This window comes from Saccharopolyspora soli (assembly GCF_022678645.1).
Classification (GTDB): Bacteria; Actinomycetota; Actinomycetes; order Mycobacteriales; family Pseudonocardiaceae; genus Saccharopolyspora; species Saccharopolyspora soli.
In genome coordinates, this window is record NZ_JALBWV010000055.1 from 1 (window position 1) to 57,671 (window position 57,671).

A 57,671-nucleotide genomic window follows, 5' to 3' on the forward strand; every position below is an offset into this window, starting at 1 on the left:
AACCGCGCAGTCAGGGGCATAAAAGAACACTAACCAAAACAGTCCACTGTTGAGTTCTCAAAGAACACACCCACACCAGACCAAACACATCCAGCAGAGCATTTCCTCTGTCACGAGCCACGACACTACCACCCGAAGGTAGAAGCTTGGTTCGCGACCCCGCATCAGCCCCCGGCCCGATTTCCCGGCCCGTGTCGCGCTGACGTGGAATAATTTACACACCCTCAAAACACCGCCGAACACCACCCCCCTCTAGACGCAAAACACCAGGTCAGGTTGGTAGTTCGAGGTCGAGGAGCGCAACCAACTCGGTGACCGTGGAAGCGACGTCTCGGTGGTGGACGCCGACCATTCCCGCCGCAACCGCACCCACCACGTTGCGGTGGAGATCGTCGACGAACACGCACTGCCGCGGTTCGAGTCCCAACCGGCGTGCGGTCAACAGGTAGATACCGGCGTTCGGCTTCGCGACACCGACCGCCCCGGAGAGCACGACGGTGTCGAACAACCCCATCACCTCCGGGTCGCCGAGGGCGTCGGCGTTGGACACCAAGGCCGTGTTGATTCCGGATCGCCGAGCACATCGGACGACATCGAACAGCGGCGGTGCACCCGAGATCGCGTCACCTGGGTCGTCGAGCACCCCGGCGTAATCCAACAGCAGTCCCTTGAGCTCCACGAGCTGCACGTTAACTCACACGATCGGGGGGTTCCGCGCCGATGTTGACCGCGATCCGGGGGCAAGTTCCTCAGTAAAGCGGGGGACCAGTCGGCCGACCGCCCGGAGGTGCCATGACCGCAGTGCTGCCGCTCGAAACGCCCGAGGCCGTCGACGAGTGCAGCGCTTCCGCAGTCGCCGCGTTCGTCGGTGCGCAGGTCTTCGACGTGCTGTCCGGGCGCAAGCCGGTGCACCAGGTTCGGGAGCACGTTTCGGGACACGTCGCCGGGCTGTTGCTGGCGACTCGGTTGCACGCAGCACAGGGCCCGGACTACCGGCTGCGGTCCGTCCATGCCTGTCCGGTCACCGAGTTCACGGTGGAGGCGTGCATGGTCGTCGGAACGCAGGATCGGGTCCGGGCCCTGGTGCTGCGTGTCGAGCAGGACAACGGTCAGTGGGTGTGCACCCGGTTGTCCCTGGTCTGATCAGCGCTTCTTGTTCTTCTTCGCCTCGGCTCGGGCGGCAGCGCGACGCTCCCGCCGCGTACCGCTACGTCCTTCCGGTCCGTGTGCGGCGTCGCTGGTGGTCTCCACCCCGCCGGTTTCATTCGGTCCCGAGTAGCTCAACCCCTGCTGCTGCGGCGAGTCGAGGCCCTTGCCGCGCAGGGCCGATGGAACCTGCTCGCCCTCGGCTCCGGGGCCATTGCCGAGCTGGCTCAACGCGGGTCCAGGCGACGCGGGCTTGGCCCGCTTGGCCCGCGGCTGCGGGGTCTGGGGGACGTCCGGCATACCGCTGCTGACCTGGCTCACCGACACCGGGACCGCTGGCTCCTCCGGCGCGGGCTGCGGCTCGGCCGCCTCGACCTGGACGTTGAACAGGAACCCGACGGACTCCTCCTTGAGCGCCTCCAGCATCGCCCCGAACATGTCGAAGCCTTCGCGGCGGTACTCGATCAGCGGGTCGCGCTGCGCCATCGCCCGCAGCCCGATGCCCTCCTTCAGGTAGTCCATTTCGTAGAGGTGCTCGCGCCACTTGCGGTCCAGCACGCTGAGCACCACCCGGCGCTCCAGTTCCCGCATCGCACCCTTGCCGACCTTGCCGTCGACCTCGGCTTCGCGCTTGGCGTAGGCGGCTCGCGCGTCCTCCAGGACCAGCTCCAGCAGGTGGTCCTTGGAGAGGTCCTCGTCGTCCTCGACGAGCTCTTCCCAGTTGATCGACACCGGGTACAGCGTCTTCAGCGCGGTCCAGAGCTTTTCGAAGTCCCAGTCCTCGGCGTAGCCCTCGGCGGTCTCCGCGTTGACGTAGGCGGTCACCACGTCGGTGAGCATGTGCATGACCTGCTCGTGCAGGTCCTCACCGGCCAGCACCCGGCGCCGCTCGTCGTAGATGACCGTGCGCTGCTGGTTCATCACCTCGTCGTACTTGAGGACGTTCTTGCGGATCTCCATGTTCTGCTGCTCGACCTGGGTCTGCGCGCTGCGGATGGCGCGGCTGACCATCTTGTGCTCGATCGGCACGTCGTCGGGCACCTTGAGCCGCGTCATCACGGTCTCCACCATGGCCGCGTTGAAGCGCCGCATGAGTTCGTCGCCCAAGGACAGGTAGAACCGGGATTCGCCGGGGTCGCCCTGCCGTCCGGAACGGCCGCGCAGCTGGTTGTCGATGCGGCGCGACTCGTGCCGCTCGGTGCCCAGCACGTACAGTCCGCCGAGCTCGCGGATCTCGTCGCCCTCGGCCTCGACCTGCGCCTTGATCTTCTCGACCACTGCGGGCCACTCGGCCTCGTACTCCTCGCGGTTTTCCACCGGGTCCAGGCCGCGGCTGCGCAGTTCGGCGTCGGCGAGGTGGTCGATGTTGCCGCCCAGCACGATGTCGGTACCGCGACCGGCCATGTTGGTGGCCACCGTGACCGCGCCCTTGCGACCGGCCTCGGCGATGATCGCGGCTTCCCGCGAGTGGTTCTTCGCGTTCAGCACGTTGTGCGGGATGCCCTTTTTGGTGAGCAGCTTCGACAGGTATTCGGAGCGCTCCACGCTGGTGGTGCCGACCAGGACCGGCTGACCCGCGCCGAAGCGCTCCTCGATGTCCTCGGCGACCGCTTCGAACTTCGCCGGTTCGGTCTTGTACACCAGGTCGGGCTGGTCGACGCGGGCCATCGGCTCGTTGGTCGGGATGGGTACCACGCCGAGCTTGTAGGTGCCGTGGAACTCGGCCGCTTCGGTCTCGGCGGTACCGGTCATGCCAGCGAGCTTGTCGTAGAGCCGGAAGTAGTTCTGCAGCGTGATCGTGGCCAGCGTCTGGTTCTCGGCCTTGATCTCGACGCCTTCCTTGGCCTCGATCGCCTGGTGCATGCCTTCGTTGTAGCGGCGCCCGGCGAGGATGCGGCCGGTGAACTCGTCGACGATCAGCACCTCGCCGTCGCGGACGATGTAGTCCTTGTCGCGCTTGTAGAGCTCCTTGGCCTTCAACGCGTTGTTGAGGTAGCCGACCAGCGGGGTGTTGGCCGCTTCGTAGAGGTTTTCGATGCCGAGCTGGTCCTCGATGATCGTGACGCCGTCTTCGGTGACGCCCACGGTGCGTTTGCGCTCGTCGACCTCGTAGTGCTCGTCGCGCTTGAGCATCGGGGCCAGCCGGGCGAATTCCTGGTACCAGCGCGAGGACTGGTCGGCCGGACCGGAGATGATCAGCGGCGTCCGGGCCTCGTCGATCAGGATGGAGTCGACTTCGTCGACGACGGCGAAGTGGTGCCCGCGCTGCACGCAGTCGGCGAGGCTCCAGGCCATGTTGTCGCGCAGGTAGTCGAAGCCGAACTCGTTGTTCGTGCCGTAGGTGATGTCCGCGGCGTATGCCTTGCGCCGTTGGTCCGGCGACATGTCGGCCAGGATCGCGCCGACTTCGAGGCCGAGGAAGCGGTGCACCCGGCCCATCCACTCCGCGTCGCGGCGGGCCAGGTAGTCGTTGACCGTGACGACGTGCACGCCCTCGCCGGTGATGGCGTTGAGGTAGGCGGGGAGCACGCAGGTCAGGGTTTTGCCTTCACCGGTCTTCATCTCGGCGATCTGGCCGAGGTGCAGGGCGGCACCGCCCTGCAACTGGACGTCGAAGTGGCGTTGGCCGAGGGTGCGCTTGGCGCCTTCGCGGGCCACCGCGAACGCCTCCGGCAGCAGCTCGTCGAGGGATTCGCCGTCGGCGTGGCGGCGTTTGAACTCGTCGGTCTTGCCCCGCAGCTCGGCGTCGGACAGCGCGACGACGTCACCTTCGAGCTCGTTGATGTGCGCTGCGATGTTGCGCAGCCGCTTGAGCATCTTGCCCTCGCCGGCGCGGAGCAGTCGGGACAGGACCATCCGGTCGACCTCACTAGCTGATCGTGACGCGTCCGTCACGGACGCTTTGTGGTCATCGTATTAGAGCTGGTGGTGGGGACATATCCGCCCGGTGCGGTCCGGCTGGCGGACCCCCACACGCGGCTGTCCCCCGCGAACCACGGTACGCGGGGGACAGCCGTTCGGGTCGGCGTTGGCGCAGACTCGCCCTACAGGGCTTCGGCCAACCTGATAACGCCGTAGTCGAATCCCTTCCTCCGATAGACCACGCAGGGCCTACCGCTGTCGGCGTCGGAGAACAGGTAGAAGTCGTGTCCGACCAGTTCCATCTGGTAGAGGGCCTGGTCAACCGTCATCGGCTGGGCCGGGTGCTCCTTCTCGCGGACGATGCGGCCGGGTTCGTACCCGTCTTCCGCGGCCATCCGTTGTTCGGGCACTTCGGCGGTGTACTCGGCTGCTTCCTGGGGCGCTTCCAGCAGCGCGGTCCGGCCTTCGGCCGCGGCGGCCCCCTGACCCATCACCACGGGCCGATCCGCCATCGCTGCGGTCGCCTCTGCCACGGAAGTCGGGTTGTGCTGTCCGTAGTGCACCTTTCTGCGGTCGTGCATGCGCCGGAGTCTGCTCTCCAGCTTGGTCGTGGCGGCGTCGAGTGCGGCGTAGAAGTCGCCTGCGCAGGCTTCGGCCCGTACTGGCGTGCCCTTGCCCATCAAAGTGATCTCGACTCGCTGGCAGTTCTTGGCCTGTCGCGGATTGCGCTCGTGGAACAGTTCCACGTCCGCCCGGATGGCCTTCTTGTTGTACCGCTCAAGCCGGGTCAACTTCGCATTGACGTGCTCCCGGTAGTGCTCGGGAACTTCGACGTTGCGACCCTTGACGACGATATCCATTCACGACCTCCGTTCCTTGCGTGCTCCGTAGGCGAGGTGTGCACGGGGCGCCGGGGAACGGCCGATCAGCTCACTTCCGGCGCCAGGGACATGAGTTTCGCTCCTTTCCCTCCGCCTGGGGAGGCTGGATTGAGTGGCACGTTAGCTCGGTTTATCGATTTGTGACACCCCCCGAGTCGGGCGAAGTCAAGCGGCCACCGAGAGTGATTGGTGCCAACGTTCGAAGCAGGCTGAACCTGGTTGCGGACGGTGTTCGGGACACCCCACCGACCCCGTTTTTCACCCGTTCGGGCCCCTTGCGCGGTAGCTCCCCGCGAGCTGGTCGAGGCGGCGGTTTCTGCCTGCTCACAACAGGAAAACGAGTGACCGGCAGGTGAAGTTCCCGAGGCCGTTCGGGTAACAACAAACCACCCGAATGCCTCAGTTGGCCGTTGCGGTCAGGCTGAGCACCGCCGCGACCCGGACATTCGCGGTTTCGAGCGCCGCCAACGCGCTCGCGACCGTCGCGGCAGTGGTGATGACGTCGTCGAGCAGCGCGACTTGCGCCGCTGGTGGGGGAAGACGACCTGTCTGGACGAGCACTCGGCCGGACAGGTTGCGTACTCGTTCGGCGGCGTCCAGCCCAGCCGAGTCCGCCGCCCGGCGAGCGGTGATCAAGCAGTCCGCGACGGCCGTCCGGCAGCCGGACGCGGTCAGTGCGGCGGCCATCCGGTGCGCGATGCGGGACATGTGCGCGCCGCCTCGGCGGCGGGACGCGATCGCCCGCGACGGCGCGGGCACCAGCCACCAGTCGTCGTCGAGCTGGTGTTCCGCGGTGATCGCGCGCAACCCCACCGCGAGGTGTCCGGCCAGCGGCTCGGCGAGGTAGCGGCGGCCGGACTCCTTGTAGGCGAGCACCGCGCGGCGCGCAGCGCCCCGGTAGCGGCCGAGCGCGTACACCGGCGGGCCGGGTTCCAGCAGCGGACGTTCGACGTGCCGCAGCCCGCCCAGCTCTCGCGAGCAGCCTCGGCACCAAGCCGTGCCCACGTCGTCGCAGCCAGCGCAGCGCAGCGGCATCAGCAGGTCGACCAGGCCGGAAAACCCGGCACCGAGCCAGGTGGTGCGCATCGGCCGATCATGGCGCGGATCGCCATTCCGACTCACCGACGCGTGTCGGGCAGCAGGCGAGGTCGGCCCCAGTCGCGCTAGCCCGGGAAGAACGGGATGGAGCCACCGCGGATCGGGACCTGCAGGAGCGACCAGACGTCGTCGGTGTCCCGCGATTCCCACAGCCCGCTTCGATCGGCGACGACCACGCGGGCGCCCGAGCCGACCGTGACCGCGGTCAGCGGTTGGCCGAGGTTCGCCGCGGTGTACGGGTCCCAGCGGAAACCGTCGACCGACACCTCGTAGACCGGCGTGGCGTTGCTGTCGGTGATGGCGACCAGCGAGTCGTTCTCCCGCCACTCGACGCCGGTGATCCGCACGCCCTCCGGTGATGGCAGCGAGATGGCACGTTGCAGCACGGCGTGACCGCCTTCGTCGGACACCCCGGCGACCACGATCTGCCCATCGATCACCGCCGCGACCCGAGTTCCGTCGCGGGACAGCCGCAGATCGGTGATCGACCGACCGCCGGTGAGCTGCCTGGCGTCGACCGACTGCGGCGTCCAGCTGTTGCCGCCGCTGCTCAGTGCCCGCACCACGTCGCGACCGTCCACAACGGTCCACACCTCGGATTTCCCGCGCCAGGTCGGCTTGCTCATGTAGGCGCCGACGGTCGGCAGTTCGGGCAGGTAACCGCCGTAGGGGCCGACCCGCAGCACGACGCCGCCGGGCCGTCTGGCGACGGCCGCGATCTGGCTGCCGTCGGCCGACTGACCAGCCCGGACCACCTCGTACTCGCCGGAGCCCGCCGGGCCGGGGATCGGTTGCGCGGCCCGGTCCAGCGTCACCAGCCGCTCGTCGACCACGGCCAGTCCGGGCAGGTCGGGGCGCGCGACGTTGTTGGCCTCGTACGGCACGAGGTCGGTTGGCCGCAGGTCCTGCACGTCCGGCAGCAGCGGCAGGCCCTCCTCCTTGATCCGCACCCGCGCGTTGCTGACGGTCTGCAGGGAGAACACGACCTGGGCGGCGATCAGCCGCCGGTTCTCGCGCGGCACGTCGCCGAGATCGCTGAGGTTGACCTCCAACGCGCCGTCCCTGGCTTCGCTGGTGTTCGTCTTGGGGTGCACGCCAGGCGGGATCGCGGTGTTCACCGCCGACCGCAGTCCCTCCGACGGGCCGGTGGTCAGCAGGTCGATGACCCGCCTCGGCAGCGTGCTCGCCGGTTGCGACACCACGTAGCGCAGATCCGGGACGACGCCGGTCGAATCGTGGTCCAGGAAGTAGATCGGCACCGGGCGGTAGACCGCGTTGAACGAGCCCCTGCTGGCGACGAGTTCGGGCGGTGGGGTCGCGATGCGCCACTGCCCGTCCGGCTGGCGCTCCACCCGCATCTGGATCTGGTACTCACCGACCTCCGGCACGAAGGACGAGTCCGGCAGCAGCCGCCCGACCTTGTCGGCCTGCAGGGTGACCATCTGCACGCCGTCGGGCAGCGGCATCGGCTGCGGTGCCGGGATGGTGTCGACGTTGTCCACGATCAACAAACCCGGCAGCGGGCCCCAGCTCTGGTGCGCCGCCGGGGTGAGGTGCAGTCGGGCGGCTTCGTGGTTGCTTTCCGGGGCGGCGGCCAAGTCGACGAAGCTGCGCACCAGGGCGAGCGGATCGGCGCCGCTCGGTGGGGGGCTCACTGGTGCGGTCGCGTTGCTCTCGTCGACTTCCTTGACCGCTTTGGGGTTCGAGCTCTGCGGGATCGACGCGCAGGCCGACAGACCGAGCAGCAGGACCACGAGCGCCGCCAGTCGGCGGGCGGAGCGCACGCCCATCAGTTGCCCTCCCAGGTCTTCTCGGACAACCGCGCCGGTCCCTGGTCGCGGATCTCCACCTCGCCGGTCTCCCCGTCCTGCGGCGGGTCGAATCCGGCGGCCAGCAGCGCTTCAGGCGCGGCGATGCGGCGGGTACCCGGCAGCGGCAGCGGACTGCCGTCGAACGCCTCGCCCGGCCGTCGGGGCAGGGTGACGCGGAAGCACGAACCTTCGCCGGGCTCACCCCACGCGTCGAGCGCACCGCCGTGCAACCGGGCGTCCTCCTGGCTGATCGACAGCCCGAGGCCGGTGCCGCCGGTGCGCCGGTTTCGCGACGGGTCAGCCCGCCAGAAGCGGGTGAACACCAGCTCGGCTTCGCCAGCGCGCAGGCCGACACCGTAGTCCCGCACCGTGATCGCGACCGCTTGTTCGTTGCTGCCGAAGCGGATTTCCACCGGTCCGCCTTCGGCGTGGTCGATCGCGTTGGCCACCAGGTTGCGCATGATCCGCTCCACCCGGCGGGCGTCGGCGACGATGGTGAGCTCCGAATCCGCGGTGGTCGGCGCGATCACCCGCAGCTCCACGCCGCTGGTGTCGGCGATCGCGCGCAGCGACTCCACGGCGCGGTCCACGATCTCGGTCAGGTCCAACTGCTCTGCGGCCAGGTCGGCGACCCCGGCATCCAGCCGGGAGATCTCCAGCAGGTCGGCCAGTAGCAGTTCGAACCGGTCGAGTTCGTCCACCAGCAGCTCGGTCGACCGGGACAGACCGGGCGGGAACTCCTCGCGGGAAGCGTGCAGCACATCGGCGGCCATCCGCACGGTGGTCAACGGGGTGCGCAGTTCGTGCGAAACGTCCGAGGTGAACCGGCGTTGCAGCTGGCCGAACTCCTCCAGCTGCGTGATCTGCTGCTTGAGGCTGTCGGCCATCTCGTTGAACGACTCGGCCAGCCGGGCCACGTCGTCCTCGCCGATCACCCGCATCCGCTTGTCCAGGTCACCTTCGGCGAGCTCCTCGGCGATCTGCGCGGCCTGCCGCACCGGACGAACCACCTGGCGGGTCACCAGGTTCGTGATAGCACCCACCATCACCAGCAGGACGGCGCCGCCGAGCAGCAGGGTCTGCTGCACGACGACGAGGGTGCGCTGTTCGGCGGTCAGCGGGAACAGCAGATAAGCCTGCAACGGCCGGGTAGCGCTGCTCACCGGGGTCCCCACGGCCAGCATCGTGACCGGACCGTTGTCGGTCTCCACTGTGGTGATCTTGGTGGCCAGCTGGCCGCGTTCGACGAACTGGCGGAGGTCCGGCGGCACGTCGTCGATCGGGCCAGCCGCCGGTTGCTGCCGTCGATCGCCCGGCGCGTGCCCGTCGACCAGCACCGGCTCGAAGGCTCCGGCCACCGTCTCGGTGGTGGACTGCCCGGAAGACGTGGTCGTCAACCGGTTCAGCGCCGCTTGCAGCTGTTCGGAGACGTTGTCCGAGTTCGGGTCGACCGCGGTCAGCTCGCGTTCCAGGATCGGTTGGCTGTACTCGGCCTGCGCGATCGCGGCGTTCTCCTTGGCGGCCACCAGCTGCGAGGTGATCTGCCATTGCAGCACCATGCCCAGCACGAAGATCACGGCCAACGACAAGGCGAGCGTGCTCACCACGACGCGCAGCTGCATCGACCGCCGCCACAGCGCTTCGAAGCGGTGCCACCGGTCGCGGAGCTCCTCGCGGGCACGACAGATCAACCGCCGCACCACGCGGCCTCGACGTGCCAACACGCTCACTGCAACCGTCCCTCGGGGCCCCTCCACAACCACGACCGGCTAGCAACTGTGCCAAAAGCCCGGTCCGCGGCTTGCACCGACCACCCGTAGGTTGCGCTGCGCTTCGACGTGGACAGCGCACGGCGAGGTGGCGTCCGAAGGCCCACAGCACGCAACGCCGGGCGATTGCCCGAGAACAGCGCCTGTCCCGCGAACAGGCGCTCCGACATGGTCACCGCATCACGGCGGGCCAGCTTTGTAGCCGACACCGCGGACCGTGAGCACCACCTCGGGACGCTCCGGGTCGCGCTCCACTTTCGAACGCAGGCGCTGGACGTGCACGTTGACCAACCGGGTGTCGGCGGCATGCCGGTAACCCCACACCTGCTCCAGCAGGACCTCGCGGGTGAAGACCTGGCGCGGCTTGCGGGCCAACGCCACCAGCAGGTCGAACTCCAGCGGGGTCAACGCGATGGGCTGGCCCTCGCGGGTCACCTCGTGGCCGGGCACGTCGATGGTCACATCGCCGATGGTGAGCACCTCGGCTGGCTCCGCGTCAGTCCGCCGCAGCCGAGCACGCAGCCGGGCGACCAGTTCCTTCGGCTTGAAGGGTTTGACGACGTAGTCGTCGGCGCCGGACTCCAGGCCCAGCACCACGTCCACCGTGTCGCTCTTCGCCGTCAGCATCACGATCGGCACGACGGACTCGGTGCGGATGGCCTTGCAGACGTCGATGCCGTTCATCCCGGGTAGCATCAAATCCAGCAGGACCAGGTCGGGTTTGAGCTCCCGCAGGGCAGGCATCGCCTTGGTACCGTCGCTGACGACGGCAGTCTCGAACCCTTCTCCTCGGAGCACGATGGTCAGCATTTCGGCCAGGGCCGGATCATCGTCCACCACGAGCACGCGTGCCTTCATGGCCAACATGGTTGCACTAGTCACTCGACTGCTGTGCATCCACCCGCTGATCGTCGCCGCAGGTCGCGGCACAGAGACCGGATCGGCCCAATGGGTACCGCTGAATGGAGCAGATGGCGCGGAAGTCCAGGCGCTGGCGATCGAACGTCGCAGCGCAGGCGACACACGTTGTCCTGCAACGTGGTTCCGACGACGTGCACTTCGGACGGTTATGCCAGGACGTGCTCGTCGACGATAGCGCCGAAGTCGACCTCGCTGGCGCCGTCCACCACGATCCACGGTGACCACCAGTGCTCAGCCGCGAGCTCTGCGTACACCTCGCCGCAGCGCTGCTGCAACGAGGCATCGGATTCGAAGTTGTCCCGCTGCCGGTCCACTTCGGTCCGCTCGCGGTGCTCAGCTCGGCGGGCCGCCAGCTCCGTCGACACCTGCAGCAGGATCTGGAGATCGGGCTTCGGCAGCGCGAAGCGCGTCACCTCCAGCTCGTGGACCCAGGCGACGAAGTCGCCGTGGCTGTTCTGGTGGAGCCGAGCGGCGCCGTAGGCGGCGTTCGAGGCGACGTAGCGATCGAGGAGGACGACGTCGTGCGCGCGGAGGTCCGCGCGCAGCGAGGCCGCCGCGGCGCGGCGGTCGAGCGCGTATAGGACCGCCATGCCGTGCACGGAGTCGCCGAGGTCGCCGTGGCGGCCGCGGAGCGCCTCGGCGACGAGCTCGGCGTGGACGTCGTCGGCGTAGCGCGGGAACGCCGCGCGTGCCACGGAGTGGCCGCGAGCGGTCAGCTCCGCCTCGATCCCGTTGGCGAGCGTGCGCTTGCCCGCGCCGTCCAGCCCCTCGATGACGATCAGTCGACCCACACCGACGACGGTAGTCGAGCGCACCCACTGTCCGACCGCGTGCCCCGATCTGGTCATCGGCTGGCGAATCCTCTTTTCCAGCAAGCAGATCTGTTGTATACAACCGGTATGCCAAAGACGCACGCTTATCAGGCGACGGTCACCTGGACCGGCAACACCGGCGAAGGCACCGCTTCGTACCGCAGCTACTGCCGCGAGCACGTCGTGGACATCGACGGCAAACCGCGGTTGACGGCCTCGGCCGATCCCGCGTTCCGCGGCGACCCCGCGCTGGTCAACCCGGAAGACCTCCTGGTCGTCGCGCTGTCCGAATGCCACATGCTCTGGTACCTCGCGCTGTGCAGCACGTCCGGCGTCGTCGTCGCCACCTACCAGGACGAGGCGAGCGGGGTCATGGCGGAGGACAACGACACCGGCGGGCATTTCACCGAGGTCGTGCTCCGCCCGAAGGTGACCGTCACCGACGCCGCGATGCTGCCGACGGCTGAGAAGTTGCACGACGAGGCGCACCGCAAGTGCTTCATCGCGAACTCGGTGAACTTCCCGGTGCACCACGAACCGGAGATCAGCGTCGACAGCTGACCCCGGCACGCGACTCAGCCGGACCGCACTCCGGCCACCCGACGCGCCCCATCGCGGCGAAGCGGGTTCGGCCCCTTAACGGCGACAGCAACTCCCGCGGGGGGCCGCCACCCGCACCACCACGCAAAACGAGTACGAAGACCGCCTCTAGTACCGGTAGTGCTCCGGCTTGTACGGGCCTTCCACATCGACGTCGATGTATTCGGCCTGGTCCTTGCTGAGTTTCGTCAGCTCGCCACCAAGCGCTTGCACGTGGATGCGGGCGACCTTCTCGTCGAGGATCTTGGGCAGCCGGTAGACCTCGTTGTCGTACTCCTTGTACTTGGTGAACAGCTCGATCTGGGCGATCGTCTGGTTGGAGAACGAGGTGGACATCACGAAGCTCGGGTGACCGGTGGCGTTGCCCAGGTTGAGCAGTCTGCCTTCGGACAGCACGATGATCGACTTGCCGTTGCCGAACACCCACTCGTCGACCTGCGGTTTGATCTGCACCCGGCGCACGTCGGAAGCGCGCTGCAGACCGGCCATGTCGATCTCGTTGTCGAAGTGGCCGACGTTGCCGAGGATCGCCTGGTGCTTCATCCGCCGCATGTGGTCGATGGTGACGATGTCCTTGTTGCCGGTCGTGGTGATCACGATGTCCGCCTGCTCGATGACGCTGTCCAGCCGAGCCACCTGGTAGCCGTCGAGCAGCGCTTGCAGCGCGTTGATCGGATCGATCTCCGTGATGATCACGCGGGCCCGCTGGCCGCGCAACGACTCCGCCGAGCCCTTGCCGACGTCGCCGTAGCCGCACACCACGGCCACCTTGCCACCGACCAGCACATCGGTGCCCCGGTTGATGCCGTCGATCAGCGAATGCCGGATGCCGTACTTGTTGTCGAACTTCGACTTGGTCACCGAGTCGTTGACGTTGATCGCCGGGAACAGCAGCTCGCCCTGCGCGGCCAACTGGTAGAGGCGGTTGACGCCGGTGGTGGTCTCCTCGGTGACGCCCCGGATGCTCGACGCGGCCTGCGTCCACTTGGCGGGATCGGCCGCCAACGACGCGCGCAACCGGTCCAAGATCACCTTGAGCTCATCCGGGTCGTCGTCCGCCGGATTCGGCACCACACCGGCCTTTTCGTACTGCACCCCCTTGTGCACCAGCAGGGTCGCGTCGCCGCCGTCGTCCAAGATCATGTTCGGCTGCTGGTCACCGGGCCAGGTGAGCATCTGCTCGGTGCACCACCAGTACTCCTCCAGCGTCTCGCCCTTCCACGCGAACACCGGGACGCCCTTCGGCTCCTCCGGGGTCCCGTGCGGGCCAACGGCCACCGCAGCGGCCGCCGCGTCGTCGGTGGAGAAGATGTTGCAGGAGGCCCAGCGCACCTCGGCGCCCAGCGACACCAGGGTCTCGATCAGCACCGCGGTCTGCACCGTCATGTGCAGCGAACCGGAGATGCGCGCGCCCTTCAGCGGATACACCTCGGCGTACTCGCGGCGGAGCGCCATCAGGCCGGGCATCTCGTGCTCGGCCAACCGGATCTGGTTCCGGCCGTCTGCGGCCAGCGCCAGGTCTGCGACGGCGAATTCGACACCGTTGCGGGTCTGCAGCTTGTCGGCACTCATCTGTCGGACTCCTTGGCGGACGCGGCCCGGTCGGGGCACGGATTCGGCAGCCGAGCCTACCGCCAGCGCATGGACGGCCGTGGTCCGCGAGCGCACCGGAGATGCACACCGCCGCCGACCGGCGCAGCTGGCGCGAACCGCCCCGAGGTGGGCAGATCCGCACGGGGATAGCCCGTTCCGCGGCATTCCCCTGGCACCCGACACCCGCCCAGCTGCCCAAAATGAGCCCAGGAACTACCGGGAACTCGGGACATGGGGTACCTCGGGCGATCACAATCGAACGCACAGCGCTCGCCAGATGTCGATCTGCGGTGGAGAATCGCCACCGGCGTTCGACGATCAACAACCGCTCTGGAGGATCCAGTGCAAGTACCCGGGCCCGACACCCGCGTCGTCGAGCTGCGGGTACACGGCATCCTCGGCACCACTGGCGACGAGTTGACCGATTCGGTGGCCTCGGTGGACGTCGCCGGTGACGGCGTGGGCCGCATCGTGCGCCCAGCCGACCGGCTGCGCCGTCCGGTGCCGGGACCGATGCTTTCGACCGGTGACCGTTCGGTGCCTCGGATCGTCGAAGGCTACGTCTGGGGCGGCATGACCTCCGGCGGCCTGGCGAAGGCGACTTGGGCTCTGCTGTTCCCGTTCGCGCTGGCCAACATGGCGCACTGGATGCTGCCACCAGCCCGCTCCGGAAACCCACTCAGCCAGGCGCTTTCGTCCGCGCTGCGCGCACTGCTCCGGCTTTCGGCCCTGCTGCTGACGATGCTGTTCGTCGCACAGCTGGCCGTGGTCAGCTTGGACCTGGTGGCCGCGCAATGCCTGCAGCCGGGCGCGCCCTGCATGGAGTTCGTCCCGGACGCGGTCCGGAGCATCGACATCCTGCGCTCATCGGCGGCGTTGCTACCAATCGCGCTCGTGATCCTCCTGATGCATCGTCTGTCCAATGTGTCTTGGCAGGTCTCCGCGCCCAAGACTGAGAAACCGCAGCATTCGGCGCGCGCGCCGATGTTGCCCGGCGCGAACGTGGTCGCCGACCCGGACACACCGGCACTCCGAGCCCTGCACGTCGTCGCCGCACTGTCCACTGTGGCGATCCTCGTGCTGGGTGGGCCGTTCGTGGTCACCGCCGATCCGCGCTGGTTGGCCGCCGCGGCCTTGCTCGGCATCGCCCTGATCGGAACCGCTGCGCTCGACGACCCGGCCGGATCGCGCCCCAGCGGCAAGGAAAAGACGCTCCGGGCCTTGCTCGGGCGAACACCGCGCCGCGTGCTGATGACGGCAGCCGCGGTACTGCTGTGCTCGGTCGCGTTCTTCCCCGGACCGCTGGCTGGTCCGCTGCCGGGTTCCGGCACCACGATCGACGCCATCACCGGTGCGCTGGTGATCACGTGCGTCGCGGTGGCCGTCCTGCTCGCGCCCGCCGCGCTGCTCGCGCGACCCGATTGGCGGGCCTGCCCGCGTGGGCTGCGGCCCTGGGCTGGCGGCTGGATGACCGCCCCGGTGCTGATGCTCGCCTGCATGCTCGGCAACGGCTTCGGCGCTGGGCTGGGGCTCAGCGTGCGCCAAGCACTGGGTGTCCAGCAGGAACCGGGCGACCCCGCGCTGCGGCTGCCCGCCGCGTACGACGACGTGACGGTCTTCTGGGGCACGACCGCCGTGCTCATGCTGGCGGCCGCGATCGTCGGAATCCCGTGGATGTTGTTGAAGCGGTGGCAGGCGGAGCGCAACGACGACGACAACGACATCCCGGAGGAGGTCGCGCTGCTGCATGCCGGTCGGAGGCAGGATCAGCGCGCGGCGGCGAACGCCTGGCAGTGGGCGGACCTGCAACGTCGTTACTCACATCAAGTTCTCCTCGTGATCGCTGGGGTGCTGGCGGTCAGCACCGCGTTGACCCTGGCGGCCCGGTTGGTCGGGCTGCCGCGCTGGGCGTGGTCGGGCTGGCTGGTCGGCGTCGGGGTCGCCGCGCTGGCGACGCTCGCCGTCGGATTGCTGCGGATGGTGTACCTGGCGGCCACCAAGCGGGACACCGCGCGCTACCTCGGAGTGCTTTGCGATCTGGCGCTGTTCTGGCCCCGTGAAGCGCATCCCGTGGTGCCGCCGTGCTACGCGCTCAAGGTGATCCCCGAACTCGCCGACCGCGCCACCGAACACCTCGCCGACCCGAACACCCGTGTCGTGCTCGTCGGGCACAGCCAGGGCAGCCTGCTCGCCGCCGTCGCCACCGCTCGGCTGCTCGAGTCGCTGCCCGAGGCCGACCGCGAGCGGGTCGGCCTGGTGACCGCGGGCTCCCAACTCCAGTGGGCGTACCCGCGGGCGTTCCCCGGCGTGGTGCCGCACGCCGCGCTGCGCGATCTCGCCGGTGCGCTGGGCGGCCGCTGGCGCTCGCTGTGCCGGGGCACCGACCCGATCGGCGGCGCGGTGAGCACCTGGAACCGACAGGTCTACGACGGCATGCTGATCGGGGTCGGGTTCCGAGCGGACGGCTCCGAGGGGCCGTTGCCCGCCGCCACCCGCGGCCCGACCGGCGCGCTGGTGCTAGGCAGCGACCACTGGCTCCCGGATCCGCAGCGCGGGCCGTTCTCCTGCCGCCGCTGGGTCCCCGGCGTGCTCGGGCACACCGATTACAGCGGCGACCCGGAATGGGACCGGGCGGTCGCGATGGCCGCTGGCCTGGAGACCCCGGTCCGCGGCGCCGCGCTGCCGCTGCGACCGCAGACCCCGACACCGGCCCAGGCCCCAACCGCGCCAAGCCCCCCGAAGCCGCCGAACCTGCCCGCGCAGGGCGGCGACGGCGGGTCTCTCACCGAGACCATCGAGGAATTGTCGCACCGCCCGGCGGAATCCGAGCAGCCCGAAACGACGCGGATCGCCAAGACCGGCGAGCGGGCGCGGGCCACCGCGACGACGCCACGGCAGCAGGGAGCGAAACCGCGCCCGGAGCCCTCGGTGCTACCGGAGATCACCGAACCCCGTGGCCGCACTGCGCCGTGGGAACGCGGGATGTCGCTACGCGCGTCTGAACACTGAGCAGCGCCGGAGCGCCGCGACCGGCCAGCCGACGCATCGGCGGCCACCCGCGCGCCGACTTCCCGCACTGGCGCGGCCTTCGGCACGCCACGCTTCGGCTCGCCGACCTCCGCCGCGTGGCGCGCGGGCGGCGGAGCACCTGACTGCTCCCCATCGTCCATGCGCAGCAGCACTGCTTCCCCGAATCCGAACACCCCGCTGCGACGGTGTGCGGTGGGCTGACTGTTCCTGGTTCCGACTGTCTTCGATGCCATGTTCGCCATGATCCCGATCCGAGCCCCGGCGGTCATCACTCAGCCAGGTGAACATTTGTTCGAAACCCAGGGCGGGGTCAGGACGGGGTCAAAAGGAAACGGCGCCGCCCGGTTGGACGGCGCCGTTTCAGCGATCGATGCGCTACTTGCTCGACTCCGAGCCGTGCGCCACCGCGCCACCGGATGCCACCTCGGACTCCCGCTGTCCCAGCCGCGAGTGGCTGCGGCCGTACAGGAAGTAGATCAGCACACCGGCGGCCATCCAGACCACGAACCGGACCCAGGTCAGCGCGGTCAGGTTCAGCATCAGCCAGAGGCAGGCCAGGATCGCCAGGATCGGCACCAGCGGCACCAGCGGGGCGCGGAAGCCGCGCGGCAGGTCGGGCCGGGTCTTGCGGAGCACGATCACGCCCAGCGAGACCAGCACGAACGCGAACAACGTGCCGACGTTGACCATCTCTTCCAGCTTGTCCGCCGGGAAGAAACCGGCCGCCACGATCACGATGACCCCGACCAGCACGGTGGCCCGGACCGGCGTGCCGTGCTTCGGATCGGTCTTGGCCAGCCCGCGCGGCACCAGACCATCACGGGACATCGCGAACAGCACGCGGGTCTGCCCGAGCAGCAGCACCATGACGACCGTCGTCAGACCGGCCAGCGCGCCGACCGAGATGATCGCCGCCGCCCAGGTCACACCGTGCTGGGAGAATGCCGTGGCCAGCGTGGACCGCGTGCCGTCCGGGCTGGTGGCCAGGTCGGTGTAGGGCACCATGCCGGTGACCACCAGCGCGACCGCGACGTAGAGCACGGTGACGATCGCCAGGCTGCCGAGGATGCCGCGAGGCGCGTCGCGCTGCGGGTTGCGGGTCTCCTCCGCGGTGGTGGCGACGATGTCGAAACCGATGAAAGCGAAGAACACCAGCGACGCCGCGGCCAACAGGCCGAAGACGCCGTAGGTGCTGGTCTCACCGCCGAGGATCAACGACAGCAGCGACTGCTCCAGCTTCGGGCCGGATTCCGTGGCGATCTCCGCTGGCGGGACGAACGGCGTGTAGTTGGCCGCGTTGACGTAGGCCAGGCCGACCACGATGACCAGCAGCACCACGGCCACCTTGATCAGCGTGATGACCAGGCTGACCCGGGCCGACAGCTTCGTGCCGAGGGCGAGCAGCGTGCACAGCACCGCCACCAGCAGCACCGCACCCCAGTCGAACTGCAGCGATCCCATCGGCAGCACGGTGGGCACGTCCAGACCGATCAACCCGAGCACCTGCTCCAGGTAGATCGACCAGCCCTTGCCCACCGCGGCTGCGGCCACGGCGAACTCCAGGATCAGGTCCCAGCCGATGATCCAGGCGATGAACTCGCCGAACGTGGCATATGAGTACGTGTAGGCGCTACCCGCGACCGGCACCGTCGAGGCGAATTCGGCGTAGCACAGCGCGGCGAGCCCGCAGGCGATGGCCGCGAGCACGAACGCCAGTGACACCGAGGGACCGGAAACATCGCCTGCGGTTCGCGCGGCGAGTGTGAAAATACCGGCACCGATGACCACCGACACCCCGAAGACGATCAAGTCCCAGGTGCCGAGGTTCTTGCGCAGCTTGGTGTCCGGCTCGTCGGTGTCCAAGATGGATTGTTCGACCGACTTGGTTCGCCACAGCCCAGTGCCTGGCACTGTCGCCCTCCCTCATTAATCCCAAATGGTGGGTCGCACACTAACGCGGCAGTGTCGCAATCGGAACTGGCTGACTTGAGTCCGCCACGCGTTTCGTTAACACGTTGTGATGCGGCTACCCATCACACCATCCCTGGTCAGCGCGTCGCAGCCCGGCCTCGTTCCAAGTCCGGTTCCAAATAGATCAGTCGCGCCGCGGGCACCTTCGCCCGGATCCGCGCCTCGGCGGCGTCAATCTCGCCAGCCACCTCCGCCACCGACAACGCCGGGGAGAGGCCGATCTTGGCGGCCACCAGCAACTCCTCCGGGCCGAGGTACTGGGTCCGGATGTGGATCACCTTCTCGACCCGCTCGGACTCCAGTTGGGCCACGATCTCGTCGAGCACGTCGCGGTTCGCGCCTTCCCCGATGAGCAGGCTCTTCGTCTCGATGATCAGCACGATCGCGATCACCCCGAGCAGCACGCCGATGCACACGGTGCCAACGCCGTCCCACACCGGGTCGCCGGTCAGCACGGTGAGACCAACGCCACCCAACGCGAGCACCAACCCGACCAGCGCTCCGAGGTCCTCCAGCAGCACCACCGGCAGTTCCGGGGTCTTGGCCTGGCGGATGAACTGCCACCAGGTCAGCCCGCCCTTGAGGGTCCTCGACTCCTTGATCGCGGTGACGAAGCTGAAGGTCTCCAGGCCGATCGCGATCAGCAGGATCAGCACCGCTACCCACGCCGACTGCAGCGGCTCGGGATGCTCGACCTTGTGGATGCCCTCGTAGAGCGCGAACACCGAGCCGAGGCTGAACAGCAGCAGCGCGACCACGAAGGAGTAGAAGTACCGGTCCCGGCCGTAGCCGAAGGGGTGCTCCTCGGTGGGTTTGCGCTGCGAGGTCTTCCGACCCAGCAGCAGCAGGCCCTGGTTGGAGGTGTCGGCGAGCGAGTGCACCGACTCCGCCAGCATCGAAGATGAGCCGGTGAACAGGAATCCGCCGAACTTGGCCACGGCGATGCCCGCGTTCGCGGCCAGTGCGGCCAGGATGGCCTTGGCCCCGCCTCCTGCTGACACGATGTATCTCCTGATTCGCTATGCGGTCCGGCCAGCGCCGATGTCGGGTGGAATCTACCGGCTGACCCGGTATCCGAGTGACGAAGTAGGCACAAGTCTCAAAGCCCGTCTTCGAACTCGTTTCGCGTGGCGGTCCGGGACTTCCGTTGCGGCCAGCGTCACCGCGGTGCGGCTTCAGAACCTACCGGCGGCGGCCCGGAACACCTGGGCGCCACCGTCGGCGTCGAGCTCGACGGCGTGCACCTGGACAGCCGGGTCAGATGCGGCCAGCCACACCGACTGACCGCGATCCAGCCGCAGTTCGCGGGGCAGCGACCCGTTGGTCCGATGTGCACCGCTGGTCAGCTGGACGCTTCCCTTGGTGCACAGCAGTATCTGCGGCCCGGACGAATCCAGGTGGACGGTGCCGGACTCGGCCGGGGTCCAGTCCAGTCTGGACAGTTCGAATTCGTCCGCCGGGGTCCGGTAGGCGGTCAGGTTCGCGTCCAGCGACTCGCCCTTGAGCACCCGCATGTCGCCGCAGGCGAAGTCCAGCACCCGCAGCAACTCCGGGACGTCGACGTGCTTGGGCGTCAATCCGCAGCGCAGGATGTTGTCGGAGTTCGCCAGGATCTCGATGCCGGTGCCGTGCAGGTAGGCGTGCAGGTTCCCGGCGGGCAGGAAGATCGCCTCGCCCGGTTGCAGCACCAGCCGGTTCAGCAGCAGGCTCGCGAGCACCCCGGCGTCGTTCGGGTACGCCTCGCCGAGTTCGAGCACCGTCCGGCATTCGAGGGCGAACTCGCCCCGGCCGCGCACGTGCGCCACGCAGGCTTCGAGCAGATCTGGCAGCACTTCGCGCAGGTAGTGCTCGGGGAGCGTGATCCAGGTGGTGAACAACGCACGCAGTCCGTCGGCATCGGGTTGCGCGGCGAGCAGATCGCGGTGGGCCCACAGGCTCGGCACCGCCAGCTCGTCCAGCAGTCGCACGGTGCGATTCGCCTCGCGGAATCCGGCCAGCGCGTGGAACTCGGTCAGCGCGCAGATCAGCTCTGGTTTCGCGGTGGGATCCGGGTAGTTGCGGTTGGCCGCGTTGCGCGCGATGCCCGCTTCCTCTTCCCGCCGGAAGCCCTCCGCGGCCTGCTCCGCCGACGGATGTGCCTGCAGGCTCAGCGGTTCGTCGGCGGCGAGCACCTTGAGCAGGAACGGCAGGCGGCCGCCCCAGCGCCGCACGCACCCCGTGCCCAGGTGGTGCGCGGGGTCGGCGTCCAGCAGGGAGAGCAGCGACACCTCGTCGCCGTCCGGCCGGATCACCCGCGACGGGTCACCTGGATGAGCGCCCATCCACAATTCGGCTTCGGGGTGCGGTGTCGGGACAGGCCGACCGAGCAGATCAGCAATAGCGGTACGCGAGCCCCACGCATAGGGGCGCACCGCGTTCCGCAGTAGCTCCACAGTCGTTCTCGCTTCCTCGTCTTGCGTCTGCTCGCCCGCGACACCCAGCACAGCACACCGCATCCGGTCGACGGGCCGCATCGGGGCATTCCCGGAACTTTCCCTCAGTGCACCGCCAGTGCTGGCCAGCCGGGCCCGTTGAGGGTTCCGGCGGCCAACCCCAGGTAGACGGCGGCCAGATCGAATCGGGTGGCCAGCGCCGCGGACCGCAGCACGGCGTCGGCGCGCACCGACTCACCTGGCGTGACCAGGTCCGCACTGGGCAAATCGCGCGTCGCGGCTCGTTCGAAGACCTCTCCCTGCGCGTCGTGCCGCGCACTGACCAGGAACACGCGAAGCAGTGCACCGGGGTTGTCCTCGGGATCGGCGAACAGATCCGCCTCGGAGCCGACCGCGGCGGCAGCGCGGTGCAGCGCCCGCTCGGTGGCCGCCTGCGGGTAGTCGGCGACGTAGGAGGGCACCCCCGCGTGGCTGCCGAGCGCGAACGCGCCGTGCGCAGCCACCGCCGTGGAAACCGGGTCGATGCCCCACAGCAGCGGGGTGCGGTCGGCCAGGCGCAGCGCCAGCGACTTCGCGGGGTTGATCAGCGACTCGTGGCTCGGGTGGGCGCGCTCGGCTTCCCGGTCCAGCTCGTCGGCCAACTGTTCGGCGTCGAAGGTCAGCAGGCCCAGTGCGGCGATGGTGCTGATCCCGGCCGCGAAGACGTGTGCGAACGACAGCGCTGGTGGCACCGGGACGCGCGGCGACAGCAACTTGGCGCGGCCCGCACCGGCAGCCGCGACCGGGCCGTCCGACGGGACCGCCAGCACGACCGTCGCATTGCGGCGGCAGGCGACCGATATCGACTCGGCCAGCACCGCGTCGCCCACGTCGTCGGTGTGCGCGAAGACGACGTCCAACGCGCCGATCCACGCCGGAATCGACTCGGCGACCACCACTGGAACCGGGCACCGCGGGCCGAGCAGCGCGGCGAGCAACCGGCAGACCGCCGGGCCGACGCCGGGCCGCGCCACCAGCACCAGGGCGCGCGGGCGACCGTCGGCGAGGTCGTCCAGGCCCACCTCGCTCGCGGTCTCCATCGCGGCGCGAACCTGCGCGCCGGAAAGGGCCGCGAGTCGCAGCAACCCACCGGCGTCCACGTCGGCCAGCCTGGCCGCGTCGTCGAAGAGACTGTCGTCCAGCACGAACGTCACCCCTCACCGGCGGCGCCGGGGGCCGGACCCCCGACGGCCTCTTCCAGCAGCAGCACCGGAATTCCGTCCCGGACCGGGAAGCTACGGCCACAGAAGGTGCAGGTCAGGTAGTCGGCCTGCGCGTCATCGGCCCGTCCCGGTTGCAGCGCGGCGTGCTCGGGGCACGGGCAAGCCAGGATCTCCAACAACTCCGGTTGCAGGTCAACGGCCACTTTTCCTCCCAAACTCGCCCGCGCCGACGGCGCGGGCGTGCTACTGCCGACCGCCGTGGCGACGCCGAAACCTCACCCTCGGACGACCGCGAGCACCTCGTCGCGCAGCGCGGCCATGGCGTCAGTGTCCCTTGCCTCCACGTTGAGCCGGAGCAGCGGTTCGGTGTTGGACGGGCGCAAATTGAACCAGGATCCGTCCGACAACTCCACGGTAAGCCCGTCGAGCTCGTCCACACGAGCGCCAATCCGGTCGCCGAAAGCCGCCGCGACAGCACGCATCCGGTCCTGCTGGTCGTCGACCGTGGAGTTGATCTCGCCGGAGGCGACGTACCGCGAGTACTCGGCCATCAGCTCGGACAATGGCTTGTCCTGCTCGCCGAGCGCGGCGAGCACGTGCAGCGCGGCGAGCATGCCGGAGTCGGCGCGCCAGAAGTCGCGGAAGTAGTAGTGCGCGGAGTGCTCACCGCCGAAGATCGCCCCGGTCTCGGCCATCGTCTGCTTGATGAACGAGTGGCCGACGCGGGTGCGCACCGGCTTGCCGCCGTGTTCGGCGACGATCTCGGGCACCGCCTTGGAGGTGATCAGGTTGTGGATGACCGTGCCGCCGGGGTCCTTGGCCAGTTCGCGGACCGCGACCAGCGCGGTGATCGCGCTCGGTGAGACCGGCTCGGCCCGCTCGTCCACCACGAAGCAGCGGTCCGCGTCGCCGTCGAAGGCCAGTCCGGCGTCGGCTCCGACGTCGCGGACCTTGGCCTGCAGGTCGACCAGGTTCGCCGGGTCCAGCGGGTTGGCCTCGTGGTTGGGGAACGTGCCGTCCAGCTCGAAGTACATCGGCACCAGTTCGATCGGCAGGCCGTTGAAGACGATCGGCACGGTGTGCCCGCCCATCCCGTTGCCCGCGTCCACCACGATCTTCAGCGGGCGGATGTCGCTGAGGTCGACCAGGTCGCGCAGGAAGGCGGCGTACTCGGCGGTCAGGTTCCGCTGAGTGACGGTGCCCTTGGCGCCCAGGAACTCCGGGACCCCGTGGGTGGCCAACTCCTGGATCTCGGACAGGCCGCTGTCCTGGCCGACCGGGGCTGCCCCGCCGCGGCACATCTTGATGCCGTTGTAGCGGGCCGGGTTGTGGCTGGCGGTGAACATCGCACCCGGCAGGTCGAGCCGCCCGGAGCCGAAGTACAGCATGTCGGTGCTGGCCAGGCCGATGTTGATCACATCGACGCCCTGCCCGGTGACGCCCGCGGCGAACGCGTCGGCCAGGCCCGGCGAGGAGTCCCGCATGTCGTGTCCGACGACCACGGCCGGGCCGCCGACCAACCGCGTGAAGGCGGCGCCGATCTCCCGCACCACGTCGGCGTCAAGGCCGTCCCCGACCACCCCGCGGATGTCGTACGCCTTGACGATCCCCGACAGGTCCCGCACGCTGCACCCTCCCCGTTCCGCGTCAGACAACCCGTGGTCCGAAGCCTACCGGCGATCGAGTGTGCGGTGACGCCACCTGGACACACCCGAGCCGTTGGTCACGATCTGTTCATTCGTCGATCGGATCGGGCAGCGCCCGCAGGTGTCCGCGACGGCTCCCACCTGCGGTAAGCCCCGGGGCCTCGATCGGCCGGTCCGGGCGACCAGCTTCCCGCACGGCCTCGGCGAGCGCGGTCAGGTCGTCGTCGGACGGCTGCGGTGGCGCGAACTCGCCCTCGTGCCGCACGACCTCCCAGCCCTTCGGCACCGTGAGCCGCAGCGCGTGCGCTTCGCACAGGTCGTAGCTGTGCGGCTCGGCGTAGGTGGCCAGCGGTCCCACCACCGCGGTGGAGTCCGCATAGGCATAAGTGAGCGTGGCAACAGCCGGGTTGGTACACCCGGTCCGCGAGCAACGCCTCACGCTCCGCACGACACGCACGATAGCGCCCCCGGTCGGGTGCGCGGCGCAGGCACGCGGAAACCGCCTCCGGCCCGGCTCGCGAGCAGCTGGTTCCGACCTGTCTGCTCTGCGCGAACACCCGCGTTGGGCGGCTGCTGGAAAACCCACCGCGGCTTGTCCCGACCTTGGCTGCCGAAGGCGTACCCTCGGCCCGTGGTGACCGCACGTGGATCTCGGCGTCGAAGCCGCTTCCGGCGGGACCGGCGCGGCCGTGGCCTGCGCGGACCGCTGTACCCGTCCTCGGTTCCGGTGTCCCGCAGCCGCTCGCAGCGGTTCGACGCGCTGGTGCTGGAGGCCCTGGAACCGATCGAGCAGCGCTGGCACGCGGAGCTGACCCAGCTCGACGTGGCCGTGGACGAGGTGCCGGAGATCAAGAGCACCACGCCGGAGAAGCTGGTGTGGGACGACGACGTGGTGGTGGATGCCAACGTGCCGCTGGCCCGGCTGGTCCCGGCTGGGGTTGACCGGCGCGGGTTGCCGACCCGCGCTCGCATCGTGCTGTACCGCCGACCGCTGGAAGCCCGCGCCCGCGACGGCATGGACATGGCGGATCTGCTGCACGACGTGCTCGTCGAACAGGTCGCCACCTACCTCGGGTTGGACCCCGACGTCATCGAAGGCCAGTGACGCGGCGCTGCTGAGTGGCAACCGAACTCGCCCAGCTGCTGGCGCTGATCTCCACCATCAACACCTGGAACCGCATCGCCCTCAGCACTGCCGAGGTTGCGGGCGCCGACGAGCGCACCGCCCCCTGAAGCGCCTGGGAACCACCGAAGTCGACATCGACGAGCCCGCGGTTCAGGCGGCACGGGACCGCGAGCGGCGTTCGGGGAGGGCAGCGACGAGGGTGAACAGGACGACCGCCGCCTGCAGGCCCAGCAGCGCGGTGCGGGGGATCTCGGTGTAGCCCACCCGCACCTCCGCCGAGTTCTCCGGCAACGGGATCGCCACCTGGTGGCCCCAGGCGGTGGCCAGCGGGAACGGCCGACCGTCTATCCGGACGTACCAGCCCGGCTCGTTCTCCGCGCCGAGGACCAGCGCTCGACCGGCGCCGCCTTCGGAGATCCGGACGGTGAAATTCGGCAGCTGCGCGGCCACCGGCAACGGTCGGGCCTCGGGAGTCGGCGCGGGCTCGGTTCGGGCCTGCCGCGCGAGGTCGGGGCCGAGCAACTCGACCGGACTGCTCGGCAGCAGCAGGCTCAGGACGCGATGCCCGTCGGGGAGCCGGTCGTGCTCGGCGACCAGGTCTGGGGCGGATTCCGGCAGCCGGGAGCCATCCGGCACCGCGATGAACCCCACGCCCCGAGCCGCAGCCGCCGCGAGCGCGCCGCGCACCCGTGCGGGGTCGGCGGACTGCAGGTCGTCGTCAACCCGGCGCAGCCAGTCGACGGCGGTAGCGACTGGCGCGAGGTCGTCGTCACCGAAGCGAGGGCCGGTGCCATCGACCAGCCGGGCCGGTTGCGGCCCTGGGTCGAGAACCAGCAGTGAACCAGGCAGATCCGCGGCGGTGTGCTGTTGGACGCGCAGCGGACCGCCGAGCGAGGTGAACGCCGCAGCGGAGGCCAGCCCGAGCAGGCCGACCACCAGCAGCGGCACCACGACCTTGCCGGGAACGCGAGGTTTCCTGGCCACCAACACCACCCAGCCGCAACCAGCCGCGACGAGCACCAGCGGTCCGCCTGTCCAACCGGTCGTGTTCTGGCCACCCGCGATCGGCTCGGCGGCGACCACGTCGACCAGCGCAGCCAGTGCCCAGCCGAAGATCGCGACGGCCACGCCCAGCAACATCCGCTGGGTCCATGCAGCCACCAGGGCGACGACCGCCGCGAGCACGAACAGCGCGCCGACCAGACTCGCCGGTGATCCGTCCGGGCTCAACGCGAACAGCCAGGCTCCAGCCGGAGTTTCGACGACCCGTGCGCCTAGCCCGTGCAGCAAGACCTGCGGATGTTGCAGCAACACGACCGGCCACGGCAGCAGGCAGGCAACGGAAAGCAGCACCACCGCAGCCAGTCCGACCACGCGGCGCCGACCGCGCGAGTCCTGGTCGGGAACGACCACGAAAGCAAGCAGGGCCAACACGATCAACGCGACGTGCAGCAGCGGAGCGAACGCACCCAGCACCGCCAGGCCCAGTGCGGTCAGGCACGCCGTCCTCAACCACTGCCCGTCGGACTGCCAGACCACCGCAGCGATTCCGGCCAGCAGCACTGGCACCAGGATGTGCGCGACCACGACGTCCAGGCGTCCCTGCCCAGCCGAGAGCGCCGCCGCAGGCAGCAAGGCGTAAGCACCCGCCACCACGGCTCGCCGCAGCCGCGACACCGGCAGCGCGCGAGTCGCGACGTAAGCACTCAGGCCCGCGAGCGGAGCGCCGAATAGCAGCAATATCGAAACCACCACCGACGGTCCACCTAGGACAGTGCCGAACAGCGCCAGCACCAGCAGCGACGGCGAAGCAGCCGAGCCCGTGCCACCGCTGACCGGGTGCCATGCCGCCAGGTAGTCGCGCCACGTCGTGCCCAAGTCGGCCACCGGCAGCAACCGGCCGCCCGCCAGCCCCGCCCCGAACCGATCGGCGAGCAATCCGTTGGTGACGAACGCGAACACCGCGAGTACGACCACGAGCACCACGGGTGGCGCCAACACCAGTTCGCGGAGCATCCGCCAGCGGTCGACGGGAACGAGCAGCAGGTCCGGTCGCGCCATGTCCCGCGGCGAAGGCGACGGCTTCGGCGCCGAGGTCTCCGGCACCGGCACCACGACCAGCCCGCGCAGTTCCGGTGCCTGCACCGGTCCGTCCGGAACAGCTTTGATCAGGTGGCCTTCCGGTGCTCGCCGCAACACCAGATCACGCCGCACCCGCTCGCGGACCAACGCCTCGAACGCCCTGCGCAACCAATTGCGAACTTTCGCCACCCGACTCGTGAACAGCCTGCGGACACCGTGCCGGACCGGAATCGCCGTGGCACGCGCTGCCCGTCCCGCTAGCAGTTTCATCCGGCCGCTGAGCAGTTCGCGCAACACCGCCAGTTCGGCGCCCGACTCGGTCCAGCGCCGCAACGCCGCGAAGCCGCACATCCGCAACAACGCCAGGCAGAACAGCCGTGGCAGGCCGAGCAGGAAGGCCCACACCGGCGCGTTCACCAAGAACGTCCGCACCCCGCTGACCCGCTCCGCGGCGCGTGACCGGCGTCTCGCGGCCGCATGCCGCATCCGCGCGTCCGGAACCCACCGGACACCGTGTCCGGCCAGGTTGACCCGCCACCCCAGGTCGACGTCCACGCCACCGGAAAGGTGCGGGTCGAAACCGTCCAACTGCTCGAAGACATCGCGCCGAACCAGCGCCCCAGCCGTCGTCACCGCCAGCACTTCCGACATCGGTGGAGCCGCACCGATCAACGCCGGGTCCAGTTCGGACGGTCCGATGCCGGTCCGCCGATGCCCAGCGGCATCGGTGCTCAGGCCCGCGTCCACCACCCGCCGCGGGTCAGCCCAGTCCAACCCGAGCGGGCCGAGCAGCGCCGCGGCCGAATCCAGCTCGGCGGCGCGCAGCAACCGCTCCAAGCAGTCCGGCTCGGGCGCGGAATCGTCGTGCAGCAACCACAACCAGCGCCCCGGATCAGCCCACTGCTGCATCCCGTGCGCGACGGCCTCGGCGACCGCCGCGCCGAACCCCGTCTCACGCGACGTGGTGAGCACGTCGTCGAGGATCCGATCCGCGCGCGCCTGCGCCAACAATTCCGCGGTGCGGTCGGTCGAGCCGGTGTCCACGGCCAGCACGTACTGCGGCCGCTCGGTCAGATCGCCCAGTGCGGCAAGCACATCCGGCAGCCACGCCTCGCCGTCGTGACAGACCAACACCGCCAGCACCGGCGCGACCAAAACGTCCTCCCGCGAAACTGATCCACTACCGCAGCACGGTAATGCACCAACAGCGGAAGAAAACCCTTGAGCAGAAAACAGCGAGGTCCAGCGATCCTCAGCTGCCGTGAGATCTCTGATGCGATGGAGCTGTCCCCGCGAAGCCGACGTCCGCCACTACGAGCGCAGCGGTCAGACCGCGCGACGCTTCAGCTTGCGGCGTTCCCTTTCGGACAGTCCGCCCCAGATGCCGAAGCGTTCGTCGTGCTGCAACGCGTACTCCAGGCATTCGGACCGCACCTCGCAGCCCGCGCAGATGCGCTTGGCCTCCCGCGTCGAGCCGCCCTTCTCCGGGAAGAACGCCTCCGGATCGGTCTGCGCACACAACGCGCGCTCCTGCCATTCCTGTTCGTCCTCGCCCAGCTCGAACAGCTCGGCCAGGATGTCGAATTCCCCGACGGTGGCATCCCCACGCTCCGCCAGGCGGTTATCTCCTGATTCCCACATCGTTGGTTCCCCCGATGTCTCCCGTTCCCACCGGTCCTCCCCAGGACCGGAACAGGACGCACTCCTGCTAGCAGGTTGACCGGTCCCCCCTCGTTCAGGGACCCCGCACTTCGACGGCTCCAGCCGTCGCCGATCGGCCGCTCCGCCCGCCCTCTCACCGCTGGCGGCGCCTTCGATCGACCGGTGCCCGACCAGGTCTCCCGCACCCGGTCGGCCGCTCCCGCGATCATCCACTTGGCATCCAGCCGAGCAAACGATCTTTTCGGCGGCGAATGACACTGCTGTGATTACACCCGTGTAGCTCCTTGCGGTCAAGCGGAGACCTTCCGTAGGGGGACATCCGGACCTCCGGCTGCGCGGCACCACGTCTGAGCACGTTCGGCGGATCGCCAGTACTCCGTCCGCCGCAACGCCGACCCCCCAAGATCATGCATACCACCCCATGGTCATCTTCGCCGGTCCGCTGTTCGTGGACACTGGACGGCGTGACCAACTCCGCGGTGCGAGTAAGCCCCCTGTTCCTCGCCCTCGTCGGCCTGACCGTGCTGGGCGGTGTGCTCGCCACACTTGACAACAACGCAGCGCGGACCGGCGGCGTCGTGCTGATCGTGCTCGGCGGCTGGGCGACATCGCTGTGCCTGCACGAATTCGGCCACGCGATCATCGCCTACCGCGGCGGCGACTGGGCGGTCCGCTCGAAGGGCTACCTGACGCTGGACCCCCGGCGCTACACCGACCCGGTGCTGAGCATCGTGCTGCCGCTGATCTTCGTGGCGCTCGGCGGCATTCCGCTGCCGGGCGGCGCGGTGTGGATCAACCACCACGCCCTTCGCTCCCGGCGCATCGAGTCGATGGTGTCGCTGGCCGGTCCGCTGATGAACCTGGTGCTCGGGCTGCTGGTCGCGACCGCCGTGGCGCTCGTGCCGATGCCGGTCGGGCTGTCCTCCGGACTGTCCTACCTGGCCTTCCTGCAGGTGATCGCGTTCGTGTTGAACATCCTGCCGATTCCCGGCCTGGACGGGTACGGCGCGATCGAGCCTTGGTTGTCCGCCCCGGCGCAGCAGTTCGGCGCGAAGGCGCGCCCGTGGGCTCCGCTGGTGCTGTTCGTGTTGCTGATCTGGGTGCCGTTCGTCGGTGAGGTGTTCTTCGGACTCGCCTACTTCGTGTTCGACCTGGTCGGCGGCGACCCGGTGCTGGGCTACCTGGGGCAGAGCACGTTCCGCAGCATCTTCGGGTTCGTGTGATGCGTCCGCTGGTTGGGAGGTCCCAGGTTCGCGCCTTCGGGGTCCGGTGGCCGTGCGAGGATCGGGTCCGTGAAGGTCGTAGTTCTGGTCGGCGGGGTCGGCGGCGCGCGGTTCTTGCTCGGTGTCAAGGCGGCGTTGGGGCTGCCCGCCACGGGCGAACCCCAGCAGCGGTCCGAGCACGAGATCACTGCCGTGGTCAACGTGGGCGATGACGTGTGGATGCACGGGTTGCGGGTCTGCCCGGATCTCGACACCTGCATGTACACCCTCGGTGACGGCATCGACACGGTGAAGGGTTGGGGCCGGGTCGACGAGACTTGGTCGGTCAAGGAGGAATTGGCCGCCTACGGCGCCGAACCGAGCTGGTTCGGCCTCGGCGATCGGGACATCGCCACGCACCTGGTGCGGTCCCGAATGCTGCGCGCGGGTTACTCGCTGTCGGCGGTGACCGAGGCGCTGTGCGACCGGTGGCGGCCGGGAGTGCGGCTGCTGCCCGTCACCGACGATCGGGTCGAGACGCACGTCGCCATCGACGACCCGGAGCACGGTGCGCAGCGCGCGGTGCACTTCCAGGAGTGGTGGGTGCGGCACCGGGCGGAGCCGAAGGCGCACGCGATCGTGCCGGTGGGCGCCGACGAGGCGAAGCCGACACCGGCGGTGCTGGACGCCATCGCCGGTGCCGACGTGGTGCTGCTGGCACCGTCGAACCCGGTGGTCAGCATCGGAACGCTGCTGGCGGTGCCGGGTTTCCGCGGCGCGCTGCGGGAGACCTCGGCCCCGGTGGTGGGCTTGTCACCGATCGTCGGGGGGCGACCGCTGCGCGGCATGGCCGACGCGTGCCTGGCCGCGATCGGGGTGGACAGCACCGCCGAGGCGGTGGGTCGGCACTACGGATCCCGGCAGGACGCCGAGGGCATCCTGGACGGCTGGCTGGTGCACACCGACGACAGCGCGTCGGTTCCCGGGGTGCGCGTCCGCGCCGTCCCACTGTTGATGTCCGATGTGGACGCCACCGCCGCGATGGCCCTGGCGGCATTCGATCTTGCCCAGGAGGGGCGATGAAAGATCACGCGGCCGCGGGCGGGTTGCGGTTGTTCGCGGTGGGCGGGCTGCCCGAGTTCGGTCCGGGGGACGACCTGGCCGCGTCCATCGCGGCCGCCGCGCCGTGGCTCAGCGACGGCGACGTCGTGGTGGTCACCAGCAAGATCGTGTCCAAGGTCGAGGGCCGGTTGGTGTCCTCGCCGCGCGATCCGGAACTGCGCGACAAGCTGCGCCGCGAGCTGGTGCTGGCCGAGTCCACCTACGTACTGGCCCGCCGGGGCCGCACCATGATCACCCAGAACAAGCTCGGCATCGTGCAGGCGGCTGCCGGGGTGGACGCTTCGAACGTGCCGCGCGACCAGATCGCGCTGCTGCCGGAGGACCCGGACGCCTCGGCCAGGCGGCTGCGGGCCGGGCTCGCCGACCGCCTCGGCGTGCAGGTCGGCGTGGTGGTGACCGACACGATGGGCCGCGCCTGGCGGGTCGGTCAGACCGACGTGGCGATCGGTTCCGCCGGTCTGTCCGTGCTGCACCGCTACGCGGGCAGCACCGACGCGCAGGGCAACGAGCTGGCCGTGACCGAGGTGGCGGTGGCCGACGAGATCGCCGCCGCGGCGGACCTGGTCAAGGGCAAGCTGGGCTCGGTCCCGGTCGCCGTGGTGCGCGGCCTGACGACCGAGGACGACGGGTCCAGCGCGCGGGAACTGGCGCGGACCGTCGAGGAGGACCTGTTCTACCTGGGCACCGCGGAGGCGCTTGCGCAGGGCCGTCGCGAGGCGGTGCTGATGCGCCGTTCGGTGCGGGCGTTCGCCGACGATCCGGTCGACGCCGAGGCGGTGCGCCGCGCGGTCGGGGCGGCGCTGACCGCGCCCGCGCCGCACCACACCCGCCCGGTCCGGTTCGTCTGGCTACGCGACCGTCCACTTCGGATGAAGCTGCTGGATGCGATGCGCACTGCCTGGCTGGACGACCTGCGTGCCGACGGGCTGTCAGAGGAAGCCGCGCAGCGGCGGGTTTCGCGCGGCAACCTGCTCTACGCGGCGCCGGAAGTGGTGCTGCCATTCCTGGTGCGCGAGGGCTCGCACCACTATCCCGACCAGGGGCGCAGCGAAGCCGAGCGGCAGATGTTCACCGTCGCGGGTGGCGCGGCGGTGCAGGGCTTGCTGGTGGCACTGGCAGCCGAGGAACTCGGGTCGTGCTGGGTGTCGTCGACGCTGTTCTGCCCGGATGTCGTGCGCACCGCGCTCGACCTGCCCGACTCGTGGGAGCCGCTGGGCGCCGTGGCGGTCGGCCATCCCGCGGAACCCATCGACGAGCCGCGCGAGCCGCGCGACCTCGACGACGGATTGGTGGAGCTGTGAGTGGACCTCACGCGGACGCGCTGCGCGTGCTCGGCCGGTGGCGGCCGGACGACCCGCAGCAGGACGCGCTGCGCCACGCGTTCCTGACCTTGATGGACGCCCGCTCGGACGCCTGCCTGCGGGCATGCGAACCGGGACACGTCACGGCGTCTGCCGTGCTGCTGGACGCGGCGGGCGAGAACGTGCTGCTCACCCTGCATCCGAGGGTGGGGGCGTGGTTGCAGCTCGGTGGCCACTGCGAGCCGGAGGACGCCTCGCTGGCCGGTGCGGCGCTGCGCGAAGCGACGGAAGAGTCCGGTGTGGACGGTCTGGTGGTGGAGCCGGAGCCGGTGCACCTCGACGTGCACCCGATCACCTGCTCGCTCGGCAAGCCGACGCGGCACTTCGACGTGCGCTTCATCGTCCGCGCACCCGAGGGAGCCCAGCCAACCCGCAGCGACGAGTCCCTGGACCTCCGCTGGTGGCCGCTGAACGCCCTGCCGGAAGGCTCAGACCTCGGCCCGATGATGACCGCAGCCCGACAACGCCGGTGAGGCGGTCACCGCTGAACATCTATCCCATCAACGTGACCCCGCGCGGCACGAACGGCTGCCACGATCTCGTCCATGCTGAGCAAGCCACCACCGACCGGCTCCAGCTGGGCAAGTTCGGCGTTCCGCGAGAAGCGAGCCTCGATCAACGCTTGTATCCAGACGGTCGCCTTCATGTCTTCGTCGGCGGCACGCGTGCGCACCCGGTCCAGCAATGACTTGGGTAGCCGAAGTGAGGTGGTGATCATGGGATCCGACTCGGGCGGCTCGGTCACCCAGTGACCGGACTCCATTTCGACCGAGGTGTTGTGGCTGTCGTAGTACTTCGCGAGCTCATCTGGCTTCGCCATGTCTCTCACCTTCTCTCATAGGTGCGCCATTCCACGTGCCGTCACCGCATACCACCGCCCGTTCACACCGTCGGTTGAACGGAAGAGCGCGTCACAGGGTGCGGTAGTTGCGGATTGGCATTCGGGGGGCGTGGCGGGGGCGGTTCACACCCGCTGCTCCGAGGTAGCGGACCGCTCGGTGGCGTTGGCCCTCGTAGGGGGCTAGGGCTTCGAGCATGCCTTCGTCGTCGAGCGGGTGGCCGAGCAGGGCCGTGCCGACGATCGTCGGCAGGTGGAAATCGCCGATGCTGACCGCGTCCGGGTCGCCCCAGGCCCGCTGGGCGACTTCGGCCGCCGTCCACGGGCCGATGCCCGGCACCTTCTGCAGCAACTCCCGGCCTTCGGCGCCGCGCAGTTCGACGGCCCGCTCCAGCCGTCCGGCCACCGACGCGGCGGCGATCAAGGTTCGACGCCGAGCTCCGTCGATGCCCGCCCGATGCCACTCCCAGTCCCGGATTCCGCGCAGCTGCACCGGATCCGGCGCCACCCAGAGCTTCTCGACTGGCCCCGGCGCGCGGCTGCCGAACCGCCAGCACAGCTCCCGCCAGGACCGCCACGCTTCCCGGTTGGTGACCTTCTGCTCCAGGACCGCGGCCACCAGCACGTCCCAAACCCGGCCCGAAGCGCACAACCGGACCCCGCGCGAGGCTTTCCGACCGCGCTCCACGACATCGTGCACCGCGACGAAACCCGTGTCGTCGTCGGAAGCACCGAGCAGATCCGGGACGTTGTCCAGCACGATCTGCGCACCCGGACCCCACGCCGTGGCGATCACCGTGCCGGTTCGGTCCTTCCGCAACCGCAAGGACGCCGGACCGATCGACGTCGTGGTGCCCCACCACAACTCGTCCGCGGCGACCCGCGTGGTGGGATCACCGCTCCCCCGGCGCAGCGGAGCCAGCACCCGCACCAGATCCAGCGGATACGACGGGCGCCAAGTTCGAGTCAGGCCGTCGCTCATGCCAGTTCCGCCTCTCCGCGATTCACAGTGGTGGTTGCGTCCAGCCCAATCCCCCGTTGCGGGGTTTCTGATAGCTGGCTTGCGTCACGGTCCCCTGAGGTGCGGTTGAGGAGGACTGAGGTTGACACAGGGCTGCTCATGTCCCTCCGGGCGTCACGGCTACTCGACCGGTGCGGGTCAATCCGCGGAGAACCGCACGCTGTACGGCGGTAGTGCCACACCGGGCCACACGCGCACTCCGTTCAGCAACTCGCAGTCCGCTCCGATCGTCGCACCATCGCCGATGATCGCGTCGCGCAGCACCGCACCCGCTCCGATCGTCGCCCCGGTGCCGATCACGCTTCGTTCGACCACGGCGTTGCGGTCCACGCGAACCCCCTCGAAGAGCACGGACTCGACGACCCGCGCGCCGGAGGACACAACACTGCCCGCACCGACCGCGGTTCCACCGCTGACTTCCGCGTCGGCGGCCACCGATGCCCCGTCCAGCACCAGTGCTTCGCCGCGTTCACCGGGCAGCGCGTTCGTCGGCGCCGTGCCGAGCACCAGGTCCGCGGAGCCGCGGATGAACGCCGCCGGAGTTCCCATGTCCAGCCAGTACGAGTTGTCGATGTGGCCCTGCACCCGCGCGCCGGAGGCGAGCAGGTCGGGGAACGTCTCGCGCTCCACCGACACCGGCCGTCCCGCCGGAATGGTGTCGATCACGTCACGTCGGAACACGTAGCAGCCCGCATTGATCTGATCCACCGGCGGGTTCTCGGTCTTCTCCAGGAACGCCGTGACCCGCCCGTCGGCATCGGTGGGCACGCAGCCGAACCACCGCGGGTCGGCGACCTTGACCAGGTGCAGCGTCACGTCCGCCGCGGCGGCGCGGTGGGTTTCCAGCAGTTTCGCCAGGTCCAGTCCGGAGAGGATGTCGCCGTTGAAGACCAGCACGTCGTCGGCGCTGAGCCGGTCGGCGACGTTGCGGATCGCACCGGCGGTGTCCAGCGGTTCCGGCTCGACGACGTACTCCAGCCGCAGCCCGAAATCGGCACCGTCACCGAAGTGTTCGGCGAACACCTCCGCCTTGTAGGAGGTGCCGAGCACCACGTGCTCGATGCCAGCTGCCCGGATCCGAGACAGCAGGTGGCTCAGGAACGGAACCCCGGCGGTGGGCAGCATCGGCTTCGGCGCCGAGAGGGTCAGCGGGCGCAACCGCACCCCTCGACCACCCACCAGCACGACCGCTTCCGCCGTGGGCGACGCGGCCGGGTCCTGCGCATCGGCGGACATCGGCGTTGATCCTCCTCTACCTGATGGACTTCAGTGACGAAAACCCATTGGGGGGAATACTCTGGCAGCAGCAACGGCATAATGAACACCGGGCCCGCCCTCAACGGCCGCGCCCAGTTCGACGCCCGCCCCCGCGGACCACCGACTGCGAACGACTGAGAGGGCATCCCCATGGACCCGCGCCTCCGAGCCGACGAAGCACTTGCTCGCGCGCGGGCACGCGGCGCGTTCGTCGTCACCCCAGACAATGCCACGTCGCCGATGGACGCCGCGAGCACCGTGCGCATCCCGCGCGAGATCGTCAGCCGGGCCGACCCCGCGGACACCACGCAGGTCTTCCCGTCGGCCCCTGCGCAGCGCCCGCACGCGCAGCCGGAGCCCCAGCACGGCGGCTGGCCGACCGAGGATTACGGGCAGGTGCAGCAGAATCTTCCGCCGAACCCCTACCACGCGCAGCGCGGCCCGAACGAGTTCGGACCGCTGGGTTCCCAAACCAACCAGCAGTATCCGCAGTACTAAACACCGTCTCAGAACTGGTTTGCGTGGCGGTGCAGGTGGCGGAACCTCAGACGTCGCCTCGCTGTGGGATCCCCGACATCATGTACTTCCAATTCGCAGTTTCACTGCACTGTCGGGGCTGTCCTCCCGAGGCGACGTCTGAGAACCCGCGGCGGTGCGAGCTGAGTCCCACACCGCAAGCGGCTACGCCGCTTATAAAACAGACCCAGGGCTTGAGCGGTGGTAGCCGCTTGCGGTGTGGAAGGTCCGCTAGCGGGTTTCGATGCGCGCGCGAGCGGACAGCGCCGCGCGCAGCGCGATCCGCAGCGGCGCCCAGGCCGGGCCCGGATAGCGGTCGGCGAGGTAGCGGTAGGCGCTGCGGTGGTGTTCGGTGACCATCCGCTTGGCAGCTCCCGAGGTGGAATGGCCGCCGATGTGCATGATCTCCGCGCTCGGCACGTAGACGTTCAGCCAGCCCTTCTTGGCCAGCCGGTCGCCGAGGTCGACGTCCTCGAAGTACATGAAGTAGCGCGGGTCGAAGCCGTCCACCGAATCGAAGGCCGTCCGGCGCAGCAGCACGCACGAGCCGGACAGCCAGCCAGCCGGGCGCTCGGTGATCTCCGCCTCGGACTGCCGGTACGACCGGCTCCACGGGTTCTCCGGCCAGACCTTGCCCAGCACTGCGTGGCCCGCGCCACGACCGATCGACGGCAGCAGCCGCGCCGACGGGTAGACGGTGCCGTCGGGCTCCTTGATCAGCGGGCCGAAGGCTCCGCCGCGCGGCCAGCGCTTGGTCGCGGACAGCAGTTCGTCGAGCGCGCCCGGCTGCCACTCCAGGTCCGGGTTGGCGATGACCACCCAGCCGTATTCGGCGTCGAGTTCGGCCACCCCGCGGTTGGCCCCGCCGCCGTAGCCGAGGTTGCCACCGGTGGGCACGAAGTCGACGTTCGCGCGTTCAGCGGCCAGCCGCTCCGGGACGCCATCGGTGGAGCCGTTGTCGGCGAGGACCACCCGGATCGATCGCTGCGTCGCCTTTTCCAAGGTGTCGAGGAACCGCTCCAGGGTTTCGCCCGGCGAGTAGGTCACGGTGACAACGGCGAGTTCGTCGCCGTAGGTGCGCGCGTCGGTCACGCCGTCACATTCTGCCGAACTCCGCTGGACGCACCGCAACCGCGGCGGACAACACGTCATCGCCAGCTGCCCAACGAGCCTTACCAGCGGAAATGCGGTCAGCGGGAGTGGGTGTGCAGGTGGTGGGCGCGGGCGAAGGCCGCGCGGTGCTGGGTCGCGCAAGACGCCCAGGTGAACTCCTTCGCCCGCAGCTGGGCCGCGGCGGCGAGCCCGGCACGGCGGGCCGGGTCGTCCAACAGCTCCGTCAGACCGGCGGCGATGTCGCCTGCTCCCACCCCGCAGTAGGCGACGGCATCGCCACCGACCTCGGGCAGGCTCAGCCGCCGGGTGGTCAGCACCGCCGCACCGCAGGCCATCGCCTCCAGCACTGGCAGGCCGAACCCCTCGCCGAGGCTCGGGTAGGCCACCAGGTGCGCGCCGCCGAGGAACCCGGCGAGCTGCCGGAACGGCAGGTAGCCAGCGCGGATCACCCGGATCCGGTGCGGCACGGCCTCCAAGGCCCGCTCGACGCGGGTGTCCCAACCGGGCTGACCAGCCAGCACCAGCGCTGGCGAGTCGGTGCGCCCCTGGCAGGCGAGCATGAAGCCGCGGATCAGCGCTGGCACGTTCTTGCGCGGCTCCAGAGCTCCGAGGAACGCGATGTAGGGCTGGTCGTGCAGGCTCAGCCGGTCGCGCACCTCCTGGATCTCCTCCGGCGTCGGCGGGTGGAACCGGTCCGGGTCCACGCCGTGGTACATGATCGGCATCTTCGCGCGGTCCGCGCCGACCGAACGGGACAGCTCCGCAGCGGTGGCCTTGCTCGGCACGATGCACAGGGTCGCGCGGCGCAGCGCGGTGCGCGTCCACGCGCGGAAGAACCTGGCCTTGACCGGCGAGTGCACTGCCGGATTGGTGAAGAACGTCGCATCGTGCAGGGTCACCACCGACGCCGCCGGATTCGCCAGCGGCGTCGTGTAGTGCGGTGAGTGCAGAACGTCGATCCCGAGTCGCCGCACCAGCAACGGCAGGGTGGTCTGCTCCCAGGTCAGCCGGGCGGTCCGGGTCGCGACGGCTTCGGTCGCGGGCACCACGTCGGTGTGCGGGGCGATGGTCGCGTACAGCTCCGCGTCGCGCGGCTGGCAGGCGACGGTGATCCGGGCGCCGTCGGTGTCCAGCGCAGCCAGCAGGGAGTCGACGTACCGGCCGACGCCGCCGCGATCCGCGGGTACCGCGGTGGCATCGATGAGAATGTGCGGCTCGCCTCTGTGCACCCGAGCAGCGTACGGTGCGCGCGGTCGGACCTGTGACGAGTCGACGAAAATGTGTCCTGGCCAGCAGAAGTCGGAGGCTCGTGAGTGCGCAACCGGGCTCCAACCCGGTTGCGCGCTCACGACCGCGCCGCGACATCAGCGGAACTCGAATTCCGCCTGGCCGTGAGATCCCGCACCCGACACGTCAGCGGTGCGTGCGCGATCGGATGTCGAGGTGCATCCGCCAAACCGCGTGCGCGGCCTGCGTCCAGGTGAAATCCGCTGCCCGGCGAATTCCGGCCGCGACCAGCGCGGCGCGGTGCGCGGGATCATCCGCGACGGAACGCAGGGCTGTGGCCAGCGCCACCGGGTCGGCACGCGGCACCGTCACACCGGCGCCACCTGCTACTTCGACCAGGGCTGGCGCATCGGAGTGCACCACCGGAACACCGAGCGCCATCGCCTCGACGACCGGCAGGCCGAAGCCTTCCGCGAGACTGGGCGCGGCCAGCGCGATCGCGTTTCTGAACAGCGCGGCGAGTTCCGCGTCGGAAACCGACTCCAGCAGGCGCACCCGGTCCGCGCCGCATTCCGCGGCGATCCGCGCGATGTCCACATCTCCCCAGCCGGGTCGGCCGACGATCAGCAGCGCGACGTCCGGTGCGGTGGGCTCGGCCATCGCCCGCACCAGGTGTTCGTAGCCCTTGCGGGGTTCGACGGTGCCGATCGCCAGCACGTACCGATCGGGCAGTTGCAGCCGCTCGACCACGGCCGGGTCCGGCTCGGTCAGCAGGTCCAGGGTGACGCCCTCGCCGACGACCTGCGTGTCAACGCTGATCCGGAGGTGCTGCGCGAGGTCGGCGGCCACCGCCGCAGTCGGCACGACCAGCGCGTCCGCGTGCCGCGCGGCCCGGCTGATCGCCCGCCGGTGCCAGGAAACTCCGCGCGGCGTCAAGGTTTCCGGATGCGTCCACGGCACCGTGTCGTGCACCGTCACCACCAGGCCGCGCCCTCGCTTGGCAGGCGGCGCGAGTGGTGTCATGGCGTGCACGGAGTCGCCACCGGGCCACAGCGGCAGGCCGCGTTCCCACGACGCGATCAGCGCGCGACGCGGGAGCGGGAGCACTCGCGGCCCCCGCACGCCGGGCACCCGAGCGGCCTCGGGATCGCCGCTGCGGCTGACCACGCTGCTCAGTTCCCACCCGGCTGGCGCGGTTTCGGCCATCGCGCGCAGCAGTTCCCGCGTGTAGCGGCCGGTTCCGCCGGGAACTGGAGCGAGCAACTGCTCGGCGATCGTGACGAGCTCGGGCACCCGCCCAGCTTCCCACGCCGCCAGTGGCGGGACTGCCGATTCCCGGACGCACACCGTTGTCGCAGGTAGCAAGGGCTACGACCGGAGTGGACCCAGGGCTGCCCGAGATGCGCGTAACGTCTTCGGCCGTGACGGCGTCGGAACGGGTGCGCAGCACTGTGGTCGTGGTGACCTGGCGAGGACGGGACCACATCGAGGCGTGCCTGGACGCACTGGCCGCTCAGGACCATCCACATCGGACGCTGGTGGTGGACAACGCCTCCGACGACGGCACGGCCGACCTGCTCGCGGCGCACCCAACGGCCCCGGAAGTGCTGCGGTTGAGCCGGAACCGCGGCTACGCGGGCGGCATCGCCGCCGCGCTCGCCCGCGTCCGCACGCCCTACGTCGCGTGGCTCAACGACGACGCTGCGCCAGCCTCCGGCTGGCTCGCCGCCTTGGAGGCGGCGCTCGACGCCGACCGCGGCGCCGCCGCGGCGTCCTCCGTGCTCCGCACGCCGGACGGCCGCGTGCAGTCCGTCGGCGTGCGCCTCACCTCCGACGGCCACGGCGCTGACGCGCCTGAAGCCGCCGACGGCGTGTTCGGCTTCTGCGGCGGTGCTGCGCTGCTGCGCACCGCCCACCTCCGTTCCGTCGGTGGGGTTCCGGCGCACTTCTTCTGCTACTACGAGGACACCGACACTTCGTGGCGGCTGCGCCTGGCTGGTCACGGCATCGTTGCGGTGCCCGGCGCAAGCGCCTCCCACCTGCACGGTGCGACCACGCTGCCGGGTTCGACGCTGTTCCACCGCTGGAACGAACGGAATCGCCTGCTCACGCTGCTGCGCTGCGCTCCCGCTCCGATCGCGGCCCGCGAACTCGCCCGCTTCGCGGCGATCACGCTCGCGCTGCCGCTGCGCCGCGCGGTTCCCGACGCGGCGAATTTCCGCGTCCCGTTGCGGCTGCGCGTGCTCGCCGAAGCCGCCGTGGGCCTCCCAGCGGCCCTGCGTGCGCGGCGTCGCATCGGCCGCATCGCGTCGATCTCCCGCCGCGAAGTCTGGCGCGCCTGGGCCGGATCGTGATCAGCCCGTTTACCAGGCAATCCGCACCGGACTCCGGCTTGGCCGCAAGACCCCGGTACCGATTGCCCGGCTCTGCGGCGCGAGTTCTGCCGACACCTCGCAGGCCCCGGTGGGGGATGGTGCACGCTTTAGGGCGTGGCTGAATTGTCCGACCGCAGCAACCTGCCCGTGGTGTCGGTGATCGTGGTCAACTACCGCGGCGCGGACGACACCATCACCTGCCTGCGCGCGCTCCGCGACGATCTCGACTACCCCGCCGATCGCCTGGAGGTGATCTGCGTCGACAACGCCTCCGGTGACGGCAGCGCGGAGCGGATCCGGGCCGCAGCGCCGGAGGTTCGACTGATCGAGTCGGACACCAACCTCGGCTTCGCTGGCGGGTGCAACCTCGCCGCCCACAGCGCCACCGGCCAAGTGCTGGCTTTCCTCAACAACGATGCCCGGCCGGACCGCGCCTGGGTGCGCGCGGCGGTCGCGGTGCTGCGGGCGGAGCCGACCGTGGGCGCGGTCGCCAGCAAGGTCCTGGATTGGGACGGCAAGCACATCGACTTCGTCGACGGCGGGCTGACCTGGTTCGGAATGGGTTACAAGCGCCACGCCGGGGAAGTCGACGACGGTTCGCACGACGCCGCGCGGGACGTGCTGTTCGGAACCGGTTCGGCGCTGTTCGTGCGGGCCGAGTTGTTCGCCGCGCTGGACGGTTTCGACGAGCGCTTCTTCATGTTCTACGAGGACGTCGACCTCGGTTGGCGGCTGAACCTGCGCGGCTGGCGGGTCCGCTACGAGCCGCGCTCGCTGACGTTCCACCGGCACCACGCCTCGATGGCCGAGGTGTCCTCAGCTCGCGAGCACTACCTGCTGGAACGCAACGCGCTGGCGACGCTGTACAAGAACGTCTCCGAGGAAACGCTGGCGAAAGCGCTGCCAGCCGCGATGGCGCTGGCCGTGCGGCGGGCCACCGCGCGGGGCGAGATCGATCCGACGCAGCTGGAGATCACCCGGCGCGGCGACGGCGAAGACGACGGCCCGGTGCCGATCGACCGCAGTGCGCTGGCCGGAATGCTGGCCATCGACCAGTTCGTCGAGTTGCTGCCGTCGCTGAAGCGGTCCCGCGAACAGGAGCAGCAGGCGCGGGTTCGCACCGACGCGGACCTGGTGCCGCTGATGCGCAAGGCGATGGAGCCCGCCTACCCGCTGCCGCGCTACCTCGCGGCGCACGATGCGCTGGTCGAGGCGTTCGAGCTGGACCAGGTCTTCGGCCGTCCCCGCAAGATCGTGGTGCTCACCGGCGATGCCCTCACCGAGCGGATGGCCGGTCCGGCGATCCGCGCGTGGCACATGGCCGAAGTGCTCTCCGCCGAGCACCAGGTGCGGTTGGTCAGCGTCAACGCCCTGGTCAGCCCACCGCAGTCGGAGTTCGAGGTGTTCGCGGCGAAACCGCGCGAACTCGGCGCGCACGTCGACTGGGCGGACATCGTGGTGTTGCAGGGCCATGTCCTGGAGATGGTGCCCGCGCTCAAGCACGTCGAGTCCACCAAGATCGTGGTGTGCGACGTCTACGACCCGATGCACCTGGAGCTGCTGGAACAGGGGCGCGACACCGACGACGAGCGCCGCGCCAAGGACCTGGTCGGGGTGACCAAGGTGCTCAACACCCAGTTGCGGCGCGGTGATTTCTTCCTCTGCGCCTCGGAGCGGCAACGGCACTTCTGGCTGGGACATCTGGCTTCGCTCGGGCGCTTGACGCCCGGCCTGTACGACAGCGACCCGACGGTCCGCTCGCTGCTTTCGGTCGTGCCGTTCGGTTTGCCGTCGGTGGCACCGCGCCGCACCGCACCGGCGATCAAGGGCAACCGACCGGGCATCGCGGCCGAGGACAAGGTCGTGCTGTGGGCAGGAGGCGTTTACAGCTGGTTCGACCCGTTGACGCTGCTGCACGCGGTGCACCGGCTTTCCCAGCAGCACAACGACGTTCGGCTGTTCTTCCTCGGCATGAAGCACCCGAACCCGGACGTGCCGGAGATGGGCATGGCCGCGCAGACCCGCGGGCTGGCCCGGCGGCTGGGGTTGACCGACAAGTTCGTGTTCTTCAACGAGACCTGGGTGCCCTACGGCGAACGGCAGAACTACCTGCTCGACGCGGACTGCGGGGTGACCACCCATTTCGAACACGTGGAGACGACCTTCGCGTTCCGCACCCGCGTGCTGGACTACCTGTGGTCCGGGCTGCCGGTGGTGACCACCGACGGCGACTCGTTCGCCGACCTGGTGCGCGAGGAGCGCATCGGCGTGGTGGTGCCCGCAGAGGATCCCGACGCGCTCGCCGCAGCCCTGGAAAAGGCGCTCTACGACGAGGAGTTCGCCGCCGAGTGCCGACGCCGGATCGACCCGGTCCGGCAGCGTTTCACCTGGGAGTCGGTGCTCGCGCCGCTGACCGAGTTCTGCCGGGACGCGCGCCCGGCCGCGGACCGGCTCAAGGCGTCCGCCCCGCTGGTGCGCAGTCCGCGGTTGAACCGCGCCGAGACAGTGCGCCGGGACATCTCGCTGCTGCGGGAATACCTCGACGCGGGCGGACCGCTGGAGGTCGCGAAGCGGGCGACCGGGCGGCTGCGGCGACTCGCGGGTGAGCGGTTCCGTGGGCACTGACCTGCGCGTCCTGGTCGACGGCACACCGCTGCTCGGCCAGCGCACCGGGATCGGCCGCTACACCGGGTCCCTGGTCGCCGAACTATCGTCCATTGTGGACCTCCGACTGATCGGGTTCACCACGCGCGGCTGGCGGAGGCTGCGTTCGCTGGCGCCGGTGGGAACACGAGCAGTTGGGCCGCCAATCCCGGCGAGGGTGTTGCGAACGCTTTGGCGGCACAGCACTTTCCCGCCTGTCGAGCTGCTCGCCGGACCGGCGCGAGTGGTGCACGGCACGAACTTCGTGCTGCCGCCGTCGATCCGCGCGGGTGGCGTGGTTACCGTGCACGACCTGGCATTCCTGGACGACCCGTCGCTGGCTGACCACGATTTGCCGGAGCTCGTACGGAGTTCAGTGCGGCGAGCACGGGCGGTGTGCACGCCGACGGAAGCGGTGGCCGATGCTGTCAGCATCCGTCTCGACGTCCCGCGCGACAGGGTCGTGGTGACTCCGCTGGGCGTCGATCCGGAGTGGTTCACCGCAGTACCAATGGATTCCACACTCCGTGTCCAATATGGCCTTCCGTCGGAGTACCTGGTGTTCGTCGGCGCCGAAGGACCACGCAAGGGCCTGCCCGACCTGCTGGCGGCGCACGGCCCCGACCTGCCACCGCTGGTCATCGCAGGCCCCGCCGACGCGGGCCGCAGCAACGAGGTGATCCGCACCGGCTACCTCCCCGACGACCGCCTGCGCCGCCTCGTCGCCGGAGCAAGCGCGCTCGTCCTGCCGTCCCGCGACGAAGGATTCGGCTTGCCAGCCCTGGAAGCCTTGGCCTGCGGAGTACCCGTGGTGTGCTCGGACATCCCAGCGCTCCGCGAAATCACGGCGGATCACGCTGTGTTCTTCCCGCACGGCGACACCGCCGCGCTGAACGAAGCACTCCACCAGGCCCTAGCAGACCCGCCGAACCCGGAAACGGGCCGCGCACAAGCAAAAACCTTCACCTGGCAAGCCTGCGCCGAAAAAACCCTCACGGCCTACCACCGCGCAGCGGCCTGACGAACCCCGGAAAGGCGTCAGGCCAGGCTCCCGGTAATGCCCCGGGCCACCTGGCCTTCCTTCCGTCACCCCACGGGATCAGGCACCACCATTATGTCCGTCCAAGGCACCGCTATGCCCCAATTTCGGCTTCAAATCAGGAAGATCACCACATCAGGCGATCGCCTCTGGCTGGTCGTAGATCGCTCAACAGGGGATTCTGCCTGCCCCGTACGGTGTTCCCTCGTGCCAGTTGCCTACGGCGATGAATCCTTCCGGGAACACCTGGAACAAGGTTTCTACGTGCTCGCCAGCGTCGTTTTCGACGCTCCGATCCTCGACGACGCTCGTGAGATGCTGTTAGCACTGCGAGGAAAGCACCGAAAGCTCCACTGGTATGAGATGGAAGAGGTCGAGCAACAAAGAGTTGTCAAGCAACTGGCAGACCTCGACGGGATGCACGTCGTCGTCATCGGCTCACCAGTTCCCATGCAGAAGCAGGAAAGAGCTCGCGCCAAGTGCCTGACGCAGTTGGTCCTTGATCTGCATGGTCTCGGCGTCGACTCGCTTGTGCTTGAGGCTCGGACTGCAGAGCTCAACCGCCGAGATGTGCTGACCGCTGCCGCAGCCAGACGGAGTCTTCTCCCAAAGGATGGCTGGTTCCGGGTTGAACACTGTCCAGGAGCCGTTGAACCCATGCTCTGGGCGGCAGACGTGGTGGCAGGTGCGTGCCGGGCCGCTCGTCTCGGCCGTCCCGAGCATCGCGAAATGTTGGCCGATCAGGTGTACGACATCGATATCGACACCGACTGCTGAGCCTAGACAAGCGTCAGGCCAGGCTCCCAGTCATGCCCCGGGTCACCTGGCCTTCCTTCCCTCTCCCCACGGGATCAGGCGCTACCCATTATGCACAACGCCGCAGCCGCACGCGAGCGGATTAGCCGATGAAACGGACGTTCCTCCGCCAACTCCCACCCTTCGGGTGAGCCGTCATTCTCCTCGGAGGGCTTCTCCGTCGGTTTCGAATGCTGCGGCCAGGGCTTCTCGCCACGGGCGCAGTGGCGTCAGACCCGCTTGTCGCCAGGCCGCGTCCGATAGGACCGAGTACGCCGGGCGCGGTGCTGGGCGGGGGAAATCCGCCGTTGTGCAGGGTTGGAGTCGGGCTTCTTCGAGGCCCAGGTGGGCGAAGATCGCTCGGGCGAACTCGTACCAGCTCGCTTGGCCGGAATTGGTGCAGTGCAACACCTTCTGCTCCGGGCCTTGGCGCCTGACGACCTTCTCCGCCAGCTCCAGCAGGCCGTGAGCGAGATCCGCCGCCCAGGTCGGTGAACCGACCTGATCGTCCACAACGGACAGTGAGTCCCGCTCACGGGACAGGCGGGCCATCGACTTCACGAAGTTCCCGCCTCGTGCGCCGTAGACCCAAGCGGTGCGCACCACCCAGACCCGAGCGCCGGACTCCAGCACGGCGTGTTCGCCTTCGAGCTTGGTTCGTCCGTACACCGTTCGCGGGCCGGTCACATCCGTCGGCTCATAAGGCCGGTCGGCATCGCCGGGGAACACGTAATCCGTTGACACGTGCACCAGCGGAAGTCCGCTGTTGCGGCATGCTTTCGCCAGCGCGGCAGCGCCATCGACGTTGATCCTTCTCGCGCGGTCCGGATCGGATTCGGCTGCGTCCACCGCCGTGTACGCGGCGGGATTGATCACCACCGGACGCAACTCGGCGTCTCGGGCGGCCTCGGCGAAGGAGTCCACCGCGTCGGTGACCTCCTCGCCGTCGGTGATGTCCAGCTCACCAGAACCTGGCGCGTGGACCAGCGAACCAGCCCGCGCGGCGAGGATCCGGGTCAACTCCGAACCGAGCTGGCCCCGACCGCCGGGCACCAGGACGGCGAGGCGGCTCATCTCGTCGCCGCCGACCGGGCCTTCAGCGGCTCCCACCAGTCGCGGTTGTCCCGGTACCACCGCACGGTGTCGCGCAAACCGGTCTCGAAGTCCACTTTCGGCTCGTACCCCAGTTCCTGGACGATCTTGCGGTGGTCCACCGAGTACCGGCGGTCGTGGCCCTTGCGGTCGACGACGGGCTGCACCATCGACCAGTCCAGGTCCAGTTCGGCCAGCAACCGTTCGGTCAGCTCCTTGTTGGTCAGCTCGGTGCCGCCGCCGATGTTGTAGATCTCACCCGCGCGCCCCGACTCGGCCACCAGTTGGATGCCCTGGCAGTGGTCGCTGACGTGCAACCAGTCCCGCACGTTCAGCCCGTCGCCGTAGAGCGGGACTTTGCGGCCGTCCATCAGGTTCGTGATGAACAGCGGCAGCACCTTCTCCGGGAACTGGTACGGCCCGTAGTTGTTGGAGCAGCGGGTGATGCACACCGGCAGGCCGTGCGTGCGGTGGTAGGCGCGGGCCAGCAGGTCCGAACCCGCCTTCGCCGCCGAGTACGGGGAGTTCGGCTCCAGCAGGTGGTCTTCGGGCCAGGAGCCGGACTCGATGGAGCCGTAGACCTCGTCGGTGGAGACGTGCACGAACTTGCCGACCTCGGCCTCAAGCGCGGCCTGCAGCAGCACGTTGGTACCGACGACGTTGGTGACCACGAAGGCGTCCGAGCCGGTGATGGAGCGGTCCACGTGGGATTCGGCGGCGAAGTGCACCACCACGTCCACGCCGACCAGCAGGCTGGTGACGAGTTCGCGGTCGCAGATGTCGCCGCGGACGAACTTCAGCCGCGGGTTTTCCGCGACCGGCTTGAGGTTCGCCTCGTTGCCCGCGTAGGTGAGCTTGTCGAGCACGATCACCTCGGCGTCGGCGAAGTCGGGATAGGCTCCGTCGAGCAGTTGCCGAACGTAGTGCGAGCCGATGAAACCGGCTCCGCCGGTGACCAGAATCCGCATCGCGCCCTTCCTCGCCGGGGTCGTCCGCGCCCCGCGACAGCGGACCGCGTGCGCAGTCTGGCATGCCACGGCCAGCGATGAATAAGGCTCCCGTGTTACCTAGGGTTACGGATTTAAGTCACTCTTATGAGTGATATCACCCCTAATACTGGGACCTGCCCAAGCACCCACCGATCACCGATAGCCTGCAATCGAACACGAGCAAAATCACTCCGCTGAGGTGTAACACTCGCCGGAAGGCCAAGGAGGATGCGGCGTGGAGGACCGGCCGAGGTGGCCTGGCGGCCCGCAGGGTCAGCCGGGCAGACCCGTTCCGCCCCGCGGGACCGGCGGTCAAGGCCGACCCGGTGCCGGGAGTGGCACCCCGCCAGGTGGCCGTCGCGGTGCCGCGCCACCTCCCGGCGGTCCCGGCCGCAGGCCAGCGCAGAGTGACGCTCGACGCCGTCCGCCCACCCGATCCGGTCAGGAGCCGCTTCCCCCGGAAGATGACGTCTGGCAGCGCCGTCGCAAGAACCGGGGCGCGCGCAATGCCGGTCGTGTGCTGGTCGCGCTGCTGTCCGTGGTGGTGCTGAGCACCACCGGTTTCGGCTGGGCGATGTTCCGGCCAGGCGCGGGCGGCACCTCGACCGCCGACGTCATCGGTAGCGGGCTCAACGCCCCGGACGGCGCGACCGACATCCTGCTGATCGGCAACGACAGCCGCACCGATGCCTTCGGAAACCCGCTGCCCGCCGACGTGCTGCGCGAACTGCGCACCACCCAGGAAGGCGGCGACCTCACCGACGCCATGATCCTGGTCCGCATCCCCAACGGTGCCCAGAGCGCCAGCGCGATCTCCTTCCCGCGCGACACGCTCGTCGACATCGGCCTCGGCGAGGGCAAGACCAAGCTCACCGAGACGATGAACCGGGGCAAGGACGCCGAACGGGCGAAGCTGCAGAAGCAGGGCATCACCGACCAGAAGGAACTCGACGAGAAGTCCCGGCTGGCCGGGAAACAACTGCTGCTCAAGACGATCGAGAACATCACCGGCGTCAGCATCGACCACTACGCCGAGGTCAACCTGCTCGGCTTCTACGACATCACCAACGCCATCGACGGCGTCGAGGTCTGCCTCAACGAAGCCACCAAGGACAGCTATTCCGGCGCGAACTTCCAGAAGGGCGTGCAGACCATCTCCGGCGGCGACGCGCTGGCGTTCGTGCGCCAGCGGCACGGCCTGATCAACGAGCTGGAACGCGGCAAACGCCAGCAGGCGTTCATGTCCGCGCTGGCCCACAAGATCATGTCCACCGGCACGCTGACCAACCCGGCCAAGCTGACGAACCTGGTCAACGCCATCAAGAAGTCGGTCATCCTGGACCCCGAGCTGGCCAGCGACATCCTCGGTTTCGCCCAGCAGATGCAGGGCATCGCCGGTGGCAACGTGCAGTTCTACGGGGCTCCGGTGCACCTGGTCGGGCCGTCTGGGCAGGAGGACGTCACGCTCCGGATCCCGGAGGTCAGGCAGTTCGCCGCGGACTTGCTGCTGTCGCCGACCGAGCGGCAGCAGAAGCAGGCCGCCCAGCAGTCCCGGTCGGCGGTCTCGGTCAGCGTCTACAACGCCTCCGGGATCAGCGGTCTGGCGGCGCGGGTGCTCGACGAACTCTCCGGACAGGGCTTCCAGTCCGGCAGCAGCTCCAACGCCGACACCATGGACAACTCGGTGATCTACTACGCCACCGGTGAGGAGGCGGCGGCCAAGCAGGTGGCCGACGCCCTCGGCGGAGTGCCCACCGAAGCGCGCTCGGACGTCCAGGCGGGCAGCGTCCAGGTGTACCTGGGCAAGGACTACAAGGGACCTGGCGCGCAGAACTTCACCAGCGGGCAGACCGTTCGGCTCGACGGGCTGCGCCAGGCCGCCCCGTTCCCCGCCCAAGTGGGCACCACCGAGGAACAACCCATCACCGCCGACGGAGTGCCCTGCGTGAACTAATCGATCGCACGGCTCGTCCCGCGTGGCGGTGCTGGTAGCGGAACGTCAGAGGTTTTGTGACCAAAACCCGCTGAGCGGCCCGCCGCCGCTGCGGAGCCGATAGCCTGGTTCGTCGGCGCAGCATTGGGGGAGGCGAAGGTGGGCGAACCGGAACAGGAACCGGAGACCGAGCAGTCGACGGGTTCACGCCGGTCCGGGGTTCGCATCGCTGGCCGCAGCCTGCTGGCGCTGGTCTCAGCGGTCGTGCTGGCCCTCACCGCGATCGGCTGGATCGTGGTGGACCGGCTCAGCGACGTCAGTTCGACCGAGGTCCTCGCCGACGTGCCGCAGGCCCCGCCCGCCGACGACGGCGCCACGGACGTGCTGCTGGTGGGCAACGACAGCCGCACCGACGCGCAGGGCAACCCGCTGCCCGAGAGCGTGCTGAAACAGCTGCGCACCGAGGCCATTGGTGGCCTGAACACCGACAGCCTCGTGGTGATCCGGATTCCGCACACCTCGGCGCCGCCGACCGCGGTGTCCATTCCTCGCGACACCTACACCGCGGTGCCCGGTGGTCGGTCCGAGAAGATAAACGCCGTCTACGGGCTGACGAAGAGCGCTGCGGCGGACAAGTTGCGCACCGAAGGCAAGCCGCAGGCATCCGTCGAGCACGAAGCGGGGCTGGCCGGGCAGCGTGCGCTGGTGCAGACCGTGCAGAACCTCACCGGGATCCGCATCGACCACTACGCGGAGATCAACCTGCTCGGCTTCTACGAGCTCACCGAGGCCGTCGGCGGGGTGGACGTCTGCTTGCAGCAGGCGACCAGCGACAAGGACTCCGGCGCCGATTTCGCCGCTGGGCAGCACACCATCTCCGGTGGCGACGCGCTGGCGTTCGTGCGGCAGCGGCACGGTCTGCCGCGCGGTGACCTGGACCGGATCGTGCGCCAGCAGGTGTTCATGGCCGCGCTGGCCAACAAGGTGCTGTCCACCGGCACGCTCACCGACCCGGCGATGATCAACGACCTGGTGCGGGCCACCCAGCGCTCCGTGGTGCTGGACGAGGACTGGGATCCGTTGGGTTTCGTGCAGCGGATGCAGGAACTGGCCGCAGGTCGGGTCACGTTCGTGACGCTGCCGGTGACCGACACCGGAGCCCGCGACGATCGGGGGCAGAGCATCGTCAACGTCGATCCGGCTGCGGCGCAGCGCTTCTTCGGCGCGCTGACCGCGGCACCGCCCGGACTGGTCGCCACGCCGCGACTGCAACTGGACGGCACCGCCCACCGCCAGCAGCCGATCACCTCCGACGGCAGCATTCCCTGCGTGAATTGACCTGGCCGGACGCGACTGGCTGGGCCAGCACGGCACAACAGCTCGCGGATCTCACCGCATCACCCGGACGAGACGAGCGCGAGGACGGTCTCCTAGGCTCGAAGCATGAGCGTTACCCAGGCACTGCTCGGTCCGCTGTTGGCCAGCGGCGCGCCGAAGCCGCTGATCACGCACTACGACGACGCCACCGGGGCGCGCATCGAACTCTCCCGCGCCACCACCGCGAACTGGGCGGCGAAGACGGCGAACTGGCTCGTCGACGAGATCGACCTGGAACCGGGTGGGCCGGTGTTGGTAGCGCTACCGGCGCACTGGCAGACCGTCGGGGTCCTGCTGGGTGCGTGGTGGTGCGGTGCGCGCATCACTGATGACCCGCAGGGTGCCGAAGTGGCGTTCGTTCCCGCCGCAGATCTGGAAATCGGCAAGGGAGCGCACACCGTGGCGGCCGTGGGGCTGGACGCACTGGGAGCTCCGGTGCGCGGCCTGCCGGGCGGCGTGGCCGACTACGTGTCGGACATCCGGGTGCACGGCGACGATTTCAGCCCGCTTTCGCCGATCGACGGCAGCGAACCGGCGTTGCTGGACCTGTCCGTCGACGACCTGGTCAACAGGGCTCGACGGCGCGCCGAGGCACTGCACATCGGCCGCGACGACCGCGTTCTGTCCACATTGGAATGGGATCTGCCGGATGGCGTCGTGGACGGCTTCCTCGCCGTGCTGGCCGCACAGGCGTCCCTGGTGCACTGCACCAACCCCGATCCCGAGAAGCTGGATCGACGCCGGTCCGACGAACGCATCACCGTGGAACTGCGACCGTGACCGCTGTTCGCTCGTGAGTGCGTAGCCGGGCTGGAGCCCGGTTGTGCACTCACGACCCGTCAGGCCGCGATCTGCTCCCGTGCTCGGGTCGAATGGCTCCTGAACAGTGCGGAAATGGTGTAGCGGGGGCTGCTGAAACCGAGCGCGAGACTGGCCGCAGCGAGCACCAGCACGTATTCGAAACCACCGTCCGCCGCGAAGAACCCGGCGCTGAGGTGCACCAAGAACAGCGCGCCGACCATGATCGCCGCGAGCAGGATCCCGGCGATCGGTAGCAGCACGCCCAGGATCAGCGCCGCGCCACCGAGCAGTTCGACCAGCGCGGTGAACCACGCCGCGACCGCGGGCAGCCCCAGCTCACCGAACGAAGCGACGACGTTGTCGATTCCGTTGAGCACGAACTTCTGGTAGGCGTGCGCGAGGAACGTCGCACCCACGACGAGGCGCGCGACCAAGACCATCACATCGCGAAGACTGTGCTGCATTGGGAAACCTTTCGAAGTCGGTTCTTGCCACCCATGTGAAGCCTCAAGCAGCCCGGATTGTTTTGCACGGCGGTGCAAGCCGCGGAGCGCAGCGGCTCACGTTGTCCGCTTGACGATCACCCGGCACAGCCGATCCGCACGAGTTCCGACTCGCCCGGCCGAGAAGATGCTCACACGGCTTCCGCGCTGCGAAATGAAATCGCGACAAATCGCCAGAAAACCGGGAACAGCCAGCACCGCCGTTGACCACCCTGGGCAACGTCGGGAAATACGTGGCACCCAGGCCCTTTTCACCACCTGCGGCGGGTCGTTCACACCGAAGGAAGCGCTCGATCGCTTCGAAACTCCACTGTGGACGAAATTGGAACCGGGTCAACGCGCCGTTCGCCGGAGGTCAGCCCGAACTCGGGTTGCGCCGGGGTGCGCACCGCCGTTGCGTCAGGACTGGGTGGCCTTGCGTTGCAGGGCGGTGTGCTTGTCGAGGACCGCGGTTTCCAGATTGGCCTGGAACTCGGCCATGGCCGCGCGCAGGCGCGCCCCCTGCTCACCGCAGTCCGCTGCCAGGGTGCGGACCGCGAGCAGACCGGCGTTGCGGGCGCCGCCCACCGACACCGTCGCCACCGGGACCCCCGCAGGCATCTGCACGATCGACAGCAGCGAATCCATGCCGTCGAGGTACTTCAACGGCACCGGGACGCCGATCACCGGCAACACCGTGGCCGCAGCGACCATGCCCGGCAGATGCGCGGCCCCGCCCGCTCCGGCGATGATCACCCGGATTCCGCGGTCGGCCGCGGTGCGCGCGTAGTCGAGCATCCGCTGCGGCGTGCGGTGCGCGGAGTAGACGCCGACCTCGAACGGCACCTCGAACTCGGTGAGCGCATCCGCCGCCGCCTGCATCACCGGCCAGTCGGAATCGCTGCCCATGATCACGCCGACCAGTGGGTTCTCGCCTGCCACGCTCGGACCTCTCGATTTCTGCTTCGCGTCAGTGGATCTGGTAGCCGTCGAGCCACTCGGCGTGCGACAGCCAGTGCGCGGCCAGCCGCGCCTGCTCCCGCGCCTCGTCCATCCGGTCGCCGAGCACGGTCACGTGTCCGAGTTTGCGCCCCGGACGCTCGCTCTTGCCGTACAGGTGGACCTTGGCGTGCGGGTAGCGGGCGAACAGGTGGTGCAACCGCTCGTCCACTCCCATCCGCAATTCGATCGGCGAGCCGAGCAGGTTGGCCATGACCACCGCTGGCGCGGTCTGCTCGGTGCTGCCCAGCGGGTAGTCCAGCACGGCCCGGAGGTGCTGCTCGAACTGCGAGGTCCGGGAACCTTCGATGGTCCAGTGCCCGGAATTGTGCGGACGCATCGCGAGTTCGTTGATCACCAGGCCGGACGCCGTCTCGAACAGCTCGACCGCCAGCACGCCGGTGACGTCGAGTCCGCCAGCGATGTTCAGCGCGAGATCTTGGGCCTGTTCGACCAGTTCCGCCGAGGCGTTCGGGGCCGGGGCGAGCACCTGCACGCAGATGCCGTCCTCCTGCACCGTCTCCACCAGCGGCCATGCCGCGCCCTGTCCGAACGGCGAGCGGGCGACCAGCGCGGCGAGTTCCCGGCGCAGCGCCACCCGCTGCTCGACGAGCAGCGAGGCACCGTTGTCCAGCAGCTCGCTGACGGTGCGGTTGGCGCCGTTCGGGGTGTCGAGCACCCACACGCCGCGTCCGTCGTAGCCGCCGCGGGTGGTTTTCAGCACGCACGGCCAGCCGTGCTCCGCGCCGAACCGCAGCACGTCGCCGACCCCGGTGACCTCAGCGAACGGCGGGACCGGCAGGCCGAGTTCGGCGAGCTTGCGGCGCATCACGAGCTTGTCCTGCGCGTGCAGCAGGGCGTCCGGATTGGGCTGCACCGAGACCCCCGCCGCGGCCAGCACGCGCAGGTGGTCGCCGGGCACGTGTTCGTGGTCGAAGGTGACCACGTCGCACCCCTGCGCGAAGTTCTTCAGCGCTTCGAGGTCCGTGTGGTGGCCGATCTCCACGTTCGGCACGACGAGCGCGGCGGCGTCGTCCTTCGAGGTGGCCAGCACCTTCAACGACTGTCCCAGCGGGATCGCGGCCTGGTGGGTCATCCTCGCGAGCTGGCCACCACCGATCATGCCGACGACTGGAGTTCCGGTGCGGTGGTCCACCCCGTCAGCCTAGAGCGGTGGGCCACCCGCACCAGCGGCCGGGACCGCCCAACGCGATTCACCTCACAAGCGCGATTTCGCGCCAAGCCCGCGACCCGTTCCGCACGGGAGGTGCCGATTTCGCATCGAAATCGGCACCTCCGCCCGCGAACGCCCAGCGGTTTCACAGGGACGCGAGCAGGGTGCAGGCTTCGGCGTGGTCGGGCGGGAGGGATTCCTCCCGCAGGTGCACCTCGCCGCAGCCGTGCAATGCCGGGTCCGCGGCCAGCCGGTGCCCGATCATCGAACGGACCCGGAGGCAGCGGGCGGGCACCACCCGATCGCGGGTCGCCAGGACCGCTGCGGTCGTCGACCGCAGCAGCGCCACCGTCTCCCCGCCGTCGAACACGGCGCGCAGCACGTCGGCGACCAGCACCATCGCCATCATCCGGGGGTAGCCGTCGGGCGCGGCGCGGAGCGAAAACGTGATCAGCGCGTGCCCTTCCCCGGCAGTCCTCCCCTCGACACGAGCCGCCCGGTAGACCTCGTGCAACCGGGTGCGCAGGTAGCTCGCCGTGTTCAGGCCGGTGAGCGGATCCTCCACTTCGCGCCCGATCGACAGCCGGGTCACCACGTCCGACCAGCCCAGCGCGGTGATGCGCACCATCGCGGTCGGCACCGCGTCCGGATCGGCGGACACCAGGCCGTCGTGCGCACCGCTGGACACCGCGTGCAACGCGGCCAGGTCCTGCAACGTCCCGGCGAGCCCGACACCTGCCTCGGCCCGAGCCGCGCCGAGCTCGGCCAACGGGTCGGCCAGGTCATCCCCCGTGACCACCGCCGCGCACACCGCGTCCACCGCGGACGAGGACCAGTCGCTTGGGAACGGCCACCCGGCCGCGAGGCTCGCAGTGCGCCAGCGGTACCGCAGCGTCCGCCGCAGTCCCCGCGTGGTCGTCGCGTCGCACCTCAGCGGCACCTTCCTCATCCTCAACGTTCCTCCTCCGCGACCGGCTGTCATCGGGACGGAGCAATGGGTCGCCTATGACGGTGTCGCCGATGGCGTTGGCAATAGGATCTAGATCACAATGATCTTCGGGTTTTTTGCGTCATGGTCTTCGCTGGCCGTGACTCCCTACGGAAACGGATCGGTCCTGCCCTGCGAGGAGGAAGGTGCAGCGTGGCGACAGTCCCGGCGGAAGTGCAGGGCCCAAGCGACGGGGAGCTGCTGGAAGAGGTGCGCGGCGGTTCGTCGACGGCCTACGCGCAGCTCTACGAACGGCACGTCGGCGCGGCGTACAACATGGCGCGGCAGGTCGCCAAGTCGTCAGCCGAGGCGGACGACCTGGTGTCCGAGGCTTTCGCGAAGGTGCTCGACACGCTGCGGGGCGGACGCGGCCCGACCACCGCGTTCCGGGCCTACCTGCTCACCGCGCTGCGGCACACCGCCTACGACCGAACTCGCCGCGAGCGCAAGGTGCAGCTCGCCGACGACGTCGCGGAGGTCTCCGGCGCGGACGTCAGCGTGCCGTTCACCGACACCGCGGTCGCCGGACTGGAGCGCACACTCGCCGCGCAGGCGTTCGCCCGGCTGCCCGAGCGGTGGCAGACGGTGTTGTGGCACATCGAGGTCGAGGGCCAGACCCCGGCCACGGTGGCACCGCTGCTCGGACTGACCCCGAACGGCGTTTCCGCGCTCGCCTACCGGGCCCGCGAAGGACTCCGCCAGGCATACCTGCAGGTGCACCTCGGCCAGCTGGATGACGCCGAATCCGGGGTGGAGCAGTGCCGGGCAGCGGTCGACCGGCTCGGCGCCTGGACCCGCAGTGGACTGTCCAAGCGGGAAACCGCCCAGGTGGAGACCCATCTCGACGGCTGCGACCGGTGCCGCGCGCTGGCCGCCGAGCTCGCCGACGTCAACGGCGCGCTGCGGGCCATCATCGGGCCGCTGGTACTCGGTGCCTCCACGACCGGATACCTCGCCGTCTCGTCCTCCGGCGGCGCCACCGCAAGTGCGGCGACCACGGGTGGCGCTTCCGCCGCCGCGAACGCAGCCAGCACCGGGCCTCGCCAGGCGGTCACCGCCGTCGTCGCGACGGGGGTGCTGGCCGCAGCCGTCGCCATCGCCATGACCTCCGGTACCGACCAGCCCGTCCCGGTTGCCGCGGCTCCGCCGCCACCAGCGGTGTCCTCGCCCGCACCACCTGCGCAGCAGCCCCCAGCTCGGCCGACGCGGCAAACACCGCCTCCGGCGCCATCCCCGGCTCCGCCGACCACGACACCCGCGCTGAACGCGGTTGGTCCGGGTGCACCGGTCCAACTGGCCGCCGGTGGGAACCCGGTGGCGTTGCCGATCAAGGTGAGCAACACCGGCTCCGGGCCGTCCGAACCGGTCACCGCCACGCTGAACCTGCCGAGCGGGGTGACCGCGACGCTGCCGACCGCCGTCCAGTCCGGCCCGGCCTCGACCACCCCGCAGAGCGCGACCACGGTGCGCGCCCAGGCTCCGGACGCACCGTCGGTGCGCTGCACGAACCGGCCCGGCACGATCACCTGCAGCACCGACCGCGGGCTGCGACCCGGTGAGACGTTCGTATTCGACTACCGAATCCGGGCGGACGAGACCGCCACCGGCGGCGAGATCACCGGGAGCATCGTCGCGGGCACCGAGATCCAGCTGCGGGTCCCGACGATTTCGGTGGTGGTCCAGCCGACGCCGGTCGACGGGGTCGACGTCGAGACCTCGGACTGGAACCACGCGCCGTGGCTGCAAAGTCGCATCGACATCAACGTGCGCAACACCGGGACGAGCGGCGGGCGCGCGGAGGCCGTCGCCGAACTGCCGGAGGGCGTCCGGGCCACCGGCTTGCCACCGGAGTGCGAGGTGCAGCCCGCCGAGCACCGGATCCGGTGCTCGGCGGAGCTGGACGTCGGCAAGTCCTTCCAAGGCCGCGTGTGGTTGACCACGCTGCCGGTGCACCCGTCGTGGCCCGGGAAGCCGGATCCGGTCGATGGCCGGATCGTCCGCGAGGTGACCATCCCGGTGACCGCCACCCTGGGATCGGCCAGCGATAGCGACCCGATCTCGGTGCAGCTCTGGTACCCGCCGGAGCCGCCGCCCGAACCGGTTCCGCCGCCGACCACCACGAGCCGCCCGCCGATGCCCACGAGCACGCCACCGGAATGCCCGCCGGATGGGGGCAACCGGCCACCGTGGCGTCCGACGTACTGCTGGTGGCCAGTGCCGCCGAGCCCGATCCCGCCTACTACGAGCGCACCGCCGACGACCAGTACCACGTCGCCGAGCGCACCGCTGACCTCGACGACGACGCCACCACCGGAGCCGTCGACCAACGCCGAGCCACCGACGAGTTCCACGCCCGAACCACAGTCGAGGTGATCCGGCAACTTCGTCGCCCGGTTGGAGCAGCTCCGTAGACTCGGAATGTGTCCGCTGTCGATACCGTGCTCGCACGCATCCCGCAGCCGTACCGGGCACTCGCGCTCCGGCATCGCGAGTTGCTCAAGTTCGGGGTCGTCGGCGCGATCACGTTCTTCATCGACACCGGCATCTTCTACGCGCTGAAACTGACGATCCTGTCGCCGAAGCCGGTCACCTCGAAGGTGATCGCGGTGCTGGCCGCGACGATGGTGTCCTACGTGCTGAACCGGGAGTGGTCGTTCCGCACCCGCGGCGGCCGTCGGCGGTA

Annotated in this window: 48 protein-coding genes (1 of these 48 running past the window's edge); 18 read left to right on the forward strand and 30 right to left on the reverse strand. The window is 69.4% G+C overall.

Going from position 1 to position 57,671, the window contains the following annotated elements; genetic code table 11:
* Window positions 1–271 precede the first annotated feature (271 nt).
* Window positions 272–679 carry an HAD-IA family hydrolase gene (locus tag MOQ72_RS32490; protein ID WP_242189627.1) on the reverse strand — a complete coding sequence of 136 codons (408 nt, stop codon included), beginning with the start codon at window positions 677–679 and terminating at the stop codon, window positions 272–274.
* A gap of 113 nt (window positions 680–792) precedes the next feature.
* On the opposite strand from MOQ72_RS32490, the gene MOQ72_RS32495 reads away from it, so the two are divergent.
* Window positions 793–1,143 (forward strand): Rv3235 family protein, encoded by a 351-nt coding sequence (locus MOQ72_RS32495; RefSeq protein ID WP_242189583.1) that lies wholly within the window; start codon window positions 793–795, stop codon window positions 1,141–1,143.
* Here MOQ72_RS32495 and secA read toward each other — a convergent pair whose 3' ends face one another.
* From secA to MOQ72_RS32530, 7 genes are all read right to left on the reverse strand, one after another.
* Entirely contained in the window at window positions 1,144–4,002 is a 2,859-nt protein-coding gene (gene secA, locus MOQ72_RS32500) for a preprotein translocase subunit SecA (protein WP_242189584.1), read from the reverse strand.
* Between the two features lie 188 nt (window positions 4,003–4,190).
* A complete protein-coding gene (gene hpf, locus MOQ72_RS32505) occupies window positions 4,191–4,868 on the reverse strand; it encodes a ribosome hibernation-promoting factor, HPF/YfiA family (protein ID WP_242189585.1) in 678 nt (225 codons plus the stop codon).
* Between the two features lie 420 nt (window positions 4,869–5,288).
* The gene (locus MOQ72_RS32510) at window positions 5,289–5,975 is read right to left on the reverse strand and encodes a ComF family protein (protein ID WP_242189586.1); all 687 of its coding nucleotides are present in this window, start codon (window positions 5,973–5,975) and stop codon (window positions 5,289–5,291) included.
* Window positions 5,976–6,052: 77 nt separating this feature from the next.
* On the reverse strand, window positions 6,053–7,777 hold the full coding sequence (locus MOQ72_RS32515; protein ID WP_242189587.1) for an LpqB family beta-propeller domain-containing protein: 1,725 nt from the start codon (window positions 7,775–7,777) through the stop codon (window positions 6,053–6,055).
* Window positions 7,777–9,528 carry an MtrAB system histidine kinase MtrB gene (mtrB, locus tag MOQ72_RS32520; protein ID WP_372495600.1) on the reverse strand — a complete coding sequence of 584 codons (1,752 nt, stop codon included), beginning with the start codon at window positions 9,526–9,528 and terminating at the stop codon, window positions 7,777–7,779. Before mtrB ends, MOQ72_RS32515 begins: the two co-directional genes overlap by 1 nt.
* Before the next feature lie 219 nt (window positions 9,529–9,747).
* Window positions 9,748–10,425: an MtrAB system response regulator MtrA gene (gene mtrA, locus MOQ72_RS32525; RefSeq protein WP_277955017.1), complete on the reverse strand. Its 678-nt coding sequence runs from the start codon at window positions 10,423–10,425 to the stop codon at window positions 9,748–9,750.
* 209 nt (window positions 10,426–10,634) lie between these two features.
* Window positions 10,635–11,279: a dTMP kinase gene (locus MOQ72_RS32530; RefSeq protein WP_242189588.1), complete on the reverse strand. Its 645-nt coding sequence runs from the start codon at window positions 11,277–11,279 to the stop codon at window positions 10,635–10,637.
* A 108-nt stretch (window positions 11,280–11,387) separates the two neighbouring features.
* Here MOQ72_RS32530 and MOQ72_RS32535 point away from each other — a divergent pair, with 108 nt between their 5' ends.
* Window positions 11,388–11,861, forward strand: coding sequence for an OsmC family protein (locus MOQ72_RS32535; protein ID WP_242189589.1), 474 nt, complete (start codon window positions 11,388–11,390; stop codon window positions 11,859–11,861).
* A gap of 147 nt (window positions 11,862–12,008) precedes the next feature.
* Here MOQ72_RS32535 and ahcY read toward each other — a convergent pair whose 3' ends face one another.
* Entirely contained in the window at window positions 12,009–13,472 is a 1,464-nt protein-coding gene (ahcY, locus tag MOQ72_RS32540) for an adenosylhomocysteinase (protein ID WP_242189590.1), read from the reverse strand.
* Window positions 13,473–13,835: 363 nt separating this feature from the next.
* On the opposite strand from ahcY, the gene MOQ72_RS32545 reads away from it, so the two are divergent.
* On the forward strand, window positions 13,836–16,502 hold the full coding sequence (locus MOQ72_RS32545) for an alpha/beta hydrolase family protein (protein WP_242189591.1): 2,667 nt from the start codon (window positions 13,836–13,838) through the stop codon (window positions 16,500–16,502).
* 396 nt (window positions 16,503–16,898) lie between these two features.
* On the opposite strand, the gene MOQ72_RS32550 is transcribed toward MOQ72_RS32545, so the two are convergent.
* From MOQ72_RS32550 to MOQ72_RS32580, 7 genes are all read right to left on the reverse strand, one after another.
* Complete coding sequence (locus MOQ72_RS32550) at window positions 16,899–18,434, reverse strand: amino acid permease (protein WP_242189592.1); 1,536 nt, start codon at window positions 18,432–18,434, stop codon at window positions 16,899–16,901.
* 137 nt (window positions 18,435–18,571) lie between these two features.
* Window positions 18,572–19,495 (reverse strand): cation diffusion facilitator family transporter, encoded by a 924-nt coding sequence (locus tag MOQ72_RS32555; protein ID WP_242189593.1) that lies wholly within the window; start codon window positions 19,493–19,495, stop codon window positions 18,572–18,574.
* A gap of 174 nt (window positions 19,496–19,669) precedes the next feature.
* Window positions 19,670–20,926 (reverse strand): mannose-6-phosphate isomerase, class I, encoded by a 1,257-nt coding sequence (manA, locus tag MOQ72_RS32560; protein ID WP_242189630.1) that lies wholly within the window; start codon window positions 20,924–20,926, stop codon window positions 19,670–19,672.
* A gap of 104 nt (window positions 20,927–21,030) precedes the next feature.
* Window positions 21,031–22,110 carry an SIS domain-containing protein gene (locus MOQ72_RS32565; protein WP_242189594.1) on the reverse strand — a complete coding sequence of 360 codons (1,080 nt, stop codon included), beginning with the start codon at window positions 22,108–22,110 and terminating at the stop codon, window positions 21,031–21,033.
* Between the two features lie 5 nt (window positions 22,111–22,115).
* A complete protein-coding gene (locus MOQ72_RS32570; protein WP_242189595.1) occupies window positions 22,116–22,331 on the reverse strand; it encodes a Trm112 family protein in 216 nt (71 codons plus the stop codon).
* A 72-nt stretch (window positions 22,332–22,403) separates the two neighbouring features.
* A complete protein-coding gene (locus tag MOQ72_RS32575; RefSeq protein WP_242189596.1) occupies window positions 22,404–23,753 on the reverse strand; it encodes a phosphomannomutase/phosphoglucomutase in 1,350 nt (449 codons plus the stop codon).
* A 109-nt stretch (window positions 23,754–23,862) separates the two neighbouring features.
* Window positions 23,863–24,213 (reverse strand): DUF3499 domain-containing protein, encoded by a 351-nt coding sequence (locus MOQ72_RS32580; protein WP_242189631.1) that lies wholly within the window; start codon window positions 24,211–24,213, stop codon window positions 23,863–23,865.
* A gap of 192 nt (window positions 24,214–24,405) precedes the next feature.
* Between MOQ72_RS32580 and MOQ72_RS32585 the strand changes: the two genes are divergently transcribed.
* Entirely contained in the window at window positions 24,406–24,879 is a 474-nt protein-coding gene (locus MOQ72_RS32585; protein ID WP_184726541.1) for a metallopeptidase family protein, read from the forward strand.
* 171 nt (window positions 24,880–25,050) lie between these two features.
* On the opposite strand, the gene MOQ72_RS32590 is transcribed toward MOQ72_RS32585, so the two are convergent.
* Both MOQ72_RS32590 and MOQ72_RS32595 read right to left on the reverse strand, forming a co-directional pair.
* Entirely contained in the window at window positions 25,051–28,137 is a 3,087-nt protein-coding gene (locus MOQ72_RS32590; RefSeq protein ID WP_242189597.1) for a glycosyltransferase family 2 protein, read from the reverse strand.
* A 171-nt stretch (window positions 28,138–28,308) separates the two neighbouring features.
* A complete protein-coding gene (locus MOQ72_RS32595) occupies window positions 28,309–28,623 on the reverse strand; it encodes a WhiB family transcriptional regulator (RefSeq protein WP_242189598.1) in 315 nt (104 codons plus the stop codon).
* 485 nt (window positions 28,624–29,108) lie between these two features.
* Here MOQ72_RS32595 and MOQ72_RS32600 point away from each other — a divergent pair, with 485 nt between their 5' ends.
* The 4 genes from MOQ72_RS32600 to MOQ72_RS32615 all read left to right on the forward strand — a co-directional run bounded on the left by MOQ72_RS32600 (window position 29,109) and on the right by MOQ72_RS32615 (window position 32,802).
* A complete protein-coding gene (locus tag MOQ72_RS32600) occupies window positions 29,109–29,867 on the forward strand; it encodes a site-2 protease family protein (RefSeq protein ID WP_242189599.1) in 759 nt (252 codons plus the stop codon).
* Window positions 29,868–29,936: 69 nt separating this feature from the next.
* A complete protein-coding gene (gene cofD, locus MOQ72_RS32605) occupies window positions 29,937–30,929 on the forward strand; it encodes a 2-phospho-L-lactate transferase (RefSeq protein WP_242189600.1) in 993 nt (330 codons plus the stop codon).
* Window positions 30,926–32,269: a coenzyme F420-0:L-glutamate ligase gene (locus MOQ72_RS32610; protein WP_242189601.1), complete on the forward strand. Its 1,344-nt coding sequence runs from the start codon at window positions 30,926–30,928 to the stop codon at window positions 32,267–32,269. The genes cofD and MOQ72_RS32610 overlap by 4 nt, the downstream gene beginning before the upstream one ends.
* The gene (locus MOQ72_RS32615; RefSeq protein WP_242189602.1) at window positions 32,266–32,802 is read left to right on the forward strand and encodes an NUDIX hydrolase; all 537 of its coding nucleotides are present in this window, start codon (window positions 32,266–32,268) and stop codon (window positions 32,800–32,802) included. Before MOQ72_RS32610 ends, MOQ72_RS32615 begins: the two co-directional genes overlap by 4 nt.
* Before the next feature lie 5 nt (window positions 32,803–32,807).
* Here MOQ72_RS32615 and MOQ72_RS32620 read toward each other — a convergent pair whose 3' ends face one another.
* From MOQ72_RS32620 to manB, 3 genes are all read right to left on the reverse strand, one after another.
* Window positions 32,808–33,149, reverse strand: a complete 342-nt coding sequence (locus MOQ72_RS32620; protein ID WP_242189603.1) for a hypothetical protein — start codon at window positions 33,147–33,149, stop codon at window positions 32,808–32,810.
* 91 nt (window positions 33,150–33,240) lie between these two features.
* The gene (locus MOQ72_RS32625; protein ID WP_242189604.1) at window positions 33,241–34,149 is read right to left on the reverse strand and encodes a DNA-3-methyladenine glycosylase family protein; all 909 of its coding nucleotides are present in this window, start codon (window positions 34,147–34,149) and stop codon (window positions 33,241–33,243) included.
* A 177-nt stretch (window positions 34,150–34,326) separates the two neighbouring features.
* Window positions 34,327–35,424, reverse strand: a complete 1,098-nt coding sequence (gene manB / locus MOQ72_RS32630; protein WP_242189605.1) for a mannose-1-phosphate guanylyltransferase — start codon at window positions 35,422–35,424, stop codon at window positions 34,327–34,329.
* Window positions 35,425–35,595: 171 nt separating this feature from the next.
* Between manB and MOQ72_RS32635 the strand changes: the two genes are divergently transcribed.
* The gene (locus MOQ72_RS32635; RefSeq protein WP_242189635.1) at window positions 35,596–35,943 is read left to right on the forward strand and encodes a hypothetical protein; all 348 of its coding nucleotides are present in this window, start codon (window positions 35,596–35,598) and stop codon (window positions 35,941–35,943) included.
* Between the two features lie 249 nt (window positions 35,944–36,192).
* On the opposite strand, the gene MOQ72_RS32640 is transcribed toward MOQ72_RS32635, so the two are convergent.
* The 3 genes from MOQ72_RS32640 to MOQ72_RS32650 form a co-directional block, all read right to left on the reverse strand.
* Complete coding sequence (locus MOQ72_RS32640) at window positions 36,193–37,053, reverse strand: glycosyltransferase family 2 protein (protein ID WP_242189606.1); 861 nt, start codon at window positions 37,051–37,053, stop codon at window positions 36,193–36,195.
* Between the two features lie 98 nt (window positions 37,054–37,151).
* Window positions 37,152–38,282, reverse strand: coding sequence for a glycosyltransferase family 4 protein (locus MOQ72_RS32645; RefSeq protein WP_242189632.1), 1,131 nt, complete (start codon window positions 38,280–38,282; stop codon window positions 37,152–37,154).
* 205 nt (window positions 38,283–38,487) lie between these two features.
* On the reverse strand, window positions 38,488–39,594 hold the full coding sequence (locus MOQ72_RS32650) for a glycosyltransferase family 4 protein (RefSeq protein ID WP_242189607.1): 1,107 nt from the start codon (window positions 39,592–39,594) through the stop codon (window positions 38,488–38,490).
* Between the two features lie 107 nt (window positions 39,595–39,701).
* Between MOQ72_RS32650 and MOQ72_RS32655 the strand changes: the two genes are divergently transcribed.
* The 4 genes from MOQ72_RS32655 (at window position 39,702) to MOQ72_RS32670 (ending at window position 45,135) form a co-directional block, all read left to right on the forward strand.
* Complete coding sequence (locus tag MOQ72_RS32655) at window positions 39,702–40,655, forward strand: glycosyltransferase family 2 protein (RefSeq protein WP_242189608.1); 954 nt, start codon at window positions 39,702–39,704, stop codon at window positions 40,653–40,655.
* Between the two features lie 144 nt (window positions 40,656–40,799).
* Window positions 40,800–43,301 carry a glycosyltransferase gene (locus tag MOQ72_RS32660; RefSeq protein ID WP_277955035.1) on the forward strand — a complete coding sequence of 834 codons (2,502 nt, stop codon included), beginning with the start codon at window positions 40,800–40,802 and terminating at the stop codon, window positions 43,299–43,301.
* The gene (locus MOQ72_RS32665) at window positions 43,291–44,340 is read left to right on the forward strand and encodes a glycosyltransferase family 4 protein (protein ID WP_242189610.1); all 1,050 of its coding nucleotides are present in this window, start codon (window positions 43,291–43,293) and stop codon (window positions 44,338–44,340) included. The genes MOQ72_RS32660 and MOQ72_RS32665 overlap by 11 nt, the downstream gene beginning before the upstream one ends.
* Window positions 44,341–44,565: 225 nt before the next feature.
* Window positions 44,566–45,135: a hypothetical protein gene (locus tag MOQ72_RS32670; protein WP_242189611.1), complete on the forward strand. Its 570-nt coding sequence runs from the start codon at window positions 44,566–44,568 to the stop codon at window positions 45,133–45,135.
* A 174-nt stretch (window positions 45,136–45,309) separates the two neighbouring features.
* Here the strand turns inward: MOQ72_RS32670 and rfbD are convergent, their stop codons facing one another.
* Together rfbD and rfbB are read right to left on the reverse strand one after the other, a co-directional pair.
* The gene (rfbD, locus tag MOQ72_RS32675) at window positions 45,310–46,227 is read right to left on the reverse strand and encodes a dTDP-4-dehydrorhamnose reductase (RefSeq protein ID WP_242189633.1); all 918 of its coding nucleotides are present in this window, start codon (window positions 46,225–46,227) and stop codon (window positions 45,310–45,312) included.
* Window positions 46,224–47,213 carry a dTDP-glucose 4,6-dehydratase gene (rfbB, locus tag MOQ72_RS32680; RefSeq protein ID WP_242189612.1) on the reverse strand — a complete coding sequence of 330 codons (990 nt, stop codon included), beginning with the start codon at window positions 47,211–47,213 and terminating at the stop codon, window positions 46,224–46,226. Before rfbB ends, rfbD begins: the two co-directional genes overlap by 4 nt.
* Before the next feature lie 538 nt (window positions 47,214–47,751).
* Here rfbB and MOQ72_RS32685 point away from each other — a divergent pair.
* The 3 genes from MOQ72_RS32685 (at window position 47,752) to MOQ72_RS32695 (ending at window position 51,324) form a co-directional block, all read left to right on the forward strand.
* Window positions 47,752–49,188: an LCP family protein gene (locus tag MOQ72_RS32685; RefSeq protein ID WP_242189613.1), complete on the forward strand. Its 1,437-nt coding sequence runs from the start codon at window positions 47,752–47,754 to the stop codon at window positions 49,186–49,188.
* Window positions 49,189–49,326: 138 nt separating this feature from the next.
* Window positions 49,327–50,505 (forward strand): LCP family protein, encoded by a 1,179-nt coding sequence (locus MOQ72_RS32690; protein ID WP_242189614.1) that lies wholly within the window; start codon window positions 49,327–49,329, stop codon window positions 50,503–50,505.
* Between the two features lie 105 nt (window positions 50,506–50,610).
* Window positions 50,611–51,324: a TIGR03089 family protein gene (locus tag MOQ72_RS32695; protein WP_242189615.1), complete on the forward strand. Its 714-nt coding sequence runs from the start codon at window positions 50,611–50,613 to the stop codon at window positions 51,322–51,324.
* Between the two features lie 59 nt (window positions 51,325–51,383).
* Here MOQ72_RS32695 and MOQ72_RS32700 read toward each other — a convergent pair whose 3' ends face one another.
* The 4 genes from MOQ72_RS32700 to MOQ72_RS32715 all read right to left on the reverse strand — a co-directional run bounded on the left by MOQ72_RS32700 (window position 51,384) and on the right by MOQ72_RS32715 (window position 54,949).
* Window positions 51,384–51,809 carry a DoxX family protein gene (locus MOQ72_RS32700; protein ID WP_242189616.1) on the reverse strand — a complete coding sequence of 142 codons (426 nt, stop codon included), beginning with the start codon at window positions 51,807–51,809 and terminating at the stop codon, window positions 51,384–51,386.
* A 438-nt stretch (window positions 51,810–52,247) separates the two neighbouring features.
* Complete coding sequence (gene purE / locus MOQ72_RS32705; RefSeq protein ID WP_242189634.1) at window positions 52,248–52,736, reverse strand: 5-(carboxyamino)imidazole ribonucleotide mutase; 489 nt, start codon at window positions 52,734–52,736, stop codon at window positions 52,248–52,250.
* Between the two features lie 61 nt (window positions 52,737–52,797).
* Entirely contained in the window at window positions 52,798–53,982 is a 1,185-nt protein-coding gene (locus MOQ72_RS32710; RefSeq protein WP_242189617.1) for a 5-(carboxyamino)imidazole ribonucleotide synthase, read from the reverse strand.
* Between the two features lie 163 nt (window positions 53,983–54,145).
* A complete protein-coding gene (locus MOQ72_RS32715) occupies window positions 54,146–54,949 on the reverse strand; it encodes a hypothetical protein (protein WP_242189618.1) in 804 nt (267 codons plus the stop codon).
* Between the two features lie 192 nt (window positions 54,950–55,141).
* Here MOQ72_RS32715 and MOQ72_RS32720 point away from each other — a divergent pair, with 192 nt between their 5' ends.
* Window positions 55,142–57,361: a sigma-70 family RNA polymerase sigma factor gene (locus MOQ72_RS32720; RefSeq protein ID WP_242189619.1), complete on the forward strand. Its 2,220-nt coding sequence runs from the start codon at window positions 55,142–55,144 to the stop codon at window positions 57,359–57,361.
* A gap of 47 nt (window positions 57,362–57,408) precedes the next feature.
* On the forward strand, window positions 57,409–57,671 hold the beginning of the coding sequence (locus MOQ72_RS32725) for a GtrA family protein (RefSeq protein WP_242189620.1). It continues 283 nt past the right edge of the window; the window shows 263 of its 546 coding nt (coding positions 1–263); its start codon is at window positions 57,409–57,411; the stop codon falls past the right edge of the window.

Bases quoted from the DNA above. Each gene is read 5' to 3' on its own strand.
- MOQ72_RS32610 (WP_242189601.1), top strand. From the start codon at position 30,926: ATGAAAGATCACGCGGCCGCGGGCGGGTTGCGGTTGTTCGCGGTGGGC.
- hpf (WP_242189585.1), bottom strand. From the start codon at position 4,868: ATGGATATCGTCGTCAAGGGTCGCAACGTCGAAGTTCCCGAGCACTAC.
- MOQ72_RS32695 (WP_242189615.1), top strand. From the start codon at position 50,611: ATGAGCGTTACCCAGGCACTGCTCGGTCCGCTGTTGGCCAGCGGCGCG.
- MOQ72_RS32510 (WP_242189586.1), bottom strand. From the start codon at position 5,975: ATGCGCACCACCTGGCTCGGTGCCGGGTTTTCCGGCCTGGTCGACCTG.
- rfbD (WP_242189633.1), bottom strand. From the start codon at position 46,227: ATGAGCCGCCTCGCCGTCCTGGTGCCCGGCGGTCGGGGCCAGCTCGGT.
- MOQ72_RS32625 (WP_242189604.1), bottom strand. From the start codon at position 34,149: ATGAGCGACGGCCTGACTCGAACTTGGCGCCCGTCGTATCCGCTGGAT.
- MOQ72_RS32715 (WP_242189618.1), bottom strand. From the start codon at position 54,949: ATGAGGAAGGTGCCGCTGAGGTGCGACGCGACGACCACGCGGGGACTG.
- MOQ72_RS32495 (WP_242189583.1), top strand. From the start codon at position 793: ATGACCGCAGTGCTGCCGCTCGAAACGCCCGAGGCCGTCGACGAGTGC.
- MOQ72_RS32655 (WP_242189608.1), top strand. From the start codon at position 39,702: ATGCGCGTAACGTCTTCGGCCGTGACGGCGTCGGAACGGGTGCGCAGC.
- manB (WP_242189605.1), bottom strand. From the start codon at position 35,424: ATGTCCGCCGATGCGCAGGACCCGGCCGCGTCGCCCACGGCGGAAGCG.
- mtrA (WP_277955017.1), bottom strand. From the start codon at position 10,425: ATGAAGGCACGCGTGCTCGTGGTGGACGATGATCCGGCCCTGGCCGAA.
- ahcY (WP_242189590.1), bottom strand. From the start codon at position 13,472: ATGAGTGCCGACAAGCTGCAGACCCGCAACGGTGTCGAATTCGCCGTC.
- MOQ72_RS32535 (WP_242189589.1), top strand. From the start codon at position 11,388: ATGCCAAAGACGCACGCTTATCAGGCGACGGTCACCTGGACCGGCAAC.
- MOQ72_RS32700 (WP_242189616.1), bottom strand. From the start codon at position 51,809: ATGCAGCACAGTCTTCGCGATGTGATGGTCTTGGTCGCGCGCCTCGTC.
- rfbB (WP_242189612.1), bottom strand. From the start codon at position 47,213: ATGCGGATTCTGGTCACCGGCGGAGCCGGTTTCATCGGCTCGCACTAC.
- MOQ72_RS32620 (WP_242189603.1), bottom strand. From the start codon at position 33,149: ATGGCGAAGCCAGATGAGCTCGCGAAGTACTACGACAGCCACAACACC.
- secA (WP_242189584.1), bottom strand. From the start codon at position 4,002: ATGGTCCTGTCCCGACTGCTCCGCGCCGGCGAGGGCAAGATGCTCAAG.
- MOQ72_RS32635 (WP_242189635.1), top strand. From the start codon at position 35,596: ATGGACCCGCGCCTCCGAGCCGACGAAGCACTTGCTCGCGCGCGGGCA.
- purE (WP_242189634.1), bottom strand. From the start codon at position 52,736: ATGGGCAGCGATTCCGACTGGCCGGTGATGCAGGCGGCGGCGGATGCG.
- MOQ72_RS32515 (WP_242189587.1), bottom strand. From the start codon at position 7,777: ATGGGCGTGCGCTCCGCCCGCCGACTGGCGGCGCTCGTGGTCCTGCTG.
- MOQ72_RS32595 (WP_242189598.1), bottom strand. From the start codon at position 28,623: ATGTGGGAATCAGGAGATAACCGCCTGGCGGAGCGTGGGGATGCCACC.